Source organism: Myxococcus sp. CA033, from assembly GCF_013336625.1.
Classification (GTDB): Bacteria; Myxococcota; Myxococcia; order Myxococcales; family Myxococcaceae; genus Myxococcus; species Myxococcus llanfairpwllgwyngyllgogerychwyrndrobwllllantysiliogogogochensis.
The window spans coordinates 1-45,641 of the sequence record NZ_JABUMU010000040.1 but is presented as its reverse complement, the minus strand read 5'-3'; the positions used below and the strand labels follow the sequence as shown (position 1 = coordinate 45,641).

Annotated in this window: 40 protein-coding genes and 1 pseudogene; 25 read left to right on the top strand and 16 right to left on the bottom strand. The window is 67.6% G+C overall.

Going from position 1 to position 45,641, the window contains the following annotated elements; all coding sequences use genetic code 11:
* Positions 1-17: 17 nt before the first annotated feature.
* From HUA78_RS44870 to HUA78_RS47935, 3 genes are read left to right on the top strand one after another with little or no spacing between them, the layout of a single operon-like run.
* The gene (locus HUA78_RS44870; RefSeq protein WP_371745821.1) at positions 18-1,271 is read left to right on the top strand and encodes a hypothetical protein; all 1,254 of its coding nucleotides are present in this window, start codon (positions 18-20) and stop codon (positions 1,269-1,271) included.
* A complete protein-coding gene (locus HUA78_RS44865; RefSeq protein WP_174479023.1) occupies positions 1,261-2,859 on the top strand; it encodes a Tox-REase-5 domain-containing protein in 1,599 nt (532 codons plus the stop codon). Before HUA78_RS44870 ends, HUA78_RS44865 begins: the two co-directional genes overlap by 11 nt.
* Positions 2,860-2,889: 30 nt before the next feature.
* Complete coding sequence (locus HUA78_RS47935; RefSeq protein WP_174479022.1) at positions 2,890-3,612, top strand: immunity 52 family protein; 723 nt, start codon at positions 2,890-2,892, stop codon at positions 3,610-3,612.
* Between the two features lie 287 nt (positions 3,613-3,899).
* Here the strand turns inward: HUA78_RS47935 and HUA78_RS44855 are convergent, their stop codons facing one another.
* Positions 3,900-4,157 carry a tyrosine-type recombinase/integrase gene (locus tag HUA78_RS44855; RefSeq protein ID WP_174479021.1) on the bottom strand — a complete coding sequence of 86 codons (258 nt, stop codon included), beginning with the start codon at positions 4,155-4,157 and terminating at the stop codon, positions 3,900-3,902.
* Positions 4,158-4,170: 13 nt separating this feature from the next.
* A complete protein-coding gene (locus HUA78_RS47075) occupies positions 4,171-4,551 on the bottom strand; it encodes a hypothetical protein (RefSeq protein ID WP_254624241.1) in 381 nt (126 codons plus the stop codon).
* Here HUA78_RS47075 and HUA78_RS47930 point away from each other — a divergent pair.
* From HUA78_RS47930 to HUA78_RS44835, 3 genes are all read left to right on the top strand, one after another.
* Positions 4,496-5,023 (top strand): CAP domain-containing protein, encoded by a 528-nt coding sequence (locus HUA78_RS47930; RefSeq protein WP_371745820.1) that lies wholly within the window; start codon positions 4,496-4,498, stop codon positions 5,021-5,023. The genes HUA78_RS47075 and HUA78_RS47930 overlap by 56 nt on opposite strands.
* A gap of 548 nt (positions 5,024-5,571) precedes the next feature.
* The gene (locus HUA78_RS44840) at positions 5,572-5,835 is read left to right on the top strand and encodes a hypothetical protein (RefSeq protein ID WP_174479018.1); all 264 of its coding nucleotides are present in this window, start codon (positions 5,572-5,574) and stop codon (positions 5,833-5,835) included.
* A gap of 343 nt (positions 5,836-6,178) precedes the next feature.
* Positions 6,179-7,060, top strand: coding sequence for a hypothetical protein (locus HUA78_RS44835; protein ID WP_217442863.1), 882 nt, complete (start codon positions 6,179-6,181; stop codon positions 7,058-7,060).
* Between the two features lie 713 nt (positions 7,061-7,773).
* On the opposite strand, the gene HUA78_RS44830 is transcribed toward HUA78_RS44835, so the two are convergent.
* The 6 genes and pseudogenes from HUA78_RS44830 to HUA78_RS44805 all read right to left on the bottom strand — a co-directional run bounded on the left by HUA78_RS44830 (position 7,774) and on the right by HUA78_RS44805 (position 13,249).
* Positions 7,774-9,252, bottom strand: a complete 1,479-nt coding sequence (locus HUA78_RS44830) for an IS66 family transposase (RefSeq protein WP_174479016.1) — start codon at positions 9,250-9,252, stop codon at positions 7,774-7,776.
* A gap of 86 nt (positions 9,253-9,338) precedes the next feature.
* Positions 9,339-9,650 (bottom strand): annotated as a pseudogene (tnpB, locus tag HUA78_RS47925) (IS66 family insertion sequence element accessory protein TnpB); the annotation flags it as partial.
* A complete protein-coding gene (locus HUA78_RS44825; RefSeq protein WP_174479015.1) occupies positions 9,650-9,985 on the bottom strand; it encodes an IS66 family insertion sequence element accessory protein TnpB in 336 nt (111 codons plus the stop codon). The gene HUA78_RS44825 and the pseudogene tnpB, both read right to left, overlap by 1 nt.
* A 30-nt stretch (positions 9,986-10,015) precedes the next feature.
* Positions 10,016-10,651, bottom strand: coding sequence for a PD-(D/E)XK nuclease family protein (locus tag HUA78_RS44820; RefSeq protein ID WP_254624240.1), 636 nt, complete (start codon positions 10,649-10,651; stop codon positions 10,016-10,018).
* 869 nt (positions 10,652-11,520) lie between these two features.
* Positions 11,521-11,778 (bottom strand): hypothetical protein, encoded by a 258-nt coding sequence (locus HUA78_RS44815; protein ID WP_174458786.1) that lies wholly within the window; start codon positions 11,776-11,778, stop codon positions 11,521-11,523.
* A 1,021-nt stretch (positions 11,779-12,799) separates the two neighbouring features.
* Positions 12,800-13,249 carry a hypothetical protein gene (locus HUA78_RS44805; protein ID WP_174458844.1) on the bottom strand — a complete coding sequence of 150 codons (450 nt, stop codon included), beginning with the start codon at positions 13,247-13,249 and terminating at the stop codon, positions 12,800-12,802.
* 250 nt (positions 13,250-13,499) lie between these two features.
* Between HUA78_RS44805 and HUA78_RS44800 the strand changes: the two genes are divergently transcribed.
* A complete protein-coding gene (locus HUA78_RS44800) occupies positions 13,500-14,462 on the top strand; it encodes a hypothetical protein (protein ID WP_174479013.1) in 963 nt (320 codons plus the stop codon).
* Between the two features lie 36 nt (positions 14,463-14,498).
* Here the strand turns inward: HUA78_RS44800 and HUA78_RS44795 are convergent, their stop codons facing one another.
* Positions 14,499-15,158: a pentapeptide repeat-containing protein gene (locus tag HUA78_RS44795; protein ID WP_174479012.1), complete on the bottom strand. Its 660-nt coding sequence runs from the start codon at positions 15,156-15,158 to the stop codon at positions 14,499-14,501.
* Between the two features lie 208 nt (positions 15,159-15,366).
* Between HUA78_RS44795 and HUA78_RS44790 the strand changes: the two genes are divergently transcribed.
* From HUA78_RS44790 to HUA78_RS44780, 3 genes are all read left to right on the top strand, one after another.
* A complete protein-coding gene (locus HUA78_RS44790; protein WP_141642377.1) occupies positions 15,367-16,038 on the top strand; it encodes a carbonic anhydrase in 672 nt (223 codons plus the stop codon).
* Positions 16,039-16,152: 114 nt separating this feature from the next.
* Positions 16,153-17,193 (top strand): cytochrome-c peroxidase, encoded by a 1,041-nt coding sequence (locus HUA78_RS44785; RefSeq protein WP_174479011.1) that lies wholly within the window; start codon positions 16,153-16,155, stop codon positions 17,191-17,193.
* A 139-nt stretch (positions 17,194-17,332) separates the two neighbouring features.
* On the top strand, positions 17,333-17,719 hold the full coding sequence (locus HUA78_RS44780) for a hypothetical protein (RefSeq protein ID WP_174479010.1): 387 nt from the start codon (positions 17,333-17,335) through the stop codon (positions 17,717-17,719).
* 6 nt (positions 17,720-17,725) lie between these two features.
* On the opposite strand, the gene opgC is transcribed toward HUA78_RS44780, so the two are convergent.
* Both opgC and HUA78_RS44770 read right to left on the bottom strand, forming a co-directional pair.
* Positions 17,726-18,814 carry an OpgC domain-containing protein gene (gene opgC / locus HUA78_RS44775; protein WP_174479009.1) on the bottom strand — a complete coding sequence of 363 codons (1,089 nt, stop codon included), beginning with the start codon at positions 18,812-18,814 and terminating at the stop codon, positions 17,726-17,728.
* Positions 18,815-18,861: 47 nt separating this feature from the next.
* Entirely contained in the window at positions 18,862-20,844 is a 1,983-nt protein-coding gene (locus tag HUA78_RS44770) for a CotH kinase family protein (RefSeq protein WP_174479008.1), read from the bottom strand.
* 183 nt (positions 20,845-21,027) lie between these two features.
* Between HUA78_RS44770 and HUA78_RS44765 the strand changes: the two genes are divergently transcribed.
* Positions 21,028-21,333 (top strand): hypothetical protein, encoded by a 306-nt coding sequence (locus HUA78_RS44765; protein ID WP_174463789.1) that lies wholly within the window; start codon positions 21,028-21,030, stop codon positions 21,331-21,333.
* A 40-nt stretch (positions 21,334-21,373) separates the two neighbouring features.
* On the opposite strand, the gene HUA78_RS44760 is transcribed toward HUA78_RS44765, so the two are convergent.
* Positions 21,374-23,383 (bottom strand): S8 family serine peptidase, encoded by a 2,010-nt coding sequence (locus tag HUA78_RS44760; RefSeq protein WP_174479007.1) that lies wholly within the window; start codon positions 23,381-23,383, stop codon positions 21,374-21,376.
* Positions 23,384-23,625: 242 nt separating this feature from the next.
* Between HUA78_RS44760 and HUA78_RS44755 the strand changes: the two genes are divergently transcribed.
* Both HUA78_RS44755 and HUA78_RS44750 read left to right on the top strand, forming a co-directional pair.
* The gene (locus tag HUA78_RS44755) at positions 23,626-24,954 is read left to right on the top strand and encodes a ferritin-like domain-containing protein (RefSeq protein WP_174479006.1); all 1,329 of its coding nucleotides are present in this window, start codon (positions 23,626-23,628) and stop codon (positions 24,952-24,954) included.
* 29 nt (positions 24,955-24,983) lie between these two features.
* The gene (locus tag HUA78_RS44750) at positions 24,984-26,318 is read left to right on the top strand and encodes a ferritin-like domain-containing protein (RefSeq protein ID WP_174479005.1); all 1,335 of its coding nucleotides are present in this window, start codon (positions 24,984-24,986) and stop codon (positions 26,316-26,318) included.
* A 109-nt stretch (positions 26,319-26,427) separates the two neighbouring features.
* Here HUA78_RS44750 and HUA78_RS44745 read toward each other — a convergent pair whose 3' ends face one another.
* From HUA78_RS44745 to HUA78_RS44730, 4 genes are all read right to left on the bottom strand, one after another.
* Complete coding sequence (locus HUA78_RS44745) at positions 26,428-27,699, bottom strand: RNA polymerase sigma factor (RefSeq protein WP_174479004.1); 1,272 nt, start codon at positions 27,697-27,699, stop codon at positions 26,428-26,430.
* A gap of 52 nt (positions 27,700-27,751) precedes the next feature.
* Entirely contained in the window at positions 27,752-28,114 is a 363-nt protein-coding gene (locus tag HUA78_RS44740; protein ID WP_174458833.1) for a YciI family protein, read from the bottom strand.
* Between the two features lie 102 nt (positions 28,115-28,216).
* Positions 28,217-29,041 (bottom strand): bifunctional hydroxymethylpyrimidine kinase/phosphomethylpyrimidine kinase, encoded by an 825-nt coding sequence (gene thiD / locus HUA78_RS44735; RefSeq protein ID WP_174465671.1) that lies wholly within the window; start codon positions 29,039-29,041, stop codon positions 28,217-28,219.
* Between the two features lie 87 nt (positions 29,042-29,128).
* Positions 29,129-33,568: a hypothetical protein gene (locus HUA78_RS44730; RefSeq protein WP_174479003.1), complete on the bottom strand. Its 4,440-nt coding sequence runs from the start codon at positions 33,566-33,568 to the stop codon at positions 29,129-29,131.
* Positions 33,569-33,676: 108 nt separating this feature from the next.
* Between HUA78_RS44730 and HUA78_RS44725 the strand changes: the two genes are divergently transcribed.
* From HUA78_RS44725 to HUA78_RS44670, 12 genes are all read left to right on the top strand, one after another.
* Positions 33,677-35,005 (top strand): glycoside hydrolase family 2 TIM barrel-domain containing protein, encoded by a 1,329-nt coding sequence (locus tag HUA78_RS44725; protein WP_174479002.1) that lies wholly within the window; start codon positions 33,677-33,679, stop codon positions 35,003-35,005.
* Between the two features lie 135 nt (positions 35,006-35,140).
* Positions 35,141-36,358 (top strand): hypothetical protein, encoded by a 1,218-nt coding sequence (locus tag HUA78_RS44720; protein WP_174479001.1) that lies wholly within the window; start codon positions 35,141-35,143, stop codon positions 36,356-36,358.
* Between the two features lie 7 nt (positions 36,359-36,365).
* A complete protein-coding gene (locus tag HUA78_RS44715; protein ID WP_174465667.1) occupies positions 36,366-37,364 on the top strand; it encodes a HEAT repeat domain-containing protein in 999 nt (332 codons plus the stop codon).
* 47 nt (positions 37,365-37,411) lie between these two features.
* Entirely contained in the window at positions 37,412-37,930 is a 519-nt protein-coding gene (locus tag HUA78_RS44710) for a hypothetical protein (RefSeq protein ID WP_141642361.1), read from the top strand.
* 160 nt (positions 37,931-38,090) lie between these two features.
* Positions 38,091-39,473, top strand: a complete 1,383-nt coding sequence (locus tag HUA78_RS44705; RefSeq protein WP_174465666.1) for an ATP-binding protein — start codon at positions 38,091-38,093, stop codon at positions 39,471-39,473.
* The gene (locus HUA78_RS44700; RefSeq protein WP_141642359.1) at positions 39,460-40,011 is read left to right on the top strand and encodes a response regulator transcription factor; all 552 of its coding nucleotides are present in this window, start codon (positions 39,460-39,462) and stop codon (positions 40,009-40,011) included. Before HUA78_RS44705 ends, HUA78_RS44700 begins: the two co-directional genes overlap by 14 nt.
* Positions 40,012-40,181: 170 nt before the next feature.
* A complete protein-coding gene (locus tag HUA78_RS44695; protein ID WP_174463802.1) occupies positions 40,182-40,652 on the top strand; it encodes a hypothetical protein in 471 nt (156 codons plus the stop codon).
* Positions 40,653-40,663: 11 nt separating this feature from the next.
* Positions 40,664-40,858, top strand: a complete 195-nt coding sequence (locus HUA78_RS44690) for a hypothetical protein (protein WP_174458827.1) — start codon at positions 40,664-40,666, stop codon at positions 40,856-40,858.
* Positions 40,859-40,956: 98 nt separating this feature from the next.
* Positions 40,957-41,610, top strand: coding sequence for an Isoquinoline 1-oxidoreductase subunit (locus tag HUA78_RS44685; protein WP_174463778.1), 654 nt, complete (start codon positions 40,957-40,959; stop codon positions 41,608-41,610).
* A complete protein-coding gene (locus tag HUA78_RS44680) occupies positions 41,607-42,071 on the top strand; it encodes a (2Fe-2S)-binding protein (protein ID WP_141642356.1) in 465 nt (154 codons plus the stop codon). The genes HUA78_RS44685 and HUA78_RS44680 overlap by 4 nt, the downstream gene beginning before the upstream one ends.
* A gap of 10 nt (positions 42,072-42,081) precedes the next feature.
* Positions 42,082-44,346 carry a molybdopterin cofactor-binding domain-containing protein gene (locus HUA78_RS44675; protein ID WP_174479000.1) on the top strand — a complete coding sequence of 755 codons (2,265 nt, stop codon included), beginning with the start codon at positions 42,082-42,084 and terminating at the stop codon, positions 44,344-44,346.
* 207 nt (positions 44,347-44,553) lie between these two features.
* Entirely contained in the window at positions 44,554-45,504 is a 951-nt protein-coding gene (locus HUA78_RS44670) for a hypothetical protein (protein ID WP_174465664.1), read from the top strand.
* Positions 45,505-45,641 lie beyond the last annotated feature (137 nt).

Below are 45,641 nucleotides of genomic sequence, written 5' to 3'. Positions count from 1 at the left end.
CGACCGAAGCCGCATCAGTGCCGGACGTCGTTTCGGTCGACCCCTCCACGCGCTGGGCCTCCCTGCTGCGAGTCGAGGCGTCGGCATGGTCTCTGCTGCCCCGTGCGGGAGTGGGGACTGACGAGGGCTTCGTGCAGGTCGAGCCCACCGTCGTCTTCGAGCGCGGCCCGGAGTTTGGCGTCAACCTCGGGGCTCCGGTGCGGTTGCGTCTATGGGGGCCCGAAGGGAGCGGTGTCGTTCGGCGCGAGGATTGGGACACCCTCTCTGACTGGGGGCAACTGGTGCGCAGTCTCAAGCTGGGCTCGGACAATGCGCCGTTGGGCATCTGGTTCGGCAAGCTCGACAGCTACAGCCTGTTGTCGGGGCACCTTGTCCGGCGCTACTCCAACCGCACCAATCCCGACTACCACCCGGCCGGAGGCTTCCTCACGGGACGGCTGGGGCCCGTCTACACAGAGGCATTCGCCTCGGACGTGCTGGGCGCGCGGTTGACGGGGGCTGAAGTCGAGTTGGACGTGGAGCATCTCCTCTTCGGCAAGCCGGAGCAGAGGCAGCGCTACACGCTGGCGCTGTCCGGGGTGCATGACTGGGGACGTGCTGGTGGCGGTGCGTCCTCGGTGACGCTGGTGCACCTGGACGCCACGGCGGTGGTGCTGGTGCGTCCTGGGTTTGAGGCACACGTCCTCGCGGGCTGGGGTGGAAGGCCCGGAGAGGGCGGCGCCTGGGGCGCTGTAGTGGGGGTGGGCGCGGACGCGGTGACTCCAACGCTCGACATGGTGTTGCGACTGGAAGTGCGTCGCCAGCAGGGTGGCTTCCGACAGGGCTTCTTCGGGCCAGACTACGAGTTGGCGCGCTTCCAGGCGGCCGGCTTTGACGGCGTTCCGGTCGCGGGTGCCCCCTTCTCGGCGGGCTACTCCGTCTTTGGTGAGGCGGAAGTGGGCTGGGATGCCGTCAGCTACGGGGGCCTCTACAAGCACTTGAAGCTGTCGCTGGGCGCGGAAGCCTTCTCCTGGGGCCGCTTCGACGTGGATGGGCGCGTGGCGGTGCAGCTCTTCGAGCGCAGCTTGGAAGTGGCGCTGAAGGGGCTCGCTGTCGGAGCTGGGAAGCCGGGGGCTCGCTACCTGGGGGCGGCGGAAGTCCGCTGGCGTTTCCTGGGAGGGAAGTTCTACGCGCTCGGGACGGGCGGCACGCTGCTGTTCCCCACGACCGAAGGAACGTTGCGGCCTGGCGCCTTCGCATCGGTGGGCCTGGGGGTGGACAATGCGCGCTAACGCCCTGCTTCTTGCCGTGGTCCTGCTGGCCACGGGATGCGCCTCCGTGTCGCTCTCTCCCGGGCATGGTGGAACCCTTCGCTTCGCGCCGCACGGGATGGTAGGGGTGTCCCTCGGAAAGAGTGCGAGTGGAGAGCCTCGCCGTGTCCTGGCCTCCGACGAGTCGAACGAGGCCGCGCGCTTGCGGCATCGTCGGGGCTCGCGCGATGGGGCGGCGCAAGAGGCCATGGGCAATGCTCGCGGCACTTCCGCACGTCAGGTCTCAGGGGCGGATGCCTGGGAGAAGCTGCTGACGGATGCCGGGCTGGAGGACAGGGACGAGCGGCCCGTGGTGGGCAGCTCGCTCACTCCAACGCAAGCGGCAGGGCTGCTGGAAAGGCTGCTGGGCAAGGACGTGACGCTGGGTCAATTCCCGGCCCGAGTCGCGGTGGGGTTCGTGCTTCGCGAGGTGCTGGGTTCGGCCGAGGTGTCGCGCGCCGAGCTGGTGCGGCGGGTTGAGCGCTTCAAGCATCTGGCGGTACTTCGGCCCGACGGGTGCCTCGCGTGGGTGCGCAGTGGCAGGACCCAGCAGCGAGTGGCTCCAGTGGAGTGGAAAGAAGGGGCCTTCCGCGCGCACGGCTTCGAGCTGGGTCGCTTCTACAATGGGCGCACGGGCGTCTTCCGTTTGCTGGACGACGAGCTGCGGGAGGTCAACGGCTTCGCCATCGCGGACGTCCACGACGATGCCGACGTCATCAGTCGCACGCTGGATGGGGCCGAAGAAGCCTTCGTTGGACTGGCCTTGGCGGTGGGGCAGTTCTTCTCGACGTCGCCAGCGGACAACCTTGCGGCACTCCGTCAGATGCCCGAAGCCGTGGCGGCGCTGCTGGAGTCGTCACCCGAGTACATGGAGCGCTTCCAGTACATGACGCGCGGCGAGCAGATTCAGTCCGTCTCCAAGCTGGTGACGAACATCATCGCCACTTGGGGCACGGTGTCATCCGCAACGCGCACGCTTCAGGGTGCGTCGCTCGCAACAGCCGAGGTGCCAGTGCTGTCGCTCTCGGCACAGGGGGCGCTCGCGATGGAGCGCGTAGCGGTGCCGGTGGGGCGCGCGGCGGCGGTGCTGAGCGGCGGGCCAGGAGCCGCCATCATCCTCCAGCGTGCGGCCACGGCGGCGAAGCAGGGGGGACCTTCCAAGGGGCCCGGCCAGTGGGGGCCTGCCAAAGAGTCCATGTCCCCCCGTGCGCGGCGCTACCAGGAACAGATCACGGGGCACACTGCCGACGAGGCATACTGGGTCGGAGGAGTCGGCAGAGACAGCGGAGGAGTGAAGTTCGATGGGTACGAGAAGCGCGTGCTGCTGGAGGCGAAGGGACCGGGCTATGCGAACAAGTTCCTCGACAACCTCAAGCCGAAAATCTGGTTTGAAATGTCGGGAGCCAAGAGTCTCGTTGAGCAGGCGCGGAGGCAGCTTCGAGCAGCGAAGGGAAACGGAGCTTCGATCCGGTGGCTCATCGCAGAGGAGAAGACGGCCGAAGCCATCCGACTGCTGTTCCAGAAAGAGAAGATCTATGGCATCGACGTGGTCCATGTCGCAGCCCAATAGGTATGGTGCCAATGCCACAGGGCATTCACCATGAGTGAGACATACTTTGCCGGAGCATACTGGGGGGCACGAAAGGAGACTGCGGAGGAGTGCGCCCGACGTGCAGAGGCATTCTTCTCCACCCTCCGGGAGGTTGACTCGTCATTTTCCAACTGGTTCCAGCAAGGCAAGTCGCGCAAGGACGCGCTCAAGCGTCCAATCGAACCGTCTCGCACTTCGCTGGAAGAGATTGTCCGCCGAGGCCGGGATCGTGTGTTCGAGGATCTGGGATTCCGCTTCAGCGCTTGGAACGGTGCGCACGATGACTATGACGGAAGCTCCTTCAACGTGACGTGTGGCGGGTTTACCGACGTGGTGTGCAACAGTTGTGTGTTCGACCTTCCAAGCCGGGGACCAAATGCCGAACGCGTTTTGACTTCAAAAGTCATCTCTCGTCTTGTGCGGAGCATGGCTATTGCGTGGGAGCCCGACTCGGCTGTCGGCATGTCGTCTTCCCATCTTCAGATGATCGACAAGGGCATCCCCTTTGCTGTCCTTCCTGGGTGGGTGACGTACCTCGCGCAACATCGAGGCACGGTGCCGCCCCTCCCAGCCCCTGTGCGCATTGAACCCGTGGAGGACAAGGGCACTCTGATTGTCCTCACCCCCGAGCGCTTCACGGCCAGCAACCCGGAGCATGTGGCGCTGGCTGAGCGGGTGCGAGAGCTGCTGGACCGAGCGGGGCTGTTGAAGCCGCTCCAGGTCCAACCGTAGGAACTAAGAGGGGCCGAGTTACCTGTCGCTCGGCCCCTCTCTACTCCTCCTGGAGCCCTGCGCTGGCAGGCCCCGCCATGTTGCACGTATGTCGCACGAGCCTGCGGAATGCATCGGAACAGGACGGGATGGAAGGGCACGAGGCGGGAATCAAAAGTTGAGTCGTTCCGGACGGTTACGAGGTAAGGGCGCGATTCTACTGGGGGTTTCCCACCGTCTGGAGCGGGTTCGATTCCCGGCTCGTGCACTTCTAACTGGCGAGAGTCGTTGAGGAAATTCTTCCGATTCTAGCCAGGTGCCCCCAATGTGCCCCTCGGACGCTGCTCCAGCACGCGAACCGCATCCTTCTTCACGTCTGGACTCAGGTGCGCGTATCGCATCGTCATCTCAATGGACGCGTGTCCCAAGAGTTCTTGCACGGCTTTGAGCGGCACTCCCCTCATGGCCAGATGACTGGCGAAGGTGTGTCGCAAGACATGCCATCCGATAGTCCGTCTCGGCCCCTCTCCGAACCTCACCCTGAGCGTGCAGGAGGTGGAGCGCATCGGCTGAGCCCTCTCACGTGATATCTACCTTGACGCTCACCGCCACCTCGATTTCGTCGGCGAGTTGCCCCTGTCGATGTCTGTTCCGCATGCTCTTGGCTTCAGGCTGGCTGATGCGACGAAAATCAGGAGTATACTCACACGGGGAGACAAATTCAGGGAACAGGTGTAAGGTTTCGAGTACTTCTTGTTTTGAAGGAGTCTTGCTTATGAACTCTTGCAATCGTGCCCTCGTTGTTCTGCTGTTCTCTGGCTTGCCGGGCATTGCTTGGGCAGCCGCAGCGTGTGTTTTTGAAGGGCGGGAAACTGTTTGTGGATCGACGACGCCGTCTATTTGCTTGAAGCCCGATTCGAGTAAGTCGATAAAAGCACTTATAGCGAGCGAGTGGGCCAAGGAGTGGGTTGAGGCGCACAATCGAGTTCGTGCGTCGGTGGTTGATGCGAAGCCTCCGTTGCCGAAGGTTGTCTGGTCCGACGAACTGGCTCAGGCTGCTCGGGGCTGGGCTTCGCAATGTAAGTTCGCGCATGACACGTGCCGAGTCACCCCTGGCTTCTTGAGTTATGTAGGGCAGAATTTGTATATGAGTGCATCCAGCGACCCGAATAGCAAAGCTACTACTGCGCTTGTGTCTCAGGCAGTCAATGGTTGGGGGAACGAGCGCAGGTTTTTTCCGCTGAGCAGCATCAATCCTTTTGTGTTCGATGCTGCTTATGGCCACTACACGCAGTTGGTCTGGCGCAAAACAACGGCCATTGGCTGTGCAGTCGCGAGCTGCTCCAGTGCCAATCAGCCCTTGGCGGTGTCGCATATCGTTGTGTGTAATTATGGTCCCGGTGGGAATATGGTTGGCGCAAAGGCATACTGAGGCGTTTGTGGGGAACGACGTTTCTGCCAACCTTGCACCCCGGTATCACGAGCGGCAGCAGGAGGTCGACCGGGGTCTTCCCGTGCACCACGCCGATAGGGAAGAGCCCGCCACCTGCGCTCGCGGCTTCCAGGAGGGAAAGGCGCTGGATGGGTAGCAACGAAGACGGGCACCCCTTCCCGAGCGTCTGGCAGGTGCAACGAGTCTCAGGCGGCTCGCGCAGGCGGTGAGCGTCAAGGTAGATGTCGCGTGAGAGGGTTCAGCCGATGCGCTTCACCTCCTGCACGGCCGGGGTGAGACTGGGCGAGGGGCCCAGGCGGACGGAGCCCGCGGGAGTCCAGTTGCGCGTGACGCGGCTCCAGCGCTCCGGGTGACGGGATTGGGCGCGCTGGTACACCTGGTGGCGTCGCGCCAGCAGCGAGGCCTCGCGACCGAAGTGCCTGTCGTCGGGCGTGACGAAGCGGATGGCGGAGTGAAGGTGCTCGGTGTTGGTAAGCGACCGACGGCCGACGTCCTGAACTGGGGTGGACCCGCCGGTTCACTCCGGCATGCGACGACCCAATCCGGATGAGTGGAAGCAGTTGGTAGAAGAGTTCGAGGCGAGCGGGCTGACGCAGAAGCAGTTCGCGACCAGGCATGAGGTCTCGCTCAGCGCCTTCCAGTACACGCTGTACAAGAAGCCGAGGTCCGCACTGGGGCGGAGGCCCGAATCGACAGAGAGGCCACGGGGGAGGTTCCTTCCCGTGGAGGTGGTCGCGTCCCCCGTGCGGCGCTACCACGCTGCGTGCCCCAAGGCACGACCCACGGCCTGAGGCCAAGCAGCCCCCTCACATCGCTGCCGTGTCGCCCGTGCTGCCACTCTCCGTGGCAGGGGTGGCGCACGCGACTGGCAAAGCGATCAGCAGGGTGCGGAAGGGCCGGGACGAAGCTCACGGCGGCGCCCGGCCCGAGGGAGTCGTCGAGGTTTGGCGCATCGCCGGCAAGCGGCCGTGGATTGATCGCCGGCGACTGGCATGATGGGGTGCGATGCACTCCCTTCGACGCCTCCGCCACGACCGCATCTCTGCGTGGCTCACCGCCCACAGTGACGACGAGCTGGCGGCGGCCCTCCGAGCCGCGCCCACCCACGCCGTGGGGGTGGGCGGTGGCACCTCGGTGCTCGACGTGGACGGCGTGCCGGTATTCGCCAAGCGCATCCCGATGACCGACCGGGAGCTGGCCCATCCACACAGCACCGCGAACCTGTTCGACCTGCCGACCTCCTGCCAGTACGGCATGTACCGCCTCGCAGGTCCGGGTTTCGGCGCCTGGCGCGAGCTGGCTGCGAACCTCCTCGTCACCGAGGGGGTCCTCGCCGGTGAGGCGGAGTCCTTCCCCCTGCTGCACCACTGGCGGGTGCTTCCCGGCCGTGCACCTGTCGCCTCGGAACAGCTGGACATCGACGCCGTGGTCGCCCAGTTCGGCGGCGACCCGGCCGTGCGCATCCGCTTCGAGGAACTGGCCGCCGCGACCTCCAGCCTCGTGCTCTTTCTCGAGTACGTCCCCTCTTCGCTGCACGAGAGGCTCACCGACCCGGTCGGCCAGGCCGGGACCCTCGAGCGGCAGTTGTTCGAGATGGTGGCGTTCCTGCGTGGCCGCGAGCTGCTCCACATGGACGGACACTTCGGCAACATCCGGGCCGACGATGAGCGCATCTACCTCGTCGATTTCGGGCTGGCCACCTCGCCTCGGTTCGACCTGTCGAACGCCGAGCGCGACTTCGTCGCGCGGCACGTCGGCCACGATGCCGAGTACGCGGCGATGCGGCTGGTGAACTGGCTCGTCACCACGGTGTGCGGGCTACCGGTGCCGGCGGGCGGTGGCCCCGTTGAGCGCAACGGGTACGTGCGCCGATGCGCGAGCGGCGACATTCCGCAGGACGTGCCGGCCGCCGTTGCGGACATCCTCTCTCGGCACGCCCCTGCTGCGGCGCGGATGAACGACTTCTGCTGGCGGCTGCGCGACGGCGACATCCACGCGGAGTATCCCGGCGCGTAGGCCCGCCTCGCCGCGGGCATGCTCCCGTTGCCGACGCCAGCGCCGCTACCCACTCCACCGTCGGCCCCTCGACCCGCAGGCCACCGGGGCCGTGCACCTTGAGGGCCCCGGGCGACTACAGCCCTCCGGCCTCGCACACCACGAGCACCGGCTGAAACGCGGCGACTGTCACTCCTGCGCGCGCTGACCGCTGCTTGCAGCGGCTGAGAGTCCAGGGACTCAGCCCCGTTCCTCGGCCACCCCCTCTTGGCTTGCGCCCTGAGCCTTCCGCGCCTCCAGCACCGCGAGTGCCTCCTGCCGCAGCGCGTCCGTGAAGCGCCCGCGCGTACCAGCCCCCCGCTCGCTTGGCCGTATCCGTCCGACGGACGACGTGCTGCGGGGTGTTGCCGGGATGAGTGTGGCAGGTCATCCCTCGACGGATGCTGAAGAGAGCTGAGAAGCCGGAGTGGGTACGCGTCGCGGAGGAGTTCGAAGCGAGCGGGCTGACGCAGCGGGAGTTCGCCGGGCGCCGGGGGTTGCGGCTGAGCACGGTGCAGTCATGGGTCTACCGCCGTCGGCGCCAGGTGAGCACCAAGGCCGAGCCAGCCGTGCGCATGCTCCCAGTGCAGGTGAGCAGTAACCGACCGACGGGTGACGTTCGCCGGATGCACCCTTCCGCTTGCTCAGCATGGTAGCCGCGCACGGACGTCCTGGTCGCCAAGGTTTGGGTGGCTTCAGGAGGAGTCAGGCGCGGAGGCGGAGGACGGTTGCCAGCGGTGAGGCAGCAACTCGTCCAGACGTGATGCGGGGTGGCTGCCAAGTCGCATCAGCACGTCGGCGAGGTACGTCTCGGGATTGACGCCGTGGACCTCGCACGTGGCGACCAGGGAACTCAGCCCCGCCAGATTCCGACCTGCCTCGTCATTACCGACGAAGAGATAGTTCTTCCTGCCCAGGGCCATGGCGCGCAACGCACGCTCCGCGGCGTTGTTGTCGAGGGGAAGTGAGGAGTCCTCCAAGAAACGCGTCAGTGCACTCCACTGCCCCTTCGTGTAGCGAAGAGCCCTGCCCAGGGGACTCTTGGGGGGATGGAGCGGAAGCTGTTCATCCACCCACGCAGCCAGACGCTCGAGGATGCGTGCACTGGTGGTGCTGCGAGCGTGGAGGTGTTCCGGAGTGCCGAGCGTCCCGGAGTCTTGGGCGGCGTGCTCGACGCTGTACAACGCGAGGATGAGGTCGAGCGCCGTCCTGGACTCGGGCGCGGTGGTGAGCGCGTCGAAGAATTTGCGGCGCACGTGGGCCCAGCACCCCACGCGCACACGCCCCTCCGGCAGCGTCACGCGGTTGTAGCCCGTGTAGCCATCCACGCGCAGGAAGCCCTGGGTTCCCCCGAGCACTTCCAGGGGCGTCACGCCGGAGCGACTGGCGCTGTGGACGTAGGCGATGAGCTCATCGGTGCGGAATGTCCAGACGTAGGCCCGGCGCGTCTTGCCTTCGTCCAACACGCGTTGGGGTGTCTCGTCGGCGTGCACCAGGCGGGCCTCTCTCACCAGCGCCAAGAGGCGCTCGGCGAGTGGCGCCGTGGCCCGGCCCACCTCGTGGAAGACGTCGCAGAGCGTGGTGCGCGCGACGGGCATGCCCGCGCGGGCGAGGGCCTTGGCCTGGCGATACAGCGGAATCGAGTCGCAGCACTTCGCCGTCACCACGTGCGCCAGCAAGCCCGGGCCATACTGGCCTTGCTCAATGGCCTTCGGTGCGGGGGCGGTGACGATGCCCGCGCCGCAGGGGCAGACGAGCGTCTCCTGCAGATGGACCTGCCGCTCCACGTGCGCGGGCACATACTCGATGAGGTCAGTGCGCTTGCCGGGGCCCAGGGGCTTCAACGCCGTGCCACCGCAGGATGGACACCGCCGCGCTTCGTCGGGAACGCGGTGATGAATCAGCCGCTCGGGCAACGTCGCACGCGCCTCGCGCTTCAGCCTCCGCTCCTTCAGCGTCGCTTCACGCGGCCTGGGCGCGTTGCCCGAGGCCTTGCGCAGCTCGTCTTCGAGGCGGAGGAGCTTCTCGCTCTTCTTTCCGAAGACAGTCCGCTGGAGGAGCGCGAGCTGGGATTCGATGCTGCCCACGCGCTCTTTGAGGGTGAGGTTTTCCTGCTCGAGCCCTTCGGCTCGCTCACGCCACTCGCACTGGTGCGTCGCATCGAGCGCTGCCATCTCTCTGGGAAAACCAACCCACCGCTGGCGGGCATTGCCTCGGCGGCAGGGGGCGGTGCCCACTTGCCTGGTCTGCGGACGTGCGTGACGTCGATTCCGTCGAGCAGCATGGCCAGCTGCGTGGCATCCAGTTGCGCTCCCAAGGCGTCCTCGCCGAAGGCAGGCAGGCGAAAGCGGCCCTGCTCCAAGCGCTTGTAGGTGAGGACGAAGCCTCCCGCGTCCCAGGAGAGAATCTTCACCTTGTCCCCGCGCCGCGAGACGAAGACGAAGAGGTGGCCGGCGTAGAGACTCTCCTTCCACTCCGCGCGCACTATCGCCGCCAACCCATCGATGCTGTTACGCATGTCCACAGGCTCACGTGCCAGAAGGATTCGCACCGCCCGGGGCAACAGCGGCATCAGCCGAGCACCGCCACGAGATGCGCGAGGTACTCCGCCTGCGTGCCCTCCGGGAAACGCAGGAGCACTCCTCGCGGCAGCGCCACCTCGAGCATCAGTCCTTCTCTCGTCCGCCGCACGGGGGACGCGACCACCTCCACGGGAAGGAACCTCCCCCGTGGCCTCTCTGTCGATTCGGGCCTCCGCCCCAGTGCGGACCTCGGCTTCTTGTACAGCGTGTACTGGAAGGCGCTGAGCGAGACCTCGTGCCTGGTCGCGAACTGCTTCTGCGTCAGCCCGCTCGCCTCGAACTCTTCTACCAACTGCTTCCCCTCATCCGGATTGGGTCGTCGCATGCCGGAGTGAACCGGCGGGTCCACCCCAGTTCAGGACGTCGGCCGTCGGTCGCTTACGAGCAGCTTGTCACGCAGCGACATGGTCTTCTCTCCTGAAAGGCACTTGGCCATGAACGGACACCCGCCGTACTTGGTGCAGGCGGGGCCGAAGTTCGCGGGCACATCGGCAGCTCGGGCGGCTTGCGCGTGCGCCTTCATTGCTTCGACCTGGGGCTCGACCTTGGTCCGCCACTCGCGCGCGACGTGCCCGACAGGTACGGAGGCGACGACGGACACCGCAAGGTGCTGGCCCCGGGTCTGGTAGTAGAGGTGCTCCAGCTCCAGTTCGCGCAGGCCCGGGAATCGCTCGACCTGGCTGAGTGCCCACGCGGCATAGCCGACCATTTGCAGGCCGGGTTCCGTGTTGGCGTCGGCGAGCTGCTCGGGCGTCGCGGCGTTTCTCGCGACGTTGCTCGTGAACTTGTGGTCGGTGATTCGCAGGACGCCGTCGGAGGCGAGCTGTCGAGCATCCACGAGGTCGATGAAGCCGGTGAACGGGATGCCACCCGCCGTCAGTGGCGGGGCACCGTCGAGGGGCTGTTCGACGAGTAGGTCGGGGCCGGGCGTGGGCAGCAGGTGCGCCCCCGACTTCGCGAACACCCCGAGCACGTCTTCGCCCGTCGACAAGTAGTGCTCAAGCTGGGCGTGTCCTTCGGTGCCGACCTACTGCGCCCCCGTGGTGGGCTCGGGTAACCGCAACACCTTGGCGAAGTACCAAGCACGGGGGCACAGCTTGTGTCTCTTGAGCTGGGACACGCTCAGTCGCTGGATGACCCCGGCAATGACAGAGGGGCCACGAGGAGGGGTTTCAACGGTGGGATGCACCCCATGTAAATGAGTGCGCTTTCCGAAGAGAGTTCGCAGTCTGCAACGGCACAGGTGGTATCGCCCACTGTTTTGCAATAGTGGAAACCACTTGCATTCACCCGAGCCAGGGCGAAACCCTGAAGCAATGGATCTCTGGCTCCATTGCAAAGAATTGGGGCCGCGAAGCGGGGGCTGGGTTGTTTGCCGTGCCCCGGAAATATATGCTTTGCGCGAATTCCAAGTTCCAAAAGGGGTGGAGACATGATGCACAGGTGGGTTACTGCCGTAGCGTTCGCAGTGATAGTCCTCTCGGGCTGTGGCGGGGTCGAACTAGACACGCCGCCGCAAGCCCCTCTCGACGACAAGAGCGCCAGTGAACTCTGCCTGCTATTCCGTGGTGTGGCGGAATCACGTGAGGCGGCATGCTCCTTTGCAAAAAGGGATGCACAGGCATACTGCAGTCAATTCGGCACTGGTGCTACTCGGGTCAAAACCTGCAAAGTCGTCAGGCAGGATGAGTGGTCCTATACGGTTGACCTGTCTGCCTGTTGCCCGGGCGCCTTTCCCGGCGGGGAAGTCCAGAGCGAATAGGGATGTCTGGGGTACATCGAGTGAGAGGTAGCCATGAGCAATCTCTTCAGATGTGCGACGCACCTGTGCTCGTCTGAATTGCTCGCGACAATTTGATGTTACCCACGACGCTCCCCATGCTTCTCGGTGGGGGCGTTCCGCAGTTCATCCGGCAGGTAGTAGACGAGTGGCCGTGTCCCGTCCCCCATCCGGCGCTGGCCTCGGGTGAAGTGCAACGCCTTGAGGGCGGCGCCGATTTCCCGGGAGATTCGCGGGTCGACCTGTGCGGGGTGGAGCGCGAAGGCTTCGACACCGACGTGGAGAATCGTCATGTCACCAGGGCGCTTGTCGGCGGGCATCTCCAGGAGCCACTTCAAGATGACTTCCTTCCGGCTGTCTCCGCAGTTCTCGGCACGGAGGGCGGCTTGCTGCTCGGCTCCCGCCGCTTCCTCGGACGTGAGCCACCACCCCCCTGTGTCAGGGAAGAAGTCGCCTCGGCTGAGTTGCCGAGCTGACCACCCGAAGGGGGCGAGTGCAGGCGGTTGAAGTGCCGTACACAGACGCATTCAAGGCGCAGATGGTGAAGCGGCTGGTGGGACCGAGCGCGGTGAATGCCTCGACACTGGCCCGGCAGGTGGGAGAGTCCCAACCGACGTTGTCGCAGTGGTTGCGCGCGGCGAATAGAGTAGCGGCCATGGCGGGCCTGTCGAGGAGCCACCAAAAGACTGCCTCTGGGAGTTTGGGAATTCAATGCCGCACGAGTCCTTCGGTTTTGCGGCAAGCGCCGAAGGGGCTCTTGGATGCCCATGTTGTTAGGAATGTTGTGTGATGCTATGGTTTCTGCGTGGTCGTGACTCGAAAGGAAGGAATCGCATGGCGCGTAATGGGATTGTTGCCGTGGGACTCTCAGCGATCATTCTGTTTGGGTGTGGCGGCATTGAACCGGGCGCATCGCCGCAAGATCCGGTCAGCGATGAGGGCGCCCTGGAGTCCTGTTTGCTGTATCGCGCTGAACGAGAATCATATGCGGCTGCGTGTGCTCAATCACTTCAGTACGGACGGGAAGACTGCGCGCGTCGCGGCAGTAGCGTCAAGAGCTATGGGAAATGCACCGTCGTCAGGGTGGACGAGGGGGGCGGCTACACCGTTGATAGGTCTGTTTGTTGCGTTGACTAGCTGTTCGTGCCCACGCAAAAGGAATGCTGCGGGACGCCCGCCGAAGGCGACCATTTCAAATGTGCGACTCGATTTCGCTCATCTGAGCTGGTCGCGGCCGCCTGAAGCTGCCCACGCCGCCCGCCCACTTCTCGGTGGGCGGGTTCCGACGTTCGTCCGGGAGGTGTCACTGAGTATGCTTCTGCGAGACGTCAAGCACGCTCAGTCATATGCGGCGTGCTGTTAGTTTGGACTCCAGCAGCGGTACTTGACCTGAACCACGTTCGACACGTAGGTGTTGGCGTCGAGGACACGGAACCGGATGTATTTGTCGTAGTATGTCCCGTAGGTGTAGAGCCCCCACTGGCAGTAGTCACTATAGGTGGTCGAGTTGTTCCACCAGTCGTCGCCATACGGCCCATTCCCGAAGTCATCAATGATCGACCACTGGTAGGTATACGGCGCTACACCGTTACTGGCGCTGCCGGTGCAGGAGACCGCATAGGTCTGCGGGTTTCTTCCGCATCCCATGGTTGCCGTTGGAGGAGGGATGTCGAGGGCGGTGACGGTGTCTCCCGTGTCGATTCCCTCTTCCTCGGACGCAAGGGGCTCGCCACAGGCACCAAGCAAGACCCCTGCCGAAACTATCACCGCACCACGTAGAAAGTGCTTCACGATAGTCGGAACTGACATGAGGCGCTCCTGTGTGTTCAGGGTGGAAAGGTAGTCGTATATCAACTGACTTGCATGAGAGTCCTGGTTGCATGAGTGGCGAGTGTCCAGAATCGCTCAGATGAGGCTCTGTGCCCTCGGTGCCGACGCGATTTCGCGGGTCGCAACGCGAACAGGTCTATCCCTAGCCTTAGGGATGTTTGTTCGCGGGCCGTCGGGGTATGTGAATGGGCAGTTGGGCGTGCCCAATGACGTGATTGGAGGATACGCAATGAAGCGCAATGGCCTATTTCGACGGGGGTTCCTGCTGGCGGCCGCACTGGCGTCAACAGGGTGCAGTGATTCTCTGGATGATGGTCAAACGCCGATCAACCTCGCCCCTCCATCACTGGCTGAGGCGCAACTGTCACTCCAGCGCATCGATCAACTCTACGAATCCGACCCGGCGGCCGCATTGGACGCCACGCAGAAGCTGCGGCCGAAGCTCGATGAACTCAACAACCTGGTTGCCCGTGTCGAGATGGCACCCGCGCACTTCGTTGAATTCTACGATGTGCAGCCCGGTGGCCTCCTCGTCGTGGAGCGCGGGCCCGTTGAGGATGGGCGTTTCCTGCGCGACCAGGAGGGGACCGACCGCTCCGCCGTCGCGCTCTATCGCCGGCTTACGGGAGGCGCCACGCCGCCGGACGCATTGGTCAGGGCCGAATCGCGCCGGGAGGCGCCCGATGACTTCCATCTGCCTGCGTGGGATGCGGCCGTCCCGAGCCTGGACTTCTCCGAGGGATTTGCTCCGGATCCTGGTGCGCAGACGGGAGACTCTGTCACCCAGTCATGGACGAGTGACCAGGGGCCACTTTGGCGAGATTCTGCCTGCTACAAGTGGGGAGAGTTTTTCGACTGTCTGCCCAATAGAACCGGCAATGGTGCGGCCTCCCGTAACGCCAAGACGGCGTTCATCCAGGCCGCACCCTATCGGGGGAGTTTGAGGTTGCAGCTCTCCTACGACAATGTCGCGAGAGGGGCCTGGGCCGTTTTCGCGGGGGAGATGGCGTCGTACTGGTGGCATTCCGCCAGCTATTGGGCCTGCCCGGGTGGCCAAGCCTGCGGCGTGCAGGAGTACTACATCCGAAACCATCGGTGGGATGTCTTGGACGCGGACGGTGATGGATATCACCTGACCTGGGCGTTCAGGTCGAACTGCAACTGGATCTCTTGCGACACGCCCCCCTTCTGACAACTCCCTGCCGTCCGAGAAGGCTCGACCCTGTCGCTACCGAGCCTTCTTCTTCCCTTTCGTCGACACCTCGTCGTGATACCCCGCCACGTGCATGCCGAGTGTCTTGGCCAGATTGACGACGGAGTCCAGCGGCACACGGGTGTCCTTCAGCCGGTTGTGCGCCGGGTCCAGGAACGCTCCCTGGGTCTCCGAGAAGTCCGTCCGTGTCAGCGTGCAGCCCCGGAAGTTGCTTCCGGAGAGGTCCGTCCCCTTGAAGTCCGAGTCGGTCAGGTCCAGGTCGTAGAAGTTCACCTCGCGGGCCACGCAGCGCAGGAACTCCATCTTCCTCATGCTGAGCCCGACGAATGAGCAGTAGGACAGGCCCGAGTCCACGAACGAGAACTCCGGGTTCGAGGCGATGTTGCTCCAGTCGATGCCGATCAGCTTGGAGCCCTCGAACCGGACCTCCCTGAGCGCGATCCGGCCGAATTGCGCGCGCGTGACGTTGCATCCCCGGACGACGCATGCTTCGAGGATGCTGTCCTTCCACCGGCTCTCCTGGAGCTGACAGTTCTCGAAGGTGCAGCGATAGAACTCCTTGTCGGCCAGTTCGGCGTTCTGGAGATCGAGGTTCGTGAAGGTCTCGTTCTCGAAGTACGTCTCTCGCAGCAGGCGCTGCGTTCCCTCGGCCCCGGCTCCGTCGGTCTCGCTCACGGTCCCACTATCGCCTGTTCCCGCTGACTCAACGGCGACGATGAATGGGGCGATGCCTCACCGCTTCTGGCGAGAATCAGGAGTTCGAAGTTGCATCGCACGGCCCGAGTGTGCGCAACGCGAGCCCTCCTCGATGTCGCACTGCGGACGACATTCTCCTCGACATCAGGGTTGTCGGCGCCCCCGCTCATGGGGAAGTCTCCGCTCCATGGAGAAACTCATCCCCGGCCTTCATCACTTCCAGACGGAGGTCTTTCGCTCCAAGCAGGAGCTGTACTCCCGGCTCGCCGAGGCGCAGAGCCCCGAGGTGCTCTTCATCACCTGCTCGGATTCGCGAGTCCTCCCCAACGAGCTGACCGGCGCGGGGCCGGGCGAGCTCTTCATCATCCGCAACGCGGGCAACCTCGTCCCGCCACACGGCACCCCCAACAACGGCGAGGCGGCCACCATCGAGTACGCCGTGGCGGCTCTGGAAGTGCGCCACATCATCGTCTGCGGCCACACCCGCTGCGGCGCCATGCAGGGCCTTCTCCACCCCGAGCAGTTGGCCCGCCTCCCGGAGATGCGCGACTGGCTCCGCCACGCCGAGCCCACCCGCCGCATCCTCCAGGAGAGCTACAGCCACCTGACCGGCCCCTCCTTGCAGACCGCGGCAGTGATGGAGAACGTCCTTGTCCAGGTCGAGCACCTGCGCTCGCTGCCCGTCGTCGCCGAAGGGCTCGCACGCCGCCAGCTCAACCTCTATGCCTGGGTGTACCAGCTCGAGTCCGGCTCGGTGCATGCCTATGACCCGGAACTTGGGCAGTACGCCCCCGTGGTCGCCGTGGACGGCGACTCCGCGCGCGCCCGCGGTCGCTTCGGGCTCCGTCAGGTGTTCTGAGCGGGCCCTTTCTCCCGGGTGCGAATCCCCGGGTCTGATGGTTGTTCGACACGGCTGGATTGACGTTGGAGAGGCAGGGGGCTTTCGTTGCGCCAACTCTTGAGCTGGGCCGTGATGTCCGGCCTTTGTCTGGCAATGACGGCGTCGGCGTCCGAGCGGCAGCGGGAGGTGCTCGGCCGCGCGCTGTTCTTCGATACCTCCTTGAGCGCCGATGGCCGGGTCGCCTGCATGTCTTGCCATCTGCCGGAGCGCGTCTTCTCCGACAGGGATGCTCGCTCTCTCGGCGCGCATCACCGCGTGGGCACGCGAAATGCTCCCAGCCTGCTCGATGTGGCGGATGCTCGGACGTTGTTCTGGGATGGGCGGAGGACCTCCCTGGAAGCGCTCATCCTCGACCCGCTCCTGCATCCTCAAGAGCACGCGCTGAGTTCTCCCGAGGACCTGGTGGCTCGTGTCCGTCAGCGCCATGCCGCGGCCCACGCCCTGGCTTTTCCCAACGAGGAGGTCTCCACCGGGACCATCACCCGGTCCATCGCGGCCTATGTGCGCACGCTCAAGTCCGGCCCTTCTCCGTTTGAGCGCTTCCACTTCGGCAAGGATTCCGCCGCGCTCGACGAGTCCCAGCGCCGGGGCCTCAAGCTGTTCCTGGGTCGCGCCGAGTGCGGTCGCTGCCACACCGTGGGCCCCCAGGCGGCCACCTTCACGGATGGGCGCTTCCACGCGGGCGAGCCGCGCGAGGACCTCAAGTCGCGGCTGCCCACGGTGGCTCGCGAAGTGACCCGAATGTCCGAGACCGAGCGCTTCTCCGCCGTGGCCACACGAGAGGACGTGGCCGCGCTGGGGCGCTTCGTCGTGACACTTCGCCCGGAGGACTTGGGCCGCTTCCGGACTCCCAGCTTGCGCAATGCCGCCCTCACGGCCCCCTACATGCACGACGGTGGTGTTCCCTCGCTGCGCGAGGCCGTGGAGCGCGAGCTGGATTCCCGCGTCGGCCGAGGCGCCCGACGACCCCCGTTTACCCCTCAAGAGCGGGCCGACCTGGTGGCTTTTGTCGAGGCGCTCACCAGCACCTCGTTCTCCGAACTCACGCACACCGAGGTGATCCAGAACCCCAGGAGTGAGCGCGCCCTCTCTGGGGAGAGGGTGACACCCTGAAGCTTCGCCCACCGATTTCGAGGCACGTTGTCAGGCGACGTGACATGACGACTCGTCAGGACGGTGCTCCCGTCGAATGCTCGGGCTGCCTTGGCCCTGGTCAGTCCATTCCCGGCGAGTGACCTTGTCAGGAGAACCCATGTCGCGGCACGCAGAGACCACGTTCCTGAATGTCGACCTGGACCTCAAGAGTCAGTTCGGCCTGTCCAGGTTGCTGAGCGCGCTTGGCGACTCGGTCGCCCCGGTTCACGCCGAGGACGGATTCGCGTGCCTGGAACTCGACGAGCAACCCGAGTCGCCCGAGGAGGCGGTGATGCGTCTGGCGACCCTCATCACCCGCCTTCCCAAGGATGCGCGGGAGGAGTGGGACCGGTGTTCGGAGCGGACGCTGGATATCGGCATCCAAGCCGGCGCCACGCCGCATCAGGTGCGCTACCAGCTCCCCGTGGCGGCACTCGCCCTCGCGGTGAGCATCAACGCGGAGGTCGTCATCACGGTCTACGCGTGCCCCGAGCCGGCGCCCTGACCGCCATCACCCCGTGAGCGCCGTGCGTCGCCGGTGACGCACGGCCACGAGGAGCATGCTGGCGAACGTCACCACCAGCACGGCCATCTCCTCCAGGCTGTCGAGCGGCGCCTCGTTCTCGTTGATGAGCGCCAGGCTCAACAGGCACAGCACCAGGTGGACACTGAAAACGGGAAGCGACGCGCTCCCCAGCAGCACCAGCACCCGCGGCTTCAGCCAGTGATAGACGCGCGGTGAGCCCCGGTCCGCGAGCACCGCCAGCGCCAGGAAGTTCACCAGTCGCAGCGGCGCCAGCGTCCACTTGTCCAGGAGCACGGGCAGGCGCGTGAGCAACACGAAGGGCTCCACCTCGTACCGCGCCAGCAGGAACATCAGGCCCACCACCCACGCGCCCCCCAGCAGCACCGAGGATGCGCGTCCCTGAGGCGCCTTCGTCCTGGCCCGCTGGCTTCCCGTCCACACGCCCAGCACCCAGAGAAACTGCCAGGCGAACAAGTCGAACGCCCCGGACTGGTCAATCTTGACGGGCAGCCACGTGAGGTCTCCCAGCCACGTGTACAGCGTGCGCTTCAATCCGAGCTGCGCCCAGAACCACACGAGTCCACTCAGGCACAGCACCTTCGCCCAGCCCGCCTCGCGCGCCGCGAGCAGCACGAACGGCGTCAGGAACAGCAGCACGACATACAGCGGCAGGATGTCGAGCAGTGGCGGGCAGTACAGCAGGACGAGGCTGCTCAGCAGCGCCGTGAGCGGCTCCTGGTGGTAGAAGTCGAGCAGGTTGCGGATGGCGGGCCGGTTCGCCAGCCACCCCATCGTGCCGATGACGGTGAAGGCGAAGAGCAACAGCCCGACATGGTGCGCGTAGACCTTCAGCGCCCGTCTTCGCAGGCTCGCCCACAGGCGCACGGGTGTATCCCAGCTCTTCGCGTGCGAGCCCCCCACGAGGAAAGCCGACAGGAACACGAACCCCTCGGCCGCCGACACGAAGCCGAACGGCTGGCTGCTGTACGCGTTCAGCCGCGTGGGCAGGTGCGTCAGCGTCATCAAGACGAGAAGCAGTCCCCGCAGGGCATCCAGCTCGGGTCGGCGTGGCATGGAGACGTCGAGCGTCCGGGCGCGGAAGGGCGGGCGCCCTCGGCCCGTTACGGCGCGCCCAGCTCCTGCTCCAGGAACCCGCGCAGCGCGGCCGGTCGCCGCAGCGCGGTGTCTCGCATGAACTGGACGTCCTCACGCCAGCGCTCCATCGAGGTCGGGTACCGCCACCGCCCGATGTGCTCGGGCAGCTCGGGCTCGAGTCGCGCCGCCGCCGCGTCGAGAAACGCGACGACTCGCTCCGGCGCGAAGGTGTTCTCCAGGTGCCAGCGGAAGCGGGCGATGAACAGCCCCTTGAAGTCGGGCGACTTCAGCAGGCTCCGCAGCAGCACCACGAAGGGCTCGCCGAGGCGCTCGTCATGCAGGAGCCGTCCCAGCGAGTTGAACTCCGGCCCCGCGAAGAACGAGGCGTCCAGGTCGTACAGCAGCCAGCGCCAGCGACCGTCCCCGGCTCCCGTCGCGCCGTTCCCCGCGCGATTGCGCCAGAACTTGACGTTGTTGTCCGGCCAGTCCTCGTTGCCGAAATAGAGCTGCGCGACGTGGTAGTCGATGAAGTCCTCCACATCCATGCGCTCCACGACGTGTGCATAGTGCTCGGGGACGGAGAGGTCGTGCTCCCGCACGTACGTCAGCAGCTCCGTGTACGGGAGGCTGTCCTCCGGCTCCCCCGTGTCGAGGTCGCCGGCATTCTCCAGGATGACGAGGTCCTTCCGGTTCAGCCCATGGTGGCTCGCCAGGTAATACTCGTCATAGCGCTCGCGCAGCTCATGCAGCCCCCAGTACTCGCCATTGAGGAACACCACCGTGGGCCGACAGGCCTGGAGGGCCAGCGTCGTGTCGCGCAGCAGGCCCTGGAGGACGCAGTCCTTGAGCTTGGTGTATTGCTGGTCCTGTCCCGAGGTGCGGACCATCAGGCGCTTGAAGTCGCGCAGCGGATGGCCCGGGAAGATGTCGGCCTGGAACAGCTCGGGGCCATAGTCTTCCTTGGCATACAGCCGCAGGCTCTTCTGCGGCAGCGCCGCGCTCCCCGAGCCGTGGATGCGCACCCCCGCGTTCTGGGCAATCACAGGCGTGCCCGCTTCTTCGAACCACTCGACGTGGACCGGGCGCTCCCAATCCTTGCCATCCTGCATGTAATTGCCGGTGCCCCACCCCTCGAACCCACCAGGCGTCTCCTCGTAGACGCGGCCCGGGACATAGATTCCGCGGACGGCGTCGAAGAAGTTCTCCGCGTCCGTCACCAGTGACAGGACGGGCAGCGTGTAGGGCCGCTGGCCAATGAGATACGTGCGCGCCTGCCCCATCTCCACCGGCGTCTCACCCGCGAACCGCTGCACTCGCACCACCGTGCCGAGCGTCACGGGCAGGGTGGGTGGCTTCCAGCGCCAATCCTCGGGCGAAACCTCGGGGTTGGTCCGGATGAGGCTGAGCGGCGCGGGCTGCCCGCTCCGATTCAACAGCGCCAGGGGGGCTGTGTAGACGGGAGAGGAGGGGCCCGGAGTCGAACCATCCAGGGTGTAGCGCGTCGTCGTGTCAGGTGACGTGGGCAGCGTGAGGAGCGCCTCGGATGCATACAGGCTCTCCGGCGACGTGAAGCTCAATCGCTGGAAGTCGAGCCGGGTGCGGTTCTCCGTCCCGGTGTCGTGATATGCGATGACCTCCAGGGCCTCGCTCGCGTGACTCGGCTGCCAGGGAATGCTCCACCGACCCTCTCCCTCCAGCACCGCCTCACCGAGGAGCATCGAACCCTCGTAGACCTCTACCCGGACGACGCCCGCATCGACCCGGAAGCCGCCGCGCAGGACGTGCTGCTCGTTGTCCATGGCGTCGATGGTGAGGCCGACCGGATGGGGCGCCTCCTCCACCTGCTCACCGGGCTCCTGCTCCTCACGAGGCGTGTCCCGACAGGCACCGAGCGACAGCATGAGCAGGGCGAGCGCCCCAGAGAGCGTCCGTCTCCCGGGTGGGGTGAGGCTGCGCGGGCGCGCCAGGGCACGGTGCCCCGGGACTTCGGGAGAAAACGACTCATTCATGTTCGGGGCACGGTGGTGGGGGGGCCAGGGGCGACAAGCACCACGCGGCCACTCAGCAATACTCGTGCCTCAAACTATCTCCCTGAATTCACGGAGTGGTGTCGGGAGGGCGTGGCAGTGTGCCACGCTGGGGATGGCGGATTGCCATGGCTGCTGCTCACTCGAGCGAGGGTGGGACTTGCGATGACGGAGTCGAGACCCCGGCACTGTGCGACGTGTGGGCGCGCGCTGAGCCCCCGCGAGGTGTACTACCGCTTCAACCTGGTGCTGGAGGGTGAGCAGGACCTGCTCGACTCCGGTGACGAGCCCGGAGACGGGGAGCGGGACGCCCTCGCGGAGCTGGTCCAACGGCTGGAGGAAGGGCCCGAGGACGCCCGCGAGTTGGAAGACCAGGTCCACTGGGAGCGCGCGGGCGTGGTGTGCGGAGCGTGTCGCATCGTGGTGGTGCGCATGCTCGATGCGGGCCCGGGGACGCCTCGACCGCACTGACGACGTCCCGGGCCCTACGACGAGACTTCACAAGCGTGCTTCAGCGGCCCCGGCGCGCCACGGAGAAGGCGAGGTCGTCGTGGTCCAACCACATCCCGGGCTCGCAGCTGGCGTGGGAGGGATTGGTTCCGAGCACGCCCCGAATCGCCTGGAGTCCTCCGTCGGGCAGGGTGAAGGTGGTGGACAGCTCATGTTCACCGGGGACCTCGACCTGGAGCCTCGCGACGTGTGTCCATTGAGGGGTGCGTGCGTCGGGGGCGTGAAAGAGATTCACCTCCTCCAGGAACGGCACGAAGCCAAAGACAGTCGCCGTGAGCGTCACCTGCCTGCCCGCGGTGAGGGGGCCGCCATCCTGGCTGGTGATGCGCAGGCCCTCCAGCGTCGCGGTGACGAGATAGGTGCCCTCTTCTCCATCCGGGCAGCTGCCGCCGAGCGTGTTGGGCGCATGGGGTTCCGGACCGACGCCTCCCATTCCCCGGACGAGCTGCCCGGTGTCGCACGAGGCCGTGAGCGCGGTGCATCGGGGGGCGAGGAGCGTCGAGTCGTAGTCGGCGATGCCAGGGTTGCGCACCGTCACCGTCACGGGCGCGGCCCGGTGGGCCTTGAGCGCCGTGTCGTAGGCGCGGACCTCCAGGGTGGTGGGGCCATTGAGTTCCTGTCGCGTGTCCCAGGCGAAGTCGAAGGGGCGGGTGTCGTCGCTGGCGAGGAGCACTCCGTTGACCCAGAGGTCCACGCGGCGGATGGCGACGTCATCCCAGGCCAGCACATGCACGCGCGGCGTGTCTCGGACCGTGGTTCCCGGCAGCGGGGTCAGCAGGTGCGCCCAGGGGCGGTGGTCATCGCCAGGGGAGGGCGCGAAGCGGGCCTGGAGCAGCAGGTTGGGTGAGCGCGGCCCGGCCTCCTTCACCCGTCCCGGAATGGCGGCGCCCGCGAGTGCTTCCATCACCTGCGTCGGCGTGGCGGTGGGGTGAGCCTCCAGATAGAGCGCGGCGGCGCCCGCGACGTGCGGTGTGGCCATCGACGTACCGGAGAGCACCTCGGTCGCGCTGTCGTCGGCGATGCCCGCGGAGATGATTTCGTCACCCGGCGCGAACAGGTCGATGCAGGCGCCGTAGTTGGAGAACCACGCCTTCCTGTCCGCGAGGTTGGTGGCGCCCACGGTGAGGGCTTCCGGCGTACGGGCCGGTGATCCACCGCATGCGTCGCCGCTGCGATTGCCCGCCGCCACCACCGTGGTGATGCCCGCGGCCACGGCATTGCGGACCGCGAGGTCCAGCGCCTCCGAGGGCTCCATTCCCAGACTGAGGTTGGCGACGGCGGGAGACTCATGGTGGGCGGTGACCCAGTCGATGCCCTCGATGATTCCAGAGACGGTGCCCTCTCCGCCGCAGTCCAGGACGCGCACGGGATGCAGCGTCACCGCCCTGGCCACGCCCCACGTCGAACCGCCGAGCGTTCCCGCGACATGGGTGCCATGGCCGTCGCAGTCCTCCGCGCCGCCGTTGGGGTCCACTCCGTCGAAGCCCGCTCCCAGGCGCCCCAAGAACTGCGTGTGCGTCGAACGGATGCCCGTGTCGATGACATAGGCGTGGACGCCCGCGCCGCCGTGCGTGGGCTGGTAGAGGCCATCGAGGGGGAGGTCTTCCTGGTCCACGCGGTCCAGGCCCCAGGAGTCCGTCCTCGGCTCCGCGTACAGGCGCACCCAGGCGTCCTGTTCGACGAGCGCGACGCGTGCATCCGCGCGCAGTGCCGCCACGCTCGCTTCATCGAGCTCGGCCGCGAAGCCCTGGAGCGCATGGGCATACGTGCGACTCACCTTCGCCGCGTGGGCACTGGCGACGCTCAGTACGTGCTCGCGCGCCTTCTGGGGCAGGAGCATGCCTTGGGTCGCGGGTGGCTTGAGCACGACGATGTAGTGGTGAGGGACGCGCCGTGTCCCGGTGCGCTGGGATGTGGCGGCCTGGGGCGAGAGGTCGGTCGGGTTCGTGCAGCCGCCGAGGACAAACGCTGACAGGACAAGGGACAGGGGTGTGGTGGAACGGAACTTCATGGGTGTGGGCCTGAGAGTGGGCCGACCCCTCTTCCGGGCACAGGGGGGCTCGGAGCGAGGTGGCGTCATGGTGAGCCCGCTTGGACGCCGAAGGCCTTCGAGTTGATCAATCCCCGCCTCAGGTTTCTGAGCAGGCTGGGGGAAATCAGGGTGTGCCTGTCAGCGTTCCGGATTGCGCGCCGAGTGACAGCTCGCTGGCACCATCATTGCTGTTGAAAGAGGCTCACTCGATGGGAGCCTTCATGGACTCGAATCAACTGCGCCAGCTCTTCGCGAAGGCCCTGCGAGCTTCGCTGGCCTCTCCCCTGTTGCTGGCCGGTTGCGGCGGCCTGGACCTGAAGGGCTACTCGCCTCCCGTGTGTGAGGACGATTGGAAGCTCTCGATGAGCGGCCTGTCCCCGGCGACCCAGCCGGACCTGGTGCAGCTCCGCCGGAGCCAGGACACCGGGGATGGGAGCAGCAACCCGCGCCTCCATACGGTGCTGTCGTCTTCGGGCACGGCTTGCGCGACGGCGTCCCAGCCCGCGACGTGTCAGGCGGAGCTCGCCGCCCTGGCCCCTCAGGAGGGCTTTCGTTCCGTCTGCAACTTGTTCTGCGAGTCGTACTACCTGGCGACCACGGAAGGCGACACGGTGGCGGCCAAGACTTCGTTGGAGGCACTCATCGGCTTCCTGGGCGCCATCGACACGCCCCAGGAAGCCCTGCTGCGTGTCTTCGCTGACGGTTACACCCTGAGCTGCACCACCCTGGAGCGGGGGGCGGTGAAGGCGAACGGCGATGGCAGCTTCAACGTCGTCGCGACCCAGGGCTTCGCCTGCGGAGAGGGGACCCAGGAGACGCAGTTCGTGCTGGGGGTGTCGGCTTCGGGCGAGGTGGTCGAGAAGGAACGCGACGTCCTGAAGCGCGGCGACAAGGGCTGTTCAGTGGGACGTCGGCCCGCGGGACTCCAGTCGGAAGGCTTCGTCGAGTGCGCGGATGCCGTGGGGCGGCACCTGGCCCTCATCGCGCACCTGGAGGCGGCCTCCATCCAGGCGTTCCTGCGGCTGCGCGCGGAGCTGGCGCTGCACGGCGCGGACCCCTCGCTCCAGGACGCGGCGCTGCGCAGCGCGATGGACGAGGTGATGCACACGGAGGTCTGCGGGCGTCTGGCCCGGAAGTACGGTGCGACGCCGGAGCGGCCCCAGGTGGCGTCGCTTCCGCCCAGGCCGCTCGCGGAGGTGATGCTCGACAACGCGGTGGAGGGCTGCGTGCGCGAGACGTACGGCGCGCTGGTCGCCCACCATCAGGCCCTGCACGCGGAGGACTCCGAGGTGCGCGAGGCCATGGCGCGCATCGCCGAAGACGAGACGCGGCACGCCGACCTGTCGTGGGCCATTGACCGCTGGGCGAGCACGCGTCTTCTCACGGTCGAGCTGGAGGCCGTGCGCGAGGCTCGGCTGCGCGCCATCGAGTCCCTGCGCGCGGAGGTGGCCGAACCGACGGATTCCGCCCTCATTCGCGAACTCGGCCTGCCCGCGCCCGAGGTCGCCGTGGCGCTGGTGGACACGCTCACTCGCGAGCTCTGGAATTAAGACCTTCTTTGCGTCAGGAACAATGCTCCATGAATTCGAGTCGATTGCGCGAACTCTTCACGCGGGTGCTGCGTGCCTCGCTGGCCTCCCCCCTGGTGCTGGCGGGCTGTGGCGGCCTGGACCTTGATGGATATTCGCCACCCGATTGCATCAACGGAAAGCTCTCGGTCAGGGACCTGTCACCCTCGGTGCCGACGGACTTCATCGAACTGCGCCGTGTCTACTCGACCATGATGCGGCCGCCCTTCACCGAGTCCGCCCTTTCGTCCTCGGGCGTTCGCTGCGTGACGGCCACGGATGGACCGAGCTGTCGCTCCGAGCTCAAGGCCCTGACCTCCACGACGGGTTTCGGCACGAGCTGTGGCGAGCGTTCCCTGAGCTGCGTGACGCACTATCTCGCGACCACGCAGGGGGACGTGGTGACAGCGCACAACTCGTTGGAGGCGCTCCTGAGCTTCCTGGGCACCATCGACACGCCGCAGGAAGCGGTGCTGCGCGTCGTCGCTGAGGGCGACCGTTCCTATCAGGTGAGTTGCTCCGAACTGGAGCACGGGGCCGTGAAGGCGAACGCCGACGGTACTTACAACGTGGTCGCCACCACGGGTACCATCTGCGCGGGGGGAGGGCCGTGGACGCAGCACGTGCTGCTGGTTTCGCCCGAGGGTGAGGTGCGCGAGACGCGCAGCGAGATTCTGGAGAAAGGCCCCAGCAGCTGCGACGGACGCAGGCCCGCGGGGCTTCGCTCCAATGGCGTGGTCGACTGCTCGGATGCCCTGGGACACCACTTCGCCATCATCGCCCACATGGAGGCAGCCTCCATCCAGGCGTTCCTGCGGCTGCGCGAGGAGCTGGCGTTGCACGGCGCGGGCGTCGAACTCCAGGACGCGGCGCTGCGCAGCGCGATGGAGGAGGTGGCGCACGCGGAGGTCTGCGGCCGTCTGGCCCGGAAGCACGGCGCGACGCCGAGCCCCGCCGTGGTGGCAGCGCTTCCTCCGAGGCCGCTCGCGGAGGTGGTGCTCGACAATGCGGTGGAGGGGTGCGTGCGCGAGACGTACGGCGCCCTCGTGGCCTACCACCAGGCCCTGCATGCGGAGGACTCCGAGGTGCGCGAGGCCATGGCGCGCATCGCCGAGGATGAGACGCGGCACGCCGACCTGTCGTGGGCCATTGACCGCTGGGCGAGCACGCGTCTTCCCGAAAGCGAGCGGACGGCCGTGCGCGAGGCTCAGGTGCGCGCCGTGGAGGCCCTGCGCGCGCAGGTGGCCGAGCCGACCGATGCCGCGCTCATTCGCGAGCTCGGCCTGCCCTCGCCGGAGGTCGCCGTGGCGCTGGTGGACACGCTCGCGCGCGAGCTCTGGAACTGAGGCACGACGCTCGATGACTGCAGGCCGACAAGGGGCTCCGCGCGGGCCCTTGTCGTGCGAGGGGCTCGCGCGGGCGAACCCCGACGCTCTCGCAAAGGCCCGCTTCGCGTCAGTCGGATGACGGGGGGCTCGCGAGCACCTCTCGCAAGCGCTCCTCCAGGAAGCGCCGCTCGGGCTCGGTGCGCACCAGCGCGAGTGCCCGTCGGTAGGAAGCCTCGGCTTCCCGCCAGCGGCCCAGTCGGCGCAGCAGCTCCGCGCGGGCCGCCGGCAGCAGGTGGTACGCGGTGAGCCTGCCAGAGGACTCCAGGTCATCGACCAGCGCGAGCCCTTGCTCCGGGCCGCGCGCCATCGCTACCGCCGCCGCGCGATTGAGCTCCACCACCGGGCCGGGGGTCAGCTCGGTGAGCCGTCCATAGAGAGCGGCGATCTGCTCCCAGTCGGTCTCTTCCGGACGCTTCGCCCGTGCATGGAGCGCCGCGATGGCCGCCTGGACGGTGTAAGGCCCGTGCGCGCCCAACGCCATCGCCGCATCGAGCTGCTTCAACCCCTCTTCAATCTCCTCGGCCTCCCACAAACTCCGGTCCTGCCGGTCCAACAGCACCAGCCCTCCGTCCTCGGCCACGCGCGCGCGGCGACGCGAGTGATGAAGCAGCATCAACGCCAGCAGCGAGGCCACCTCGGGATGGAGCGGAAGCAGCGAGCGCGCCAGCCTCGCCAGCCGCAGTGCCTCCGCGCACAGGTCCGTGCGCAATAGCTCCGTGCCCTCCGTCGCGGCATGTCCCTCCGAGAAGAGCAGGTAGATGGCGTGCAGCACGCCCCGGGTGCGCTCGGCCAGCGCATCCGCCTCCGGAATGACGTAGGGGATGCGCGCGTCGCGAATCTTGCGCTGCGCCCGCACCAGTCGCTGCGCCATCGTCGCCGCGGGCACCAGGAACGCGCGGGCCACCTCCTCCGTCGTCAGGCCGCACAGCGTGCGCAGCGCCAGGGCCACCTGGATGTCCTCCGCCAGCGCGGGGTGGCAGCAGGTGAACAGCAGCCGGAGCGAGTCATCTGGATGGTCCTGCCAGTCCCTCCCATCCAGCGGCGAGGCGAGCTCCTGCTCCAGTCGCGCGATGACCTCCAGCGCATCCACGCGCGCGCCGAGCCGGGCCCCCCTGCGCACCCGGTCCACCGCCTTGTTCTTCGCCGCGCGCAGGAGCCACGCCCGAGGCTCCTTCGGCACACCCTCGCGCGGCCACTGGAGGAGCGCCGCCTCGAAGGCCTCCTGCACCACCTCCTCGGCCGAGCCGAAGTCTCCGCCCATGACCCGGATGACCGTGGCCACGATGCGGCCATAGTCGGCGCGCCAGGTCTGTTCGAGCAGCGACGGCAGGTCCGTCATGGAGACTCCACCCAGGCCCCGAGGCACCGCCCCGGGGCCCGAGCAGTGGGCCTCAGCCCGCGGACTCGGAGAGTTCCCACACCGGGCGGATCTCGATGCAGCCCAGCCGCGCGCTGGGAATGCGCGAGGCGAGGGCGATGGCCTCGTCGAGGTCCTTGGCCTCCACCAGATAGAAGCCTCCGAGCTGCTCCCGCGTCTCCGCGAAAGGCCCGTCCGTCGTCAGCCGCTTGCCGTCGCGCACGCGCACCGTCGTCGCTGTCTGCGTCGGTTGCAGCGCCTCGCCCGCGATGAGGTTGCCGCTCTTCTGGACCGAGTCCGTGTAGGCGAAGTACTCACCCAGGAGTTGCTCGGACTCCTCCTTGGACTTCGACTCCCAGGCCTTCTCGTTCTCGTAAATCATCAGCAGGTACTTCATGGGTCGGTCCTCACGGTGTTGGGGGAGCAGACGCTCCCGCCCAGGAATCGAACGGGAGGGAGGCGAATCGACAGCCTATTTCCGGAGGATTTCCGGACCGCGTCAGGAGGGTGTCTCCAGAGGGGAGAAGTGACTGAAGGGGCCATGGCCCCGCCCCAGGGCAAGGGGGTGCTCCAGGGCGGCGGTGACGTGGGCCTTGGCGCGCCGGGTGGCCTCGCGGGCGTCCTGCCCCAGCGCGAGCCAGGCGGCGATGGCGGCGGACAGCGTGCAGCCGGTGCCGTGGGTGTTGTGCGTCTTCACCGCGCGCAGGAACAGCGTCTCCATTCGCTCGCCGTCGAACCAGACGTCCAGGCCGCGCAGCTCCCCGGACATGCCTCCGCCCTTGATGAGCACCGCGCGCGGCCCGAGCCCGTGGATTCGCCGCGCGGCCTCCTTCATGTCGTCCAGCGTGTTCAGCGCCATCCCCGCGAGCAGCTCCGCCTCATGGCGGTTGGGGGTGACGACGTCGGCGAGGGGCAGCAGGTGCTCCTTCAAGGCGCCGACGGCCGAGTCGTCGATGAGGCGTGCTCCGGCGCGGGACACCATGACGGGGTCCACCACGAGCGGGCCGGGCTTCAGGGCCTTCAGCCGCCAGGCGACGACGGAGATGATTTCGGCGTTGACGAGCATGCCCGTCTTCACCGCGCCCACGCCCAGGTCCTCGACGACGGCGTCCATCTGCGCGGCCACGGCGGCGGCGGGCAGGACGTCCACGCGGGTGACGCCCCGGGTGTTCTGCGCGGTGATGGCCGTGAGCGCGGTGGTGCCGTGGACACGGTGGAATGAGAAGGTGTTCAGGTCCGCCTGGATGCCAGCGCCACCACCGCTGTCGGAGCCGGCGATGGTGAGAGCCGTCGGCACGGGCTTGGGAGTCTCCATGGGCCGCATGCTGCGGCACCCGGAGCGTGGGAGCCACCCCAAACTCCGGGCACGGGCCCGCCTGGTCGCAAGCCCGCACCCGGAGTCATCCCGGCATCAGATGACGCTGCCTAGCGTCAGGAAGACGACCTCCGCCGCGCGCACCTCACCCAGGTTGGTGAAGCTCGTCGTGTCGATGAGCAGGGTCCACTCACCCAGGAGGCTCCGGTCATAGAAGGAGTTGGTGGCCGGGGTGGAACCGCCCAGGGCGATGCTGCACGAGTCCGTGAACGAGGCCGACTGGAAGGGCGTGGTGCAGGTCGCGTTGGCAAGGTCGCACGCCGGAGGGCCGGAAGCGCAGGCGGAGAAGGGCACGTAGTGCAGCACCTGCCGGTTGCCTCCGGAGGTGTAGTCGTCCTTGCTCAACAGCTCGAACTCGGCGAAGTGGTTGCCGAGCTTGAAGCCATCCATCGTGTCGCGCACCAGCACGGCCGACACGTTGGCCGTCGCGCCGCTGGTGGTCACCACGTTGACGCGCACGTTGCGCACGCGGTGGCCCTTGCGCAGCGCCAGGTCCGGTGAGGCCGCCAGGTCCGTCGCCGTCACCTGGAAGCGCGCGCCCCGGTACGTCGTCGGCCCGTTGACCAGCTCACCCAGCGGCTTGAGCCGCTCCAACTCGTTGACAGACAGCGCATGGAACGCGCCGGCGGGCAGGCGCCGGTAGTACTGCGCCGGACTCTGCACCGTGTGCGAGGCCAGGCTGTCCAGGCCCTCCACCAGCCGCGTCTTCATGTCCGGGTAGTTGCCCAGATGGAAGTCGATGTTGTCGCGGAAGGAGACGGGAATGGCGCTGCCGCCGGTGCTCGGGTCGAAGGGCAGGTACTGGTACTCCGCCACGCGGATGAGCTCCCAGTAGCGCATCGTGAGCTGGTCCAACGTCCGCAGTGCCCGCGCGTACACCTGCTGGCCGATGAGCAACTGGTCGAACTTCCGAAGCTCCGTGCCGCTGCCGAAGTGGAGGATGTCGTTGAGCGCGTCGCGCGCCGCCACCGCGTTGCGCTGGCGCAGGAGCGTCGTGTCGCGCTCCATCAGCGCCAGCTTGTAGTCCGCCTGGGCCTTGATGAGCTGGGCCTGCAGGTCCAGCAGGTCCAGGGTTATCTCCACCTGGGACTGGGACAGGATTTCCTTCTTCACCTCGTCCGAGATGACACTGCGCGCCGGGTTCTTCTGGTTGCCGTTGATGATGTCCCAGAGCTGCGTGCCGCCCGTCTTCAGCGTGTCCTTGAAGGGCTTGCTCTTGGCCGCCTCGGCGCCGCTGGTCTTCAGAGCCTCCCACACCTGGGAGTGGAAGGACGTACTCGCGCTGCTCGTCGACCCCGCGCCGGGCACGGGCGTGGCGCTGGCCTCCGACTTGAAGCTCTTCTTCATCTCACTCCACATGCTCTCCGCGCCATTCCCAACCAGGTCGGCGGCGAATTGTCCCCCGTACGAGGCGGCCACCTTGCCGATGACATCCAGGACGAAGTCCGCGAAGTCCTTGTTGTTGGCGTTGTAGTGGTTGGTGATGCGGGTGTCCGTCGCCTGGATGCTCTCGGTGAGCTGGGTGATGGCGGCCTTGCGGTTGTTCATGGACGTCTGCAGGGCGGTCAGCGCCGCGTTCGCCGCGGTGATGCGCTGGCTGTCCGCGGCCTCCTGGGCCTCCAGCGCGATGACTTCGGCGTTCATCGCGACCTGGTTCTGCGTCATCCAGGCGGACAACTGCATGCCATTGGAGAGCGCGAGCCACTGGTTCACGGAGCTGTCCAGCACGTCGTAGAGCGAGTCGAACTCCGCGCGGAGTTGCTCGTAGCGCAGGTGCGAGTTGAAGGGGGTCTCCCTGGCCAGACCGTAGAAGTTGCGCTGGCCTTGGAGGTAGCTCAGGCGGGTGACGTCGTGGGCCATCAGCGGGCACAGCGCGCCGTACAGGTACGCGGACGAGAAGGGCGCCTGCGCGTCGAGCGGCTCGTCACACACGAGGCCCGCCTGGGCGAGGATGCCCCCCATCTCCATGATGTTCTGCGTGTAGACGAAGGCGGCCCGCTCCAGCTCGCCGCGCTTGAAGAGGGTGTTGCCGTTCGCCTGGTTCACTCGCCATGACTGGGGAGCGAGCAGCGCGCGGAGCATGTCCACGTCCCGGCGCGCCGAGCGGAGGATGCGCTGCGTCCCGGCGATGCCCGCGGTGCCCGCGACGCCCGCGGTGGACTTGGTGCCCAGGAAGCAGGTGCGCTGCTCTTCCCGGGGAATGCACAGGTAGGTCTCCCAGTGCTCACAGGTGCCCGGAGGGGACTCGAGCACCGTCACCGTCACCGTCTTGGAGGGGCGGTTGCCGCCCAGACCCTTCTTGCCGCCGCCGGGCGCCACGGTGACGAGCTCCGCGCGCGTGTCCACGTAGCGCCCGTTGTAGGACTCCGACAGGGACACGTCGTGGAAGGTCTGCACCTTGTTCTTGCAGGCCAGGTCGCCGATGAAGGGGCTGTTGCGGCAGGTTTCGTCGGCGCAGTCCTTGAACCCGTCGTTGTCGTTGTCCAGCCCGTCCGTGCACTGCGCATAGGTGTTCTCCTGCGCGCCGCAGACGCTTCCCGTCAGGGGGCTGTTGCTGCACTGGAAGTCATAGCAGTCCGTCCAGTTGTCCCCGTCGTTGTCCACGCCGTCGCTGCACGTGACAGCGGTGGCTTCCTGGAGGAAGGGGTAGTCGTCCGGCTCGCATACCTTCGCGTACGGATTGCTCGCGCAGTTCGAGTCCTGGCAGTCCGTCTTGCCGTCGCCGTCGTTGTCCAGGCCGTCCGAGCAGGCCTGAGGGGTGCGCTCGGTGCCGCAGGCGGAGAGCACGCGCGGGTTGAAGCGGCACTCGTAGTCCGCGCAGTCCTTGTGGCCGTCCAAGTCATTGTCGAGGCCGTCCGCGCACGCCGCGTCGCTCGCTTCTTCCAGTCCGCTGGTGAGGACCAGCGCGGGGCCCAGGCCGCAGTAGGGATTGCCGAGGCAGCCCGGGTCCGAGCAGTCACCCAGCCCGTCGCCGTCATTGTCGAGCAGGTCGCGGCACTCCTCGTCGCCGCCCTCGCCCTGCGCTCCACACGTCGTCGAGTGGTTCAGGCACGAGTAGTCCGCGCAGTCGACGTACCCGTCGCCGTCGTTGTCCAGCGTGTCGCCGCAGGCGTCTTCGGAGAACTCGCTGTTGGACGGACGCGACTGCTGACAGAAGCCGCGCAGGCGGCACTTGGTGTCCGCGCAGTCCACGGCGCCATCTCCGTCGTTGTCCTTGGCGTCGCTGCAGGCCTCGGCGGAGGACTCCTTCTGGATGGGGCCCCAGGAAGCGTCAGCGCACACCGTGACGTGGGGGTTCTTGGAGCAGGCGTAGTCCTGGCAGTCCGCGAAGCCGTTGTGGTCATTGTCGATGCCGTCGCCGCACTGGGCGTTGTCCGCCTCGGTCAGCAAATCACACAGGGCGATGGCGGGGTTCCACCGACAGCGCAGGCTCTGGCAGTGCAGCGCCTCGTCCATGAAGCACTGCTCGGGCGTCACCGGAGAGGCCTTGTTCGGCTCGTTGACCAGGCCGGGGCCGCGCAGGGACGTGTAGCGGATGACGACGTCGCCGGAGCGTCCGCCGTTGCCGCCGTTGCTGCCGTTCTGCGGCGGCTTGACGATGGTGCCGGTGCAGTTGAGCTTGGGGTCGGGACCGTTGTTGCCGGTGACAGTGTGGGAGATGGTGGTCGGCGGGCCATCCGCGCCCAGCCAGCCGTCCTCGCCCCGCTCGCCCGTGGTGTTGACGCGCACGCCGTCGAGGACGTTGGTGTAGAGCACGAAGCTGCCGCTGTTCTGCCCGTTGCGTCCGGGGGGGACAATCGCGTCGGTCGGGTCCGGGTCAGCCTGCGCGGTGCGCACCACGGGAAGGGTCCGCAGCGGGAAGCCTCGGGACGTGTAGGCGCCAGAGGCGATGACGAGCGTCGCGCCGCCCGTGTCCACCGGACCCGCCAGCTCGACGACGGGGGCCACCACGACGACGGCCGCGTACTTGCGCTGGGTCGGGTCCTGCTCGGAGACCTCAAACAGGTTGGCGCACGCGTGACTGAATGAACAGGCGTTGCCGGGCAATGTCTGCCAGTTGACGACAGGGTTCTGCAGGGCGACGACACCGTCCGCGTGGGGCAGCAGGGCCTGATTGCCCTTGAGGAACACGGGATAGTCGCGGGCATAGGACGTCAGCACGCGCACCTTGTCGGTGGGCACGTGGCGCCCGGAGAGCACGCCGCGCAGGTCGTCGAAGCGGGGGCTGGGGAGCACCGCGAGCAGCTCGCCCACCGTGGTGTCCATTGTCGCGGGCGCCGCGGGCAGGCCGCGCAGCTCCGAGAACTCCATGGGCGAGGAGAAGGCCAGCGGCTGCGCGGTGGTGCCCGTCTCCAGCTCCGAGGATGTCCCATCGTCTCCCGGCGGCGTGCTGTCTCCACAGGCGCCCAGCACCAGCGCACAGGCCATTCCCCAGACTCGCCGCCGGCTCCGGCGGATGCTTCCCAAGAAGTTCATCGTGGTTGCTCCTTTGCTGGCGAGCTGAACGGGGAGCCTGGGATTCCTTCTCCGAGATTTCGTGGCATGCCGGAAATGGGAGCTGAAAGGAGTTACCATCCACGCCCCATGGCCCCTCGCTTCCACCCCACTCGCGGCGTCCTGCTGTTGTTGTGTGCGTTCGTGCTGTGTCCGGCCCTGGCCGCCGAGGCCCGGACCGCCCTGCTGCGGGTGGACGGGCAATGGCAGCTCCAGGTGGATGGACGCCCCTATGTCGCCAAGGGTGTCACCTTCAGCGGCAGTGGCAGCTCCGCCGCGTATGAGCAGGACTGCGCGAAGCTGGCGGCCCTGGGCGTCAACACGCTGCGCACCTGGGGCGTGGGCGCGGAGACGCCGCTGCTCCTGGACGCCGCGCACAAACACGGCCTCAAGGTCCTCGTCGGGCTGTGGATGCGGCACGGCCAGCCCGGCGCGGAGGATGACGACTCCTTCGACTACCTCACCGACACGGCGGGCATGAAGAAGCAGCGCGCGGACACGCTGGAGAGCGTGCGGCGCTTCAAGGACCACCCGGCGGTGCTGGCCTGGGGCGTGGGCAACGAGGTCATCCTCAACAGCCCCAGCGACGCGGCGAAGGAGGCCTACGCGCGCTTCCTGGAGGGCGTGGTCCAGGACATCAAGAAGTCGGACGCGAACCACCCGGTCATCTCCGTGGACGCGTGGGTGCTCGCGGTGAAGTGGTGGGAGAAGTTCGTCCCGTCGCTCGACGCGTATGGGCTCAACGTCTACGGCCGGGGCATCCATGCGCTGCCGGAGGCGCTGAAGAAGGAGGGCGGTACCAAACCCTGGCTCATCACCGAGTTCGGCGCGCAGGGCGAGTGGGAGGCTCCCAAGGACGTCCACGGCATTGCCCGCGAGCCGGATGACCAGGAGAAGTACGCCGTCATCGTCGACGCGTGGAACAACGCGCTGGCGCCCCACGTGAAGGCGGGCAACTGCCTGGGCCTGTTCGTCTTCAACTTCAGCTCGACGTTCGACCACACCAGCCTCTGGCTCGGCATGTTGTCGGGCAAGTCGACGCGGCCCGCGTGGCACGCGGTGCGCGAGGCGTACTCCGGTCAGAAGCCGGCGACGCCCCTGCCCGAAATCAAGGGCCTCACCGTGGAGGGCGTGAAGAAGGAGCCCACGGGGACCTGGGCGGACGTGCGCCTCGAGGCGAAGCCGGCCGACGACAAGCCGCTGGAGATCTCCTTCGCCTACAACTTCCGGGGCGCGGCCACCCGGTTCGAGCGCGGCGAGGTCATCCGCCTGCGCTCCACGCCCGGCGCCACACCGGGCTCGTGGCGCGTGAAGGTCCCCTCGGTGAAGGGCCCCATCAAGCTGTACGCGCTCGCCAAGGACGCCTCCGGCAACCTGCTGATGGCGACCAGCTCCCTGGTGCCACCCTCGGCCCCGTGAGCCGGCTCACCTGTCTCAAACACACACTCCGGGCGTTGGCGACAGGACTGCCCGTTTGTTGGATTGGGACGGATTTTTCCGATTTTTAAGAAATTAAAAGGAAGGCGAGGAGTCCGGTAGTAGGGTCGGCGGGGCATGAGTCCCGAATCGTCTTCGCGTCCCACACCCCCGGACGGGCCTTCGCGTTTCACTCGTCGCCGAGCCATCGCCTTGCTGGGCGGTGGGCTCCTGTTGTTGGCCGTGGGGCTCGTCGCCCGACGTGGCGGCGACGGCGTCGCCCCGGTCGAGTCGGTGGAGCCAGGCTCCGCCTCCGGTGTCGCCCCTTCACGCCGTGGGCCGGGCAAGGCAGGCGCTGCTCCAGGCGCTGAAGCAGGGGAGGAGGCCGCCGCGGGAGCGCCCCGGTACGACGCCACCACCTGCTGGAAGGACCTGGAGCGCTTCAACGAAGGCGTGAGTCTCGACACGTTCCGCGAGTGGGCCGCGCCGCTGCTCTCCTCCAGGGACCCGCTGGTCCGCATGTACTTGAAGGAGCGCCTGACGGAGCTCATCGGCAACGACGCGGGTCGGGCGAATGAGGTGCTGGGGTGGACGCGCGAGGCGGGGCCGAAGGAGTTCAAGGTCTTCGCGATGGCGCTGAAGGACTCGGAGGCCGTCCATCTGCCGGAGGTCTCCCGGAAGATTGTCGAGCTGGGGCTGGACGCGACGCTGGAGCCGGAGCGGCGTGCCGGGGTGCTGTCGTCGCTGGATACGCAGAAGCAGCTGTCGCCCGAGGTACTCACGCGCCTGACGGACTTCGCCAAGGACCCGGCGTCGGGCGAGGCGGGCTGGGCGGCGGCGCGGACCATCGCCCGGGTGATGAAGAACGACCATGAGCGGACCGCGAACGCGGCGCCATACCTGGACAAGCTGTTGAACATCGGCACGCAGTCGCTCGACGAGCACGTTCGGTACATGGCGCTGTCGACGCCCATGGAGACCGCGCCGGTGCTGGACGCGAGCGCCACCGACGGCTACGCGAAGGTCCTCACCACCGAGGGCAGTCCCGACGGACGCGGCGCGGCCGCGCACAACCTGTCGCTGTCCGAGGACCGGGCGAAGGTGTTGGAGACCTTCGCGAGCGCCTTCGAGCCGGAGAAGGACGTGTGCGTGCGCTGGGCGCTGTTCCGCTTCTCCGCGCGCGCCGCCGGAAAGGACGCGCTGCCCGTCATGGCGAACATGGCGCTCGTCGACCCGCGCTTCCAGGCGACGTACCAGGACTTCGAGCGCATCTACGCCAGTGGCGTCGTCGACTTCGAGCGCGTGTGGCTCGCGCTCGCGGACCAGGACCCCTACGGCTGCCTCCACCGCGACTGAGCTCTCCATGACGCGCACCTTCCTGCTGGCCCGGGCGCTCTGCCTGCTGACGTCGTTGTCCCTCCTGGCTCCCTCCCCGTCCCTCGCCCAGGCGACGGGGACTCCGCTCCCTCCACCCGCGCTCCAGCCGGAGACATGCTCCGTCGAGGGCTTGATGGACTCCATCCGGCGCGGGCTCCAGTCGAAGTCTCCGGCATACCGACGCTATCTGCGCGAGCTGCTGAAGGAGTCCGCCGTCACGCTGCCAGAGGAGCAGCTTCGCGCGGCCTTCGAGCGCGAGACGGAGCCCCTCATGGTGGAACACCTGGCGGCGGCGCTGGCCGCGAAGACGGACCGGGGCGAGAGCGTGGCCACCCTCCAGCTCGTGGGGAAGCGGGCCTCGCAAGACGCGGACCCGGCCGTGCGCGCCGCCGCCACGCGGGCCCTGCGCCGCACGAGCGCGGAGGAGCACACCGGGGATTTGTACTCGCGGCTGGTGCGCGATGCCTCGCCCGAGGTGCGGATGGAGGCCGCGACGAATCTCATCGAGGACAACCAGTTCGTCTACGCGGGGTTCCACGGGCCGGCATCCGACACGGCGGTGGCGGCGGCTGCTGCTTCGAGCGATGCGAAGGTGACGGCGCGAATCCTGGGCAACATCTCCACGGCGGCCATCAGCAAGGAGTCGGCCGAGCAGCTTCACACGCTCTTGCGCGGCGATGACGCGGAGGTGCGCGCGGCGGCGGCGAAGGCGCTGGGGGGCGTGCCCGCGCCGGAGATGTCCCGCGCGCGCCAGACGTTGGTGGCGCTGTACCGCGACGAGTCGGACGTGGGCGTGCGCACGTCCATCCTCCAGAGCCTCGCCCGGCTGGGCTTCGCCAGCGCGGTGCCGGAGCTGCGGGGCTTGCGCAACGTCGACCCGCGCCTCGTGCCGGAGGTCGACGCGTGGATTCGAGCATTGAGTACGGGTCTTCAGGAGTGGAGCCTGATCCTGAGGGAGAAGCAGCGGTTGCAGCAGGCTCGATGAGCAGCAGTCCTTCTGGGGGCCGCATGGGCGGCCCGAAAGGAACAACGATGCGTAGCCCCAAGTCGCGCCTCGCGGCGCTGACGGCCCTGGTAGCCCTCCCCACCGCCGCACTCGCCTACACCGCCGTCGCGCCGTACCCCAGCACGGTGACGGCCACCACGTACTACTCCAGCGGCACGTACCACGGTGCCGTGGACGTCGCGAACTCGCGCTGCAACTACTGGGGCGCCGAGACGGGCGTCTCCGCCACCGTCTATTGGAACGTGACGGTCCGCACCTCCGGCGTCGTCTGCAATGGCAATGGCAGCGGCAACCAGAACGAGGCGCTGCTCAACCTCGGCAGTGGTTGGTCCTTCCGCCAGTGGCATTGGATCAAGACCAGCGACTCCTATGACCGCACCTGCAACCGCTGCCAGGTCGGCAACCTGGGCGGCACCGGCAACGCCACCGGTGCGCACTCGCACTTCCAGAAGGACCAGTACGGGACGAAGAACACGTCCTGGTACTCGTCCTACACCTCGAAGGGCGAGGCCTTGGACCGTGGTGAGCTGATGGGCTACATCTGACAGCCCGTGGTCGTCTGACGACTCTCCACTGAGCGTCGTCGGGCCCGCACCGGCCAGGGAAGCAGGGGCCCCGTGTCCCGCCTCCCTGGTCCGGTGTACGCGCGGCCCTGCGTCAACTTGACGCGCTCGCGAGGAGGGGACTCCCGGGGTAAGAAGAGGCGTGTTCCGCCCGCCCACCGACTCGCAGGCGGCCCCGCGCGGCCCCTTGTGGTCGAGACATCCCTCGCCGCGCTCCGCCTTTCATCGCTCCGCCCAGGACGTGGTGGACCTCTTGTCGTCCAGCGCGATTGCCCTGGGCTGGCTGGTGCGCCTGCGCTGGCACGCCGTCGGGGGCACCGCGCTGACGGTGTTCGTGGCCGTGCGAGTGCTGGGGCTGGACCTCCCCGTGGTGCCGTTGCTCGCGGTGGTGGCGACGACAGGCGTATCCAACCTGCTCCTCGCGCTGTGGCTCCGCCGCGCGCCGGTGGTGAAGTCCCATCACCTGGGAGGAGTGCTCGCGTTCGACATCATGCTGCTGACGGCGCTGCTCGCGCTGTCCGGTGGCCCCGACAACCCGTTCGCCATGCTGTACCTGGTGCACGTGGCCCTGGCGGCGCTGGTGCTGGGGCCTCGCTGGACCTTCGGCCTGTCGCTCCTGTCCATCCTGGGGCCCGCGCTCCTGGTCAATTTCCATGTCCCGCTGCGGGAGCTGGCGCACGTCTCCGGTTCGATGCCGGCGAACTCGCGACATGTGTTGGGGATGTGGGTCGCCTTCACGCTGACGGTGATGCTCATCGCGCTGATGGTGGCGCGGGTGTCCGCCGCGCTGCGAGACAGGCAGGAGGCCCTGGTCCGCGCCCAGTTGCTCACGGTGCGCGCGGAGAAGCTGGCGTCCCTGAGCACGCTGGCCGCGGGCGCGGCGCACGAGCTGGGGACGCCGCTGGGGACCATCGCCATCGCGGCCAACGAGCTGGAGGCCCTCATCCTGGAGGAGCCGCACGAGGCGCTCGAGGACGCGCGCCTCATCCGGGACCAGGTGGAGCGGTGTCGCGACATCCTGGAGCGGATGAGCGCGCGGGCGGGGCAGACCTATGGCGAGGTGCCGGAGCCAACGACGACCAGCGTCGTGCTGGAGCGCCTTCGCGAGCAGCTGTCCGCGGGGGAGCTTGCGCGCCTGCGCTTCGCGGAGGGCCCGGACCTGTCGCTGTGTTTCCCCATGCGCGGACTGGTCCAGGTGCTGGCCAACCTCGTGCGCAATGGCCTGCACGCGAGCGACGCCTCCCAGTCACCTGTCACGGTGAGCGTGCGCGGCGACGCGGGGCGGACGACCTTCGTGGTGGAGGACCAGGGCACGGGCATTCCGCGTGACGTGCTGGCGCGCCTGGGCGAGCCGTTCTTCACCACCAAGCCCGCGGGGCAGGGCATGGGGTTGGGTTTGTTCCTGGGGCAGACCTTCGCGGAGCTGTGCGGCGGACGGTTGGAGCTGTCGTCGGAAGAGGGCAAGGGAACGCGCGCCACGCTCGACCTGCCGTGCCGGAGGGAGCCTGTCCATGCCGCGGCCTGAGGTGTCCCCCGTGGTGCTCGTCATCGACGACGACGAGCCCTATCGCGAGCGACTGGTGAAGGCCTTCGGCCGCAAGGGCTTCGCGGCGCATGGCGCGGGCAGCGCGAAGGAGGCGCTCGAGTGTGCGCCCGTGCTGCGCCCCGGCTACGCCGTCATCGACCTGCGTCTGCCGGACGGCTCCGGGTTGGACCTGGTCCGTGAACTGAAGGCGCTGGATGCGCGCACGACGATGGTGGTCCTCACCGGCTACGGGAGCATCGCCACCGCGGTGGAGGCCGTGCGGCGGGGTGCCACGCACTACCTCTCCAAGCCCGTGGACGTGGACGACATCCTGCTCGCCTTCGCGGGGGCCACACTGCCGGCGGGCGAGGCCGTGGCGTTGGAACATCAGGTGCCGTCCCTGGCGCGCGCGGAGTGGGAGCACATCCAGCGCGTGCTCGCGGACTGCGGTGGCAACATCTCCCAGGCGGCTCGGCTGCTGCGCATCCAACGCAGGAGCCTTCAGCGAAAGCTATCCAAGCACCCCGTGCGGCAGTGATTGACGCGGGGTGCGTCACCAAGACGCACGAGGCGGCGCGCGCGGTCCAGTAGGGTGACAGGCGTCGGAGGCTCGATGTCCCTGCCGCGCGCCGTCTCGCTCCCGCGCTTCTTCATTCGGCGACGAGGCCACGAGCGCCGGTCCTCGTCGGAGGCGGAGCGGTGAGTGCGATGGCGTACCCGGTGGTGCTCTTCATCCATTCGTGGCTGCGCTGGGCGGTGGTGCTGCTCGTCCTGCTCGCGCTGGGCAAGGCCCTGCGGGGCTGGTTCGGCGGCGGTGCATGGACTCCCTCGGACAGGCGGCTCCAGGTGCTCGCGGTCTCCGCCTTCGATACCCAGATGTTGCTGGGGATGATTCTCTACTTCGGCCTGAGTCCCTTCACGCCCCCCGCGCTGGAGGGCGGGCTGCGCGCGAGCCTGTCCGTTCCCTCGCTCCGGTTCTTCAGTGTCGAGCATCCGACGTTGATGCTGCTGGCGCTCGCCACCGTGCACGTGGCGTCCGCGCTGAGTCAGCGCGCGGAAGCACCCGTGTCGCGTCACCGCCTGTGGGCCCTGGGCCTCCTGCTCGCGATGCTCCTGGTCTCATTCGCGATTCCCTGGGCTGGACTGTCCCACGGCCGTCCCCTGTTCCGAGGCTTCTGAGGTCCGCGTCCATGTATGACTTCCTCTGGCTGCTGATGATGGCTCCTCTCGCGCCGAGCAAGCCTCGCGTGGGGAGGACTCCCGTGTCCTATCTGTCCGAGGTGCCTCGGCAGAGCCCTCGCATCGCTCCGCCCGCGCCGCCCGTGCGTCGCTCCCGCCGCACGCGGGCGAACTCGCGGCGTCCGCGAGACCCGGCCTCGCGGTGAGGCGCGAAACAGGGGCGTGACTCCCACCTTCGTTGAGTGGCGCGTGCCCCGGAACATTCGGCTTGTGGTGACGGGCGACATGCCGGAACCTTGTCGCGATGATGCGTGCTCTTCCGGTCATGGCCTCGGTGGTCTTCCTCGCGAGTGCCGGAGGATGTCGGCGTCAGCCCGACTCCGATGCGGCGCGGTGGGAGTCGTTACCTCCGGTGGACGCGCGCGAGCTGCGTTCGCTGGACATGTTCCAGCGCATCGAGGACCCGGCGCAGCGCTCACGCGCGCTGTTCCTGGAGACCAGTCGTGTCTACCTCCATCCGCGCTGCTCGAACTGTCACCCCGACGGCGACAGCCCCTATCAAGACTCCGGTGAGATGCTCCACAACCCTCCGGTGACGCGAGGCCCCGAGGACAAGGGGGTCGTGGGCATGGAGTGCACGGGGTGTCACCAGGAGCGGAACCTGGAGCTCGCGCGGGTGCCGGGGGCGCCGAACTGGCACCTGGCTCCGCGCTCCATGTCCTGGGTGGGCAAGAGCCCCCGCCAGCTGTGTGAGCAGCTCAAGGACCCCGCGCGGAACGGAGGCAAGACGTTGGAGCAACTGGTCGAGCACAACGCTCATGACAAGCTGGTGGCGTGGGGATGGGCTCCGGGCTCGGGCAGGCAGCCCGCGCCGGGGACCCAGGCGAGGTTCGGGGAGCTGGTCGCGGCCTGGGTGGCCACGGGCGCGCAGTGCCCCAGCGAGGAGGTACGGCCATGAGCATCCGGGTGCGAGTCAACGGAGTCGAGCAGGAGCTGGATGTCGACCCGGAGATGCCGTTGCTGTGGGCCCTGCGCGACGTGCTCGGCCTCACCGGGACGAAGTACGGCTGCGGTCAGGCGCTGTGTGGCGCGTGCAGCGTGCACCTGGATGGACAGGTGGTGCGCGCGTGCGTGACGCCCATTCGTCGCGCGGACGGGCGCGAGGTCACCACCATCGAGGGGCTGTCTCCCGATGGGGGCCATCCGCTCCAGCGCGCGTGGGTGGAGCTGGGCGTGCCGCAGTGTGGGTTCTGCCAGTCCGGGCAGCTCATGTGCGCGGCGGCGCTGCTGGCGAAGAAGCCACAGCCCACGGACGCGGACATCGACCAGTCGCTCGCGGGCAACCTCTGCCGCTGTGGGACGTACACGCGCATCCGCGCGGCCGTGAAGAAGGCCGCGGGCGTGCCTGACTCGAAGTAGCGAGGATGCGATGAGCCAGCAGCCCGTGGTGTTCACCCGGCGTTCCTTTCTCGAAGGACTCAACCTCTCCGTTGGCGGGCTGGCCCTGGGCCTGGTGCCCACGGTGTCGGCCGAGGCGGCGGCTCCGGGCGTGGGCGCGAAGTCGGCGCCGGAATTGCGGCCCAACGTCTTCGTGCACGTCGCGGCGGATGGCCTCGTCACCATCGTCTGTCACCGCTCGGAGATGGGGCAGGGCATCCGCAGCTCGATGCCGGTGGTCATCGCGGACGAGCTGGGCGCGGACATGGCCCGCGTGAAGGTCGTCCAGGCGGTGGGAGACGCCGTCTACGGGGACCAGAACACCGACGGCTCCAGCAGCATCCGAGGCGTCTTCCAGGCGCTGCGCCGCACGGGCGCCACGGCGCGCACCATGCTGGTGGCCGCGGCGGCGAAGCGCTGGAAGGTGAATCCGGAGCAGTGCGAGGCGCGTGACCACGCCGTGTACCTCCGGGGGTCGGAGCGCTCGCTGGGCTTTGGTGAGCTGGTGGCGGACGCGGTGAAGCTGCCCGTTCCCAAGCCGGAGGCCGTCCAGCTCCGGCCGCTCTCGGAGCTGCGCCGGGTAGGTACGGAACTGCCGCTGCTCGACGGGCCCGCGTACGTCACGGGCAAGGCCGTGTACGGCGCGGACGTGAAGTTGCCGGGGATGCTCATCGCGGTGGTGGCCCGTCCGCCCGTGGTGGGCGGAAAGGTGACCCGCTTCGACGCGACGCGGGCGCTCGCGATTCCCGGGGTGAAGCAGGTGCTGGAGCTGCCCACGCCTCAGCGGCCCTATCTGTTCCAGGGCTGGGGCGGCGTGGCGGTGCTGGCGGAGAACACCTGGGCGGCGATGCGCGGTCGCGAGGCGCTGGACATCACGTGGGAGAACGGTCCCAACGTGTCCTACGACTCGGAGAAATACCGCGAGGCGCTGCTGGAGTCGGTCCGAGCGCCGGGCAAGCCGGCCCGGTCCGTGGGCGACGTGGACAAGGCGTTGGCCAGTGCGGCGCGCGTGCTGGAGGCCGAGTACTACGCGCCTCACCTGTCCCATGCGCCCATGGAGCCGCCGGTGGCGCTGGCGCGTGTGGAAGGGGGCGTGTGCGAGGTGTGGGCGCCCACGCAGCACCCGCAGGCGGCGCGCTCCGAGGCGGCGAAGATGGCGGGGCTGCCGGAGGACAAGGTGACGGTGAATGTCACGCTCCTCGGTGGCGGCTTCGGGCGCAAGTCGAAGGCGGACTTCGTCGCGGAGGCGGTGTTCCTCGCGAAGGCGGCCGGGGTGCCGGTGCGCGTGCAGTGGACGCGCGAGGACGACATCCGTCACGACTACTACCATTCGGCCAGTGCGCAGCGGTTGAGCGCGGGATTGGATGCGAAGGGCAAGCCGACGGCGTGGCTGCATCGCACGGCCTTTCCGGCCATCCGCTCGACGTTCTCCGAGGACGTGACGGGGCCGGTGGCCAGGGACTTGAACCAGGGTGTGTTGGACCTGGCGCTCGACATTCCCAATGTCCGGGCGGAGATGGGCGAGGCGCTGGCGAAGGTGCGCATTGGCTGGCTGCGGTCCGTGAACAACATCTTCCACGGGTTCGCGGTGGGCTCGTTCATGGACGAGCTGGCGCATGCGCGAGGCGTGGACCCACGTGACAACCTGCTGGAGGTGATTGGGCCCGCGCGTCACGTGTCGGTGGCGGAGCTGGGCGTCACGGCGCTGCCGAACTACGGCGCGCCGGTGGAGAACCATCCGGTCGACGCGGGGCGTCTGCGAGGGGTCATCGAGCGCGTCACGGAGCTGTCGGGCTGGAGCGAGCGCGAGAAGAACGGGCGCACGCTGGGGCTCGCCGCGCACCGCAGCTTCCTGAGCTATGTGGGCGTGGTGGTGTCGGTGAAGAAGGACGCGGTGGGCAAGGCGCGGGTGGACGAGGCCTGGGTGGTGGTGGACGCGGGGCTCGTCGTCAATCCGGACCGGGTCCGCTCGCAGATGGAGGGCTCGGTCATCTTCGGGATGAGTCTGGCGATGTATGGCTCCATCACCATGAAGGACGGAGCGACGGAGCAGTCGAACTTCCGGGACTACCGGCTGGTGCGCATCGTCGATGCGCCTCGGGCCATCCACGTCGACATCGTGCGCAGCGAAGCGGCGCCCGGTGGAGTGGGGGAGCCCGGCGTGCCGCCCGTGGCCCCCGCCATCGTCAATGCCATCTTCGCGCTCACGGGGACTCGTGTCCGTGAGCTGCCCATCATCCGGACGGTGCCTGTGTAGAATTGGGGTGGCGCTGGCCGTGCTGTGTGGGAATGGGCGCGCGGCTGGCCGCGTCAATGTGTGGATTTGCCAGGGGGAATGGCGTCCCGTCAGTGGCAATGCTATCCGAGCTGAGCGCCTTCCTGGTGCCTGCGGTTGGATGTGCCTCGAAGTGATGTTCCCGCTTTGAAGTCTGTCTCGCATTGCATGACGCGGAGCCATGGGACCATGAAGAAGACAAGCAGGCTGACGCTGTCCATGTTGGGGACGGGGGTGGCGATTGTCGCCCTGGGTGGAGTGGGCTGGCCTCACGCGGAGGCCGCCGAGTCCACCTTCGTCGACCCCACGCTGGCGCCCGCGCCGTTCTCGTGTCCCTCCGTGCGCGCCACCGGTGACCGCGCGGATGGCACCACGGACTACAAGGTGAAGATCCTCTATGTGGTGCCCTCGGATGGGGTGGACCGCGCGCTCGACACGAGCGGGGCTCTTTGCCGGTCCGTCCAGGCTCAGTATTCGTGGTTCACCTCCCAGACGACGAACGGAGCGGCGCTCCGCTACGACGTCTCGGGCTCCGTGTTGGACATCCAGTTCGTCCGTCTGTCGAAGACGGACGCGGTGATGAAGGGCACGGCGAACACTGGCAATGTGAACACGGGTTACGCCTATGTCCGTGATCGCATCGAACTCGAGTTGGCCGCGATGGGCTTGCTCAGCGACACGCGGAAGCTGTACGCGGTCTACTATGACGGCACCAGTGAGTGGTCTTGTGGTGGCGCCCCGTGGCCTCCGACGCTGATGGGCAGGGTCACCGCCCTCTACCTCAAGGGATTGCCGAGCGGCCCGGTGCCTTGCGCCTCGAATCCCATCGGTGGGTCGAGCACGCTGCCGGGGTACATCGAGTTCGCCATGCTGCATGAGACGCTGCACGGGCTGGGCATCGTCCCCGCAGCCGCGCCCAATCAACACGCCTCGGGCCATGTCTTCGATTCGGCGAGAGACTTGATGTACGCCGCGAGGCCCGGGACGTCGGACCCCGGTTGGGACATCTACTCCGGAGCGGTGGTGCTCGATTCGGGTCGAGACCAGTACTACGGCCACTCGGGCAGTCAGCTCGACCTGGACCAGAGCGCTTTTCTCTCTCCGCTCCCTCCAGGCGCGCTGGCGCCGCCGGGGTGGTGAGCCGCCGTCGCTAAACCAACGATCTCGATTCTCGCACGACGTCAGGAGGCACGCCTGAGGTCGGCTCGGCGCAGGGATGGACAGGCAGAGCGCTGTGCATTCCGCGCGTTGAGGTAGGCATGTACCCGCACCATGAG

Bases quoted from the DNA above. Each gene is read 5' to 3' on its own strand.
- HUA78_RS44720 (WP_174479001.1), top strand. From the start codon at position 35,141: ATGAGTCCCGAATCGTCTTCGCGTCCCACACCCCCGGACGGGCCTTCG.
- HUA78_RS44670 (WP_174465664.1), top strand. From the start codon at position 44,554: ATGAAGAAGACAAGCAGGCTGACGCTGTCCATGTTGGGGACGGGGGTG.
- HUA78_RS44750 (WP_174479005.1), top strand. From the start codon at position 24,984: ATGAATTCGAGTCGATTGCGCGAACTCTTCACGCGGGTGCTGCGTGCC.
- HUA78_RS44725 (WP_174479002.1), top strand. From the start codon at position 33,677: ATGGCCCCTCGCTTCCACCCCACTCGCGGCGTCCTGCTGTTGTTGTGT.
- HUA78_RS44865 (WP_174479023.1), top strand. From the start codon at position 1,261: ATGCGCGCTAACGCCCTGCTTCTTGCCGTGGTCCTGCTGGCCACGGGA.
- HUA78_RS44745 (WP_174479004.1), bottom strand. From the start codon at position 27,699: ATGACGGACCTGCCGTCGCTGCTCGAACAGACCTGGCGCGCCGACTAT.
- HUA78_RS44855 (WP_174479021.1), bottom strand. From the start codon at position 4,157: ATGCGCTCCACCTCCTGCACGCTCAGGGTGAGGTTCGGAGAGGGGCCG.
- HUA78_RS47935 (WP_174479022.1), top strand. From the start codon at position 2,890: ATGAGTGAGACATACTTTGCCGGAGCATACTGGGGGGCACGAAAGGAG.
- HUA78_RS44790 (WP_141642377.1), top strand. From the start codon at position 15,367: ATGGAGAAACTCATCCCCGGCCTTCATCACTTCCAGACGGAGGTCTTT.
- HUA78_RS44740 (WP_174458833.1), bottom strand. From the start codon at position 28,114: ATGAAGTACCTGCTGATGATTTACGAGAACGAGAAGGCCTGGGAGTCG.
- HUA78_RS44755 (WP_174479006.1), top strand. From the start codon at position 23,626: ATGGACTCGAATCAACTGCGCCAGCTCTTCGCGAAGGCCCTGCGAGCT.
- HUA78_RS44760 (WP_174479007.1), bottom strand. From the start codon at position 23,383: ATGAAGTTCCGTTCCACCACACCCCTGTCCCTTGTCCTGTCAGCGTTT.
- HUA78_RS44690 (WP_174458827.1), top strand. From the start codon at position 40,664: ATGTATGACTTCCTCTGGCTGCTGATGATGGCTCCTCTCGCGCCGAGC.
- HUA78_RS44715 (WP_174465667.1), top strand. From the start codon at position 36,366: ATGACGCGCACCTTCCTGCTGGCCCGGGCGCTCTGCCTGCTGACGTCG.
- HUA78_RS44710 (WP_141642361.1), top strand. From the start codon at position 37,412: ATGCGTAGCCCCAAGTCGCGCCTCGCGGCGCTGACGGCCCTGGTAGCC.
- HUA78_RS44765 (WP_174463789.1), top strand. From the start codon at position 21,028: ATGACGGAGTCGAGACCCCGGCACTGTGCGACGTGTGGGCGCGCGCTG.
- HUA78_RS44680 (WP_141642356.1), top strand. From the start codon at position 41,607: ATGAGCATCCGGGTGCGAGTCAACGGAGTCGAGCAGGAGCTGGATGTC.
- HUA78_RS44805 (WP_174458844.1), bottom strand. From the start codon at position 13,249: ATGTCAGTTCCGACTATCGTGAAGCACTTTCTACGTGGTGCGGTGATA.
- HUA78_RS44800 (WP_174479013.1), top strand. From the start codon at position 13,500: ATGAAGCGCAATGGCCTATTTCGACGGGGGTTCCTGCTGGCGGCCGCA.
- HUA78_RS44675 (WP_174479000.1), top strand. From the start codon at position 42,082: ATGAGCCAGCAGCCCGTGGTGTTCACCCGGCGTTCCTTTCTCGAAGGA.
- HUA78_RS44840 (WP_174479018.1), top strand. From the start codon at position 5,572: ATGCGACGACCCAATCCGGATGAGTGGAAGCAGTTGGTAGAAGAGTTC.
- HUA78_RS44830 (WP_174479016.1), bottom strand. From the start codon at position 9,252: ATGGCAGCGCTCGATGCGACGCACCAGTGCGAGTGGCGTGAGCGAGCC.
- HUA78_RS44685 (WP_174463778.1), top strand. From the start codon at position 40,957: ATGATGCGTGCTCTTCCGGTCATGGCCTCGGTGGTCTTCCTCGCGAGT.
- HUA78_RS44785 (WP_174479011.1), top strand. From the start codon at position 16,153: ATGTCCGGCCTTTGTCTGGCAATGACGGCGTCGGCGTCCGAGCGGCAG.
- HUA78_RS44825 (WP_174479015.1), bottom strand. From the start codon at position 9,985: ATGCGACGACCCAATCCGGATGAGGGGAAGCAGTTGGTAGAAGAGTTC.
- HUA78_RS44770 (WP_174479008.1), bottom strand. From the start codon at position 20,844: ATGAATGAGTCGTTTTCTCCCGAAGTCCCGGGGCACCGTGCCCTGGCG.
- opgC (WP_174479009.1), bottom strand. From the start codon at position 18,814: ATGCCACGCCGACCCGAGCTGGATGCCCTGCGGGGACTGCTTCTCGTC.
- HUA78_RS44780 (WP_174479010.1), top strand. From the start codon at position 17,333: ATGTCGCGGCACGCAGAGACCACGTTCCTGAATGTCGACCTGGACCTC.
- HUA78_RS44700 (WP_141642359.1), top strand. From the start codon at position 39,460: ATGCCGCGGCCTGAGGTGTCCCCCGTGGTGCTCGTCATCGACGACGAC.
- HUA78_RS44695 (WP_174463802.1), top strand. From the start codon at position 40,182: ATGGCGTACCCGGTGGTGCTCTTCATCCATTCGTGGCTGCGCTGGGCG.
- HUA78_RS44730 (WP_174479003.1), bottom strand. From the start codon at position 33,568: ATGAACTTCTTGGGAAGCATCCGCCGGAGCCGGCGGCGAGTCTGGGGA.
- thiD (WP_174465671.1), bottom strand. From the start codon at position 29,041: ATGCGGCCCATGGAGACTCCCAAGCCCGTGCCGACGGCTCTCACCATC.